This is a genomic window from Streptomyces sp. bgisy159 (assembly GCF_965341775.1).
Lineage (GTDB): Bacteria > Actinomycetota > Actinomycetes > Streptomycetales > Streptomycetaceae > Streptomyces.
In genome coordinates, this window is the sequence record NZ_CBDQZH010000043.1 from 1 (window position 1) to 56327 (window position 56327).

The following is a 56327-nucleotide window of genomic DNA, read 5'->3' on the forward strand; positions in this document are numbered from 1 at the left end:
CCCCCGGACCGGCCCTGGACCGGCCCCGGACCGGCCCCGAGCCGGCTCCGGATCGACCCCGGGACTGACCCCGGATCGACCCCCGGACCGGCCCCTGACTGATCCTGGACCGGTCGCGGACTGAGTACGATTATCCGGCCCCCGGCATCGGGGGCCGGAGACTGAGGAGATGCGTGCCCGTGGCTGCCCGACGGCTTCCCTCGTGGGTCTGGGTCACCGGTCTGACCACCGGTGCCGTCGCCGCGGTCGCGGTCCTGGCGGTCCAGGCCGACCGGGGGGCCCACCCCCAGGCCACGGCGGCGACCCGCCCGACCGCCTCCCCGACGGCGGCCCCGGCCCCGTCCGCGAGCCCGTCGGCCATCGCCCCGACGGAACTGCCCGAGGCATCCGGCACCGGCCGCCGCGTCGTCTACTCCCTCGCCCAGGACCGCGTCTGGCTCGTCGACGCCGACGGCGAGGCCCGCCGCACCTTCCCCGTGTGGCCGGGGACGGTCGACCCCGCCCCCGGCACCTACACGATCTCCGTCCGCAAGGCGTCCACCACCGGCTCCGACGGCGTCGCCATCGAGCACATCCTCTACTTCACCGTGCAGTCCGGCGTGAACATCGCCTTCTCCAACGCGGTCGACGGCTCCTCCCCGCCGCCCGCCGGTACCACCCCCACCGGCGGCATCCGCGTCGGCAAGGAGGACGGCACCGCCCTGTGGAAGTTCGGGGCGACAGAGACCCGCGTCAAGGTCGTGGAGTAGCCGGCGTCATCTGCACCACCACCAGCGTCACCCCGCTGATCAGGAACACCCGGGTCGCGGCGTCCAGCCCGTTCCAGTCCCCGGACTGCCACATCGCGAACCACTCCCCGCCGATCGCGATGAACCCGGCCCCGAACAGCAGCATCAGCATCAGCAGGCCGTAAGTGGACAGCCGTCGGGCGTTGGCCAGATCCCGCCGCCCCCAGAACCACGTCCCCGCGATCAGCACCAGCGCGGCCACGGTCTCCCACACGATGATCGCGACGTACGCCGCGTCCTGAAGCCCCTTGCTCGTGATCGCCCGCCACATCAGATCGTCGTCCTCGAACGTCGTGTCCATGGCCAGCACATGCCGCACGAACTGCTGGTTCGTCCCGAAGTCGGTGATGTTCCCGAAGGCGACGAGCGCGATGTAGAGAGCCAGGACGCCGGTGAGCACACCGGCGGCGAGCACGAGGCCGGTGTGACGCGTGGGGGTTGTGGTCATGGCGGGTATCTTCCCGCCACGACCGCGAACTCCCGCTCGGTTCCGGCCAGATCGGCGGGCGCCGGTGAGAAGGCGAGTACAGCAGATGTCAGTTGCCGCTGGTGGCAACGACGGGTTCGAGCGCGTCCAGTCGTTGCCCGCGGGCGCTTCCACCGGTGTCCGGCTTCCCCGAGAGCGAGAGCGAGAGCGAGAGCGAGAGCGAGAACGAGATCGCCGTCGCCCTGCGGGAACTGGAGGAGCACGGGTACCTTGCACGACAACCCGAAGCAGACCGCCGATGACCCCGGCCGGCTGAACGCGTACAGCCGGCCGCGAACACGGCCGTGAGGGTCGACCGTCCCCCCCCCCAGGGGCGCGACGGCACGGCCGAGCCAGGAGCTGAAGCGGAACACGGCGGGCCGGCTGACCCACCTTGCCACGGCCTGGCCTGAGTCGGGTCACCACTCGGCGATGAGGGGCGCGTCCGGCGTGTGGCTTCGCCAGGATTCGGTGAGGTGGGTCAGGTGGTCGGGGGCGGCGATACCGCGCACCGTCACGATCTTGTTGTCGGCGAGGTCGAACGTCACGGTGCCGACGATCCGGTCGTCGACCACGGTGACGATGGCGGGGCTGCCGTTGAGGACCGCGTAGTGCATGGCCGGCGTGCCGCCCGCGAACCGCCGTTTCGCGGCGCTGGGTTTGAAGCCGGCCCGCGCGACGGCGGCGACGCGCTGCGGAGTGTCGTACCGCAGGAGCCTCCGGGCGAGGCCGGCGCCGTCGGAGATCGCCGTCGCGTCGTCGGTGAGGAGCGCCACCAGCCGCTCGGTGCGCCCGGAGGAGGCGGCGGCGAGGAACTCCTCGACGATACGGCGGGCGGACGCGGGGTCGACCTCACCCCCGCGGCGGCGTGCGGCGGTGATGCGGCGCCGGGCCCGGTGCAGGTGCTGCTGGCTCGCCGACTCGGTGATGTCCAGGATCTCGGCGATCTCACCGTGGCTGTGGGAGAACACCTCGCGCAGGACGTAGACGGCCCGCTCCGCCGGCGACAGCCGCTCCATGAGGGTCAGCACCGCCAGGGAGACCGATTCGCGCTGCTCGAAGGTGTCGGCCGGGCCCAGCATCGGGTCGCCGTCGAGCAGCGGTTCGGGCAGCCAGGCGCCGACGCTGCGTTCCCGGCGGGCCTGCGCCGAGCGGAGCCGGTCGAGGCACAGGTTGGTGACGACCTTGGTCAGCCAGGCCTCCGGCACCCTGATGTGCTGCCGGTCGGCGGCCTGCCAGTGCAGGAACGCGTCCTGCACCGCGTCCTCGGCGTCGGCGGCGGAGCCCAGCAGCCGGTACGCCAGGGAGGCCAGCCGGTTGCGGCCGGCCTCGAACCGGCTGGTGTCGAAGGGGTCGGCGGCGGCGCTGTCCACGTGGATCACCCTAGTGACTCGCGCTCCGGGCGGCGGCGCCGCCGACGGACGCGACCGGCACGGCGGCCAGGCGGCGCCTGCGCCTGGGCATGCCGAAGGTCGGATACGAGGTGCCCCACAGCGAGCCCCTGACGATGAGGGCCTTGATCCGCGCGGCCGCCCGGCCGCCCAGGTACTTCGGCTTCGCCCGCCCCTCCTCGTCGACCATCTGCAGGATGCCGTCCCGCCGCCCGAGGCTGATGTGGTTGCCCACGTAGACCAGCTTGGTGTGGGGGGCCTTGCGGCCGGTCAGGTGACCGACGATCGCGGCGATCGCCTGGTTGCCGGTGTATCCGGCCGTGGCGCAGGACATCGGCAGGGGGTGGCCGCTGTCGCCGATGGCGCGGGCGGCGTCACCGACGGCGTACACGTTCGGGTGGGAGACCGACCGCATGGTGCGGTCGACGACGATCCGCCCGTCCTCGGTGACCTCCAGCCCGCCGGCGGCGGCGACGGGACCGACCGCGAACCCGGCCGCCCACACGGTCGCGTCGGACGCCAGGACGGTGCCGTCGGCGCACAGCACCCGTGTCGCCTCGACGGCCACGACCTCGGTGTGCTCCAGGACGGTGACGCCCAGCCGGTCGCAGGCCCTGCGCAGATGGCCTCGGGCCCCGGCGGAGAGGCGGGCCCCCAGCTCGCCGCGGGCGACCAGCGTCACCGACAGGCCGGGCCTGCACTCGGCGATCTCGGTGGCGGTCTCGATGCCGGTCAGCCCGTCACCGACGACCAGCACGGTTCCGCGCCCGCGCCCGCCCCCGGTGGTCAGGCCGTCCAGGCGCTCGCGCAGACGCAGGGCCGCAGGCCGGCCGGCGACGTCGAAGGCGTGCTCGCCCGCGCCGGGCACGGTGTGGTCGGCGCCGCGGCTGCCGAGCGCGTAGCACAGCGTGTCGTAGCCGAGCTCGTCGCCGCCGTCGGCGTCGGCCACGGCGACGACCTGCCGGTCGGGGTCGACGGCGGTGACACGGGCCAGGCGTACCCGTACCCCCGTACCGGCGAAGATGTCGGTGAGCCGCGGGGCCGCGATCTCCCGGCCGGCCGCGAGCTGGTGCAGCCGCAGCCGCTGGACGAAGTCCGGCTCGGCGTTGACGACGGTGATCTCGGTGTCCGCGGGGGACAGCCGACGGGCCAGGTTCCCGGCCACATAGGCCCCGGCATAGCCGGCGCCGAGGACGACGATGCGGTGCTTCATGTGCTGCTCCTGTCGGTTGGCTTGGTCCCGCGTCTTGAGCGGGACGGCGGCCTGATTGCTGACAGGAATCGACTGTGACGTGCGTCACATGGGATCGTCGTTCTCGCGCGGATACTGAGGGCGTGGAGTTCGCCGTCTTCATGACCCTGCCCGGCCTGGTCATCGCGCTGACCCTGCTGGCCTTCGTCGACCAACTGCTGTTGCGCGCGGGGCGGGCCGGTCTGCTGCCGTGGCGGAACAGCGTGCGGCAGGGGCAGATATCGGCGACCGGGTTCGAGCAACTGCACGCGGCTCTCTCGCCGGGCAAGCAGCACGAGTTGAAGGAGCGGCAGTCGTCCCTCGTCCTGCGCGACGACGAGGACGACGGCGCGCCGCGCCACAGGACGACGGTGGACCTTGGCCAGGGAACGGCGGTCGTGCGGCTGCCCCGCCCGTAGCCTCGCGGTGTCAGCCAAGGGCCTCGTACTCGGCCGGCGGGTTGGCCAACTCCGGCCGCTCCACTATGTACCGGTCTCCGAAGAGCCCCGACATCGCCCAGTGCCAGGCCTCGTCGTGGAAGGCGAGCCCGCGGTAGGGGGCGTCGCACGGCTCGTACGGGTACATCTCCATCGCGGCTTCACCGGCTCTGGTAGGCGTCATGCCCCCGTACCGCTGCATCACCCAGGCGTAGCGGCGCCGCTCACCGGCCAGGTAGCGGACGTACTCGTCCTCGGTCCAGGTCATCGGGCGCGGTGGCGGCGGGCGAAGCCGAGGAAGTCCTGCCAGGGGGTGTCGGTGAAGGTGAGGCGGGGGCCGTCGGTTTTCTTGGAGTCGCGGACGTGGATGGTGGGGGTGGTGCGGGCGGGGGATATGGCGACCTCGACGCAATCAGGGCCGTCGTTGCCGCTGTAGCTGCTCTTGATCCACACCAGCGTGGAGGTCATGTTTCCTCTCCCAGCAGTTTCTCGATGAAGGTCACGGACTCCCCTGGTGAGAGTGCCTGCGACCGGATCATTCCATAGCGCATGTCGAGGATCTGGACCTCCCGGGGGTCGCTGACCACTCGGTCGTACAGCTGGCCTTCCGAGTGCCCGAGGATCTTGCCGTCGCGGAGTTTCAGCAGCCGGATGGATCCCATCACGCCCGCGTGGTCCTCCCGGTCCGTCGGCATCACCTGGATCGACACGTGCCGCAACTCGCTGACCTCAAGCAGGTGTTCGAGCTGCCGACGCAACACCATTCTGCCCCCGAGGGGGCGCCGGAGTGTCACCTCTTCCTGGACAAAAGTGATCTGCGCCCGAGGCACCCGCTCGAACACCGCCTTCCTCGCCATGCGGGCGGCGACGTGGCGTTCGATCTCCTCCTCGGTGTACGCGGGCCGCCGCATCTCGTACAGCGCCTGCGCGTACTCCCGCGTCTGCAGCAGCCCGTGGATGTGGAGTGCGGCGTACGCCCCCAACTCCACCGCCTCGTCCTCCAGCTTGGCCAGGTCCCGGACCTTCTTCGGGTAGCGGGCCCGTTCCACGTCCTCCGTCATCGCGGAGATCTTGCCGTCGGCGCCGAGCACCTCGTCGGTCTTGTCGAGGAAGTCGGGCTTGGGGATGCGCCGGGCGCGCTCCACCGCGGAGACCATCTCCTCGCTGTAGCCGATGGCCGCGCCGAGTTCCGACTGCTTCATCCCCGCGGCTTCCCGCCACATCTTGATCTGCCGGCCGACCGCCCTGAGCACGGCCGCCGCCTCTTCGTCCTCCACGTCCTGCCCCTCCCGGTGTGCGAGTTGCACGAGTCGTATGGCCCTGACGCGCGACCGTACAGTCACGCTCTGTGTCGGGGTCGTGGCTGTTCACCGTAGGGAGCGGGCCGCCAGGCTGAGCGGCATGAGCCAAGATCTCCAGCCCCGGGTCACCCGTACCATGGACCTCTTCACGGCGCAGTTGTGCGCTTCTCGGAGGAGTGTGCGAGTTTCCCGGCTGCTCGCCGAACGGGAACTGGCCGCGTGGGGTGTGAAGTCCGAGGCCGCGGCGCACGTCGTCGCCGAACTCGTGGCCAACGCCGTGCTGCACGGACGGGTGAGGGGGCGGGACTTCCGGCTGCGGCTGATGCGGTTCGCGGACGGCACCCTCCGTGTCGAGGTCACCGACCCCCGGGGTGACCGGGTCCCGCGAATCCCGGACCCGGTGGCCGCGTACGCGGAGTCGGGGCGCGGGCTGCGCATCGTGGCGGCGTACGCGGAACGGTGGGGCGTGGAGAAGGCGCCGGCGGGCGCCAAGATCGTCTGGGCGGAACTCGTACCGGGTCGCGGCGACGCGTGACCCGGTGGCGCGCGACGCCAAAAGACCAAAGAACTGGGGGAAAGTACCGGACCCACCCCCACCGCCCCCGCCGGTCACCCGCCCGGGTGAATATGCCCAATGCAACTGGCGCGGCGGGGGAGTTGTGGGGCAGCGTCTGCGGCAACGGCCCATGTCCACACATGCATCGGCCCCCGCCGGGACTGCCATCCCAGTGCGAGGGCCTGATCACCGAGGAAGGCATCAACTTCCCGATGACTGACCAGAACCCTAGCGCGCGGAAGCGTGCGAAGAAGGCGAACGCCCCGCATTCCCACTCCGGGGTCATCCACGTCAACGAGCCGCACCACGACAACTTCACCGTCGTCGGCAATCACCTCGCCCAGCACCCGGACCTGTCGCTGACGGCGATCGGGCTGGCGGTGCACATCCAGTCGCTGCCCGCTGGGGCGCCGATCGGCATCAAGACGCTCGCGGGGAAGTTCACCGAGGGGGAGATCCGGATCGCCGCCGCGCTGCGCGAGCTGGAGGAGCACGGGTACCTCGCACGCACCAAGGAGCGTCTTCTATCGGGCCGAGTGACGACCCGGACGACCTCGTACAACAAGCCGCCGCGCGACCAGCCGAGGCGTGACGACCTGACGCGCATCGAGCCGCCGCGCGACCAGCCGAGGCGTGACGAGCCGACGGGCACCGAGCCGCCGCGCGACCAGCCGATGCCCGACGAGCCGACGGGCATCGAGGCGAGGCGTGACGGGCCGACGCGTGACCAGCGGGTGCGTGATGAGCGTGAGGGTGACGGGTCGAGGGACGGCGAGCCCGCGGAGGGGCCGAGGCGCACGCCCGCTGTCTCCCGCACGCCCGCGCTCTCCCCCCTGCCCGCCCCGCGGCCGTCCTCCACCGCAGCCGACCTCCTCGCCGGCCTGCGCGCCCACGACCCCCGCCTGCTGCTGACCGAGCGCGACGTCCACCGGCTGGCCCCGGCCGTCACCGAGTGGCTGGACCGGGGGGTGCCGCCGACCGCCGTGGTCCGCAGTCTCACCAGCGGGCTGCCGGAGGACCCGATCAACTACCCGGCCGCCTTCCTGGCCCACCGCCTCGCCGCCCACCTGCCACCCCACCTCCCCGCCCCGCCACCGCCCCGGCCGGCCTCGACCGAGGCCGCACCACTCCGCCCGGCACCCCTCCAGAACTGCGACGGCTGCGAACGCGCCTTCCGCTTCCCGACCCCCGGCCACTACTGCCGCGAGTGCCGCGAGAAGCGGGCGGCGGCATGAGCCCCGGGGCGAGCCTTCGGATGAGCGTCGCGTCACCGTCGCACCGCGCGCCGCACCGGTACCGTACGAATGCTGAGCCACCCGCACCGGAGGTCATTGTGAGTGCCCAGACCGACGGCCCGTACGGACCGCTGATTCCCATGCCCGAACTCACGCCGGACGCTTTGCGCGCGGCAGTCGCGCGGATCGCACCGAGCCGGATTCCGGCTCTCACCCAGCACCTCTTCGAGGCGACGACGAACGCGCAGCAGACGCAGAGCTTCGCGCCGCTGCGGGCCTTCGTTCACTCATGGGCCGTGTTCGTGGCCATCGAACGGTACCCGGAACGCGCCGCGCGGCTGCATGAGCTGGAGCGTCTGGTGGACGTGGGTGATCAGGATCCGGCCGAGGCCATTGCCGAGATTCGGGCGATCCGGGAGACCGCAGAGGCGGAGGCCGGGTTGTGACGGACTGGGCCTGGGACTACAACCCGAGCGCGGAGTACGTGACCGACGGATTGCCGCTCGGGGTGGTGGCCGAAGTGGAGCGGATCGCGCACGAACTGGCCGCGTTGGGCCATGACTCCGTGAAGGTCGGTAGACCGATCGACCGCGAAGGCGGCCTGCGCGAGTTCGACATCCTGGGCGGACGTGGGTTCGTCAGCTTCCTGTCCGTGCCGCGTCATGAGTGCGTCTACATCTGCAATGTGACCTGGTACGGCTGAAAAGCGACATCTGAGAGCGCTTTTCCCACACCTCACACACCGTTTCTCTCCCCGAACCGACCGTGAACCGACCGTCTCCGTTCGAATACAGTGCTGAACTGTCCTGACACGCACGGGTGACGGGTGGGGAGGTTCCGGGGTGGGCGCGACGGCCGGCGTGGTCTGGGGGCGTGCCGAGCAGCAGGACTTCCGCAGCCGGGTGCGGGGGACGTTGCTCGGGGCGGCGGTCGGGGACGCGCTGGGGGCACCGGTCGACCGGATGACGGGGGACGAGATCCGGGAGGCGTGCGGCCCGGACGGGGTGGTGGACCTGGTGGCCGCCTACGGGCGGCGCGGAGCCGTCACCCACCTCACGCAGTTGGCGCTGTTCAGCGTCGACGGGCTGATCCGGGCGCAGGTGCGACGGGACACGGGGGCCTGGCACCCGCCTACCGATCTGCACCGGGCGTATCTGCGGTGGGCGACGACCCAGCGGGACTGGGGGCCGGACGAGCGGCGCGCGGAGGACGGGTGGCTGGCCCGGGAGGAGTGGCTGTACGCGCGGCGCGATCCGACCCGGGCCCTGCTGATGGGGCTGGGCGACCAGCGGATGGGGACGCTGGAGGCGCCGAAGAACCCGGACGCCGCCGGGCCGGAGGCGGTGGCGCGGTCGGCGCCGTTCGGGCTGCTGGTGGGGTGGGAGCCGCAACTGGTCGTACAGCTCGCGGTGGAGTGCGCGGCCCAGACCCACGGGCATCCGACCGCCTGTCTCGCGGCGGGCGGTTATGCCGCCGTCGTGCACGCCCTCCTGCGCGGCGAGGCTCTGGAGGGCGCCGTGCAGCGGGCGCTGGCCTTGCTGGCGGCGCGGGTGGGGCACGACCCCGTGAGCGACGCGCTGCGGCTGGCGCTGGGCGCCGTACGGCAGGGCATGCCGGGGCCGGCGGTGGTCGAGGAGCTGGGCGGGGGCGGGGAGTCGGCGCAGGTGCTGGGCGCCGCCGTGTACTGCGCGCTGGTCGCGGAGGACGTACGGCACGGGCTGCGGCTCGCCGTCAACCACGGCGGCCCGTCCGCCGCCACCGGGGTGCTGACCGGCGGGCTGCTCGGCGCCCTGCACGGGGAGACCGCCCTGCCGCCGGGCTGGCTGGTCGAGCTGGAGGGCCGGCCGACGATCCTCGAACTCGCCGACGACTTCGCCATGGAGATGACCCAGGGCCCGGCCCTGCACAACCCGGCGGGCGCCTCTCCGGGCTGGCTGTCGCGCTACCCGAGGGCGTGACGGGAAGGAATCGATCCCGAGCCACCGCCGTCCCGCGCCCCGGTCACCGCCGTCCCGCGCCCCGGTCACCGCTGTCCCGCGCCCCGGCCGGCGGCGTCCGGGCGCACGGCTCAGCGGCGTCCCGGCGCCCGCTCAGCGGCGGATGAGCCCCAGGTCGGTGGCGGTGGCGACGGCGGCGGTGCGGGAGTCGACGTCGAGCTTCGTGTAGATGCGGGCGAGATGGGACTTGACCGTGCCCTCGGTCAGGTGGAGGCGGGCGGCGACGGCCTGGTTGGAGAGGCCGTTGGCGACCAGGGCGAGGACCTCGGTCTCGCGGCGGGTCAGCGCGGTGCCGGGGGTGCGCAGCCGGTTCATCAGCCGGTCGGCGACGGTCGGTGCCAGGGTGGTGCGTCCGGCGGCCGCGGTGCGGACGGCGGCGGCCAGGTCCTCGGGCGGGGCGTCCTTGAGGAGGTAGCCGGTGGCGCCGGCCTCGATGGCGGGCAGGGTGTCGGCGTCGGAGTCGTAGGTGGTCACGATCAGCACCCGGGGTGCTCCCGGGCGGGCGGTGATCCGGGCGGTGGCCTCGGCGCCGCCCATGCCCTTGCCGAACTGGAGGTCCATCAGCACGACGTCGATGTCGCCCTCGGCGGCGCGGGCGACGGCCTCCTCGGCGGTGGCGGCCTCGGCCCGCACGACCAGGCCGGGCTCGGTCTCCAGCACGGCGCGCAGCCCCGCTCGTACGACGGGGTGATCGTCGGCCAGGAGCAGGCGGATGGGGGAGTCGTCGGTCACGGGCGGGCCTCGGGGTGTGTCTCGGGGTGCGTGTCAGGGGCGGGCGCGGGGCCGGACTCGCGGACTCCGTGGCGGGGCTCGCGAACTTCGGGGCCGGGCTCGCGAACTTCGCGGCCGGGCTCGGGACCCGTACCGGCGGTGCCGTCGGCCGACGCGGTCAGGGGCAGCCGTACCGACAGGGCGGTGCCCCGGCCGGGGGCGGACACGACGGTGAGGGTGCCGCCGAGGGCCTGGGCGCGGGCCCGCATCGCGGCCAGGCCGAAGCCGCCGGTCTCGGGGTCGGGGGCGGGCAGCGTGTCGGGGTCGAAGCCGCGTCCGTCGTCGACGATGTCGAGGGTGACGTGGTCGCCGAGCCGGCCGAGGGTGACGTCGGCGGTGCCGGCCTCGGCGTGGCGGACGGTGTTGGCGAGGGCGGACTGGGCGATGCGCAGCAGCGCGACCTCGTGTGCGGTGGTGAGCGGGTCGGGGTCGCCGGTGAGGTGGAGGCGCGCGGTGAGCGGGTGCCGGGCGGAGGTGGTGGCGCACAGGCGCTCCAGGGCGCCGGCCAGGGTGGTGCCCTCCAGGGTGGGCGGGGTGAGGGCGGCGACGAAGCGCCGGGCCTCGGCGAGGTTGTCGACGGCGGCCTGCCGGGCCTGGTCGACGTAGCGGGCCGCGTTCTGCGGGGTGTCGGGCAGCGACCGTTCGGCGGCGCGCAGCAGGAGCTGGATGCTGGACAGGCCCTGGGCGAGGGTGTCGTGGATCTCGCGGGCCAGGCGGTCGCGTTCGGCGAGCACCCCGGCGGTGTGCTGGGCGGCGGCCAGGTCGGCGCGGGTCGCGGTGAGTTCCTCGATCAGCCTGCGGCGGTTCTCGCTCTCCCGGTACAGCGCCTGGTAGCCCCACACCACGGCGACCGCCACGGCGGCGCCCAGCGCCGGGCCGATGGCCATGGCGGGGCTGAAGGAGTGCTGGTGGGCGGCGAAGCCCGCGACGGCCGCGGCGGCAGTGGCGGCCACGGCGGCGAGGCCGGCGCGGCCGGGCAGCAGGTGCAGTTGCAGGAAGTAGAGCGGGAAGGCCACCCACACGGCGTCGGGCGTCAGGACGAGCAGCACCAGCCAGCAGACGGCCACGGCGGCCAGCCACAGCGCGGCGGCCCGCCGCGAGCCGCGCACCCGCGGCAGCAGGGGTCCGACCGCGTACACCAGACCGCACACCGCCGCTGCGGCGACGACCGCTCCGGCGTGGGGCCGTCCGTCGGCGACGGCCCGGCCGGCGGCCAGCGCGAGCAGGCCGATGACCAGCAGGTGCAGGCACCAGGCCAGGACCCGGGTGGTCGGGGTCGGGGCGGGGGTGGGGGTGGGGACGGCGGTGTTCACGGTGTGTCCCAGGTTACGGACACCGGCGCTTCGGGGCCTCCATCGAAAGATGCAACCCGGGTGCCGCCTTACGGCCCGTGAAGTGCGGTCCTGAGCCAGGCGCGCGCACGGGGGGCCGACGGCGACCGTGGAGTCGTACCACTGCCATTGCCGCTACCGCCGTAGTCGTCACCGCCGCCACCGCTGGAAAGGACAGGCCGAGGCCGTGTTCGTCGCCTGGAGAGACCTGAAGTTCGCCAAGGGGCGCTTCGCCCTGATGGGGACCGTCATCGTGTTGATCACCCTGCTGGTCGGGCTGCTGTCCGGGCTGACCGCCGGGCTGGGCCGGCAGAACATCTCCGCGATCACGGGCCTGCCCGCCGACCGGATCGCCTTCCAGGCGCCCGGCGGCGGTCAGGACCTGTCGTACGCCAACTCCTCCGTCACCGAGCGGCAGTGGCGGCAGTGGTCCGCGGCGCCCGGCGTCGAGAGCGCGGAGCCGCTGGGGATCACCACCACGAAGGCCACGGCGGGGGAGCGGAGCGCCGGGGTCTCGGCGTTCGGCGTCGAGTCCGGCTCCCGGCTCGCGCCGGAGGCCGACCGGATCGGGGGCGGCGCGGTGGTGCTGTCCACCGCGGCCGCCGACGACCTCGGCGTGCGGGCCGGTGACGCACTGACCCTGGCGGGGCTGCGGCTCACGGTGGCAGCTGTGGCGGGCGACGCCCACTTCAGCCACACCCCGGTGATCTGGACCGGCCTGGACACCTGGCAGCGGATCGCGCCGCCCGCCGGTGGCACGACCGGCCTTCGGGCCACCGTCATCGCCCTGGACACCACGGCGGGCGCCGACGTGGCCGCCACGGACCGCCTTGTCGGCACCCGCACGGTGTCCGTCGGGGACTCGCTGTCCGCGATCGGCTCCTACACCTCCGAGAACGGCTCGCTCCAGCTGATGCGCGGCTTCCTGTTCGCCATCTCGGCCCTCGTCATCGGAGCCTTCTTCACGGTCTGGACGATTCAGCGCAGCGGTGACGTCGCCGTCCTCAAGGCGCTCGGGGCGTCCACCGCGAGCCTCCTGAAGGACGCCCTCGGACAGGCCGTCGTCCTGCTCGCCGGCGGCACCCTGCTCGGCACCGGCCTCGCCGTCACGGTCGGCGCGGTGGTGTCCGACAGCGTGCCGTTCCTGCTGACGCCGGGCACCGTCCTGGTTCCGGCCGTCGTGATCGTCCTGCTGGGTGTGCTGGGGGCCGCGCTGTCCATCCGCCGCATCACCTCCGTCGACCCGCTGACCGCCCTGGGGAGCGTCCGATGAGCCCGCGCCGGACCGACGACAACCCGGCCGGTGCCCGATGAGCCCGTACCTGACCGAGACCACCCCGCGGAGCGCCCGATGAGCCTGAACCTGACCGACGTCACCCTCACCTACCCCGACGGCGACGGCCGGCTGACCGCACTCGACCGCGTCACCCTCGACGTGCCGCGCGGCAGCCTGACCGCCGTGGTGGGCCCGTCCGGCTCCGGCAAGTCCAGCCTCCTCGCCGTCGCCGCCACCCTGATCACCCCCGACTCCGGCACCGTCACCGTCGACGGCACCCCCACCACCGGCCTGAGCCGCGGCGAACTCACCGCGCTGCGCCGCCACAAGATCGGCATCGTCTTCCAGCAGCCCAACCTGCTGCCCTCCCTGACCGCCGCCGAACAGCTCCAGGTCATGGCACGGATCGACGGCCGGAAGCCCCGTACGGCGCACGCCCGGGCGATGGAACTGCTCGACGCCGTCGGCCTCGCCGACCGGGCCGGCCGCCGTCCCCACCAGTTGTCCGGCGGCCAGCGGCAGCGCGTCAACATCGCCCGTGCCCTGATGAACGACCCGACCGTCCTCCTGGTCGACGAGCCCACCAGCGCCCTCGACCACGAACGCGGCGCCGCCGTCCTGGACCTGATCACCCGCCTCACCCACCAGCGGGCCACCGCCACGGTCCTGGTCACCCACGACCGCGCCCACCTCACGGCCGTCGACCGGATCGCCGAGGTCCACGACGGGCGGCTGCGCGTGCCGGCCTCGCCCCGCCCGTCGGTGGCGTAGGCGGTACGGGGCCGACGGACGCGGGTCAGTCCGTGACCGTGCTGCCCACCCTGCGGGGTCGGGTCACCGCATCAGCTCCCCCGCGTTCACCAGCAGCGACTGCCCGGTGATCGCCCGCGCCCGCTCCGACGCCAGGAACACCGCCGCGTCCGCCACATCGCCGTCGGTCGCCGGTTCCGGCAGGGCCATCCGCTCCGTCAGGCGGGCCAGCACCTCGTCCTCCGGTACGCCCTCGGAGCGCGCCGCCGACCGCACGTACGCGCGCACCGGCGGGCCCCACATCCAGCCGGGCAGCACCGAGTTCACGCGGATCCGGTACGGTCCCAGCTCCCGCGCCAGCGAGTACATCGCACTGGTCAGAGCGCCCTTGGACGCCGCGTACGCGGTCTGGCGCACCTGCGTCGGCGCGGCCACGGCCGACTGGGTGCCGATGAACACCACCGCCCCGCCGCGCTCCTTCAGCGCGGCCAGGCACGCCCGCGTCATCCGCAGCGTGCCCAGCAGGTTCACGTCCACCACCCGCTGCCACACCGCGAAGTCGGCGTCCTCCAGGCCGCCGAAGCAGGTGTCCAGCGCCGCCACGTGGACCACCGCGTCGATCGCCCCGAACCGCTCCAGCGCCAGCGCCGCCAGCGCCTCGCACTGCGCCTCGTCGGTGATGTCGGTCGCCCGGTACGCCGTGCGCTCCCCGCCCGGATCGATCGCGGCCGCGGTGCGGGCGAGGTGCGCCTCGGTCCGCGCGCCCAGCACGGCGTTCCCGCCGTCCCGCACGACGGCGGCGGCGACCCGGTGGCCGAGCCCCGCCCCGACCCCCGAGACGACCACGGTCCGGCCGGTGAGCGGAGCTGCTGACATGACGGGCCTCCCCGGGGCTGGCGCAATATCTGACGGGTCGTCAGAGTAGGGGCGGAGGCAGGAAAGGGGAACGCCATGAGCGAGGACACCCGCCGTGAGGACACCGGCGATGAGGACACCCGCAGGGAGGCCGCCCGCCGTGAGGACACCGGCAATGAGGACACCCGCAGTGAGGTCTACGCCGAACTGGCCGCCGTCGGACCGTACGGCGTCCGCCCCGGCCACGCCCTGATCACCCTGGTCGAACCGCACCCGGGACACGAGTACGCCTACAACCGCTGGTACGAGGACGACCACTACTACGCGGGCGCCATGGCCATGCCCTGGATGTACGCGGGCCGCCGCTGGGTGGCCACCCGCGAGCTGCAACTGCTGCGCTACCCGGAGAAGTCGGCGGTCGCCGAGCCGGTCACCGCCGGCTGCTACCTCTCCACGTACTGGATCACGGCCGGCCGGTACGCCGACCACATGCGGTGGACGGTCGCCGTCAACCGGCGCCTCAACCGGGACGCGCGCGTCTACCGGGACCGCACCCACGTCCTCACGGCCTTCATGGACCACGAGGTCACCGTGTACCGCGACGGCGCGGCCGGGCCGCGGGACTTCCACGCGCTGGACCACCCGTACGCCGGGCTGGTCCTCGAAGTGGTGGACGCGCCGTCCCCCGCGGCGCGCGCCGAGCTGCTGGAGTGGCTGCGCGCCCGCCACCTGCCGAAGCTGCTCGCCGGGTCCCCGGCCGCGCTGGTCACCGTGTTCCGGCCGACCCCGTTGCCGCTGGACCGCATGAGCTACGTCAAGCAGGTCGAGGGCGTCGACACCCGGCTGACCCTGCTGTGGTTCCTGGAGGCGGACCCGGCGCGGTGCTGGGGCGAGCACTTCACCGGGCTCGACGAGCGGGTGGCGGAGTCGGGGCTCGGCCGGGTCGAGCTGGTGGCCCCGTTCATCCCGACCGTCCCCGGCACCGACCGCTACGTCGACCGGCTGCGCTGACCCGGGGCACGGACGGTCAGGGCGACGGCGACGGTGACGACGCCTGAGCCTGCTCCTTCAGCTCGTCCGGGCACGGGGTGCCGCGCGGCAGCCCGTAGGGGGCGCCCAGCCGGTACGTGCCGGGCTTCGGGGCCAGCAGCATCGTCCACTTGTCGCCGTCGGCGTTCTCCTCCGCCTCCATCAGGCAGCCGTGGACGTTCTCGTACGTCTTCGGCTCGCCCTCGGCGCGGTCCTTGGACGCCTCGGTCTCCTGCGGCGGCTTCAGGCGCTTGCCGTCCGGTCCGACGATGCTCAGCCAGGGCGAGTACGGCATCCGCACCAGCACCGGACCCGGCGACTTCACCTCGATCGTCCACTCCTCCTGGTCGGCGATGAGCACCTCCGCGTCCGGCTCGGCCAGCGGCGTCGGGTCGATCACCTGGAACAACTGCCAGTTGGCGTCGCCCCAGATCTGCTGCAGGTACGGCAGCCCGCGCTGCAGCAGCTGCCGCTCCCGCTCGCCGCCGTCACCGTCCGGCGCGTCCTTCGGCAGCACCACGTACCGCACGGACCAGCGCTTGAGCCACTCGTGGTAGTTCGCCGAGTTCAGGGTGTCGTCGTAGAAGAGCGGGTTGCGCTTGATGTCGGCCTGGCGGTTCCAGCCGCGCGCCAGGTTGACGTACGACTGCAGGGCCGACGCCTCCCGGTGCGAGCGGGCCGGGACCACCTCGACGCGGCCCCGCTCGGCGCCGACGGTCTGCAACTGGTCGACCAGCGGCGCCAGCTCCCGCGCCCACGCCGCCCGCGGGGTGGTGCGCACCACGTCGTCGACCGACTTCACGCCGATCCACACCACGAATCCGGCGGTCGCCAGCGCGATCACGTACCACTTGAAGGTGCGCGGCACCGCGAACGGCAGGGCGCACGCCAGCACCACACCTGCGAACAGCATCGACAGACGGGTGATGTTCGACCCGATCTGCGAACTGATCAGCCACACCAGCAGCACACCGAGCCCGTACACGGCCGACGTGATCCGCACGGTCTTCCAGTCGTGCGGCACGACGGCGTAGACGATCCCCGAGTAGACCAGGGGCAGGACGGCCGAGCCGAACGCCATCGGCTGGGTGCCGGAGAACGGGAACGCCAGGGCGGACACGGCGACGACCGCGGACGGCGCGATCCCCAGCGCCCAGGCGCCCGGCAGCCGCCGCTGCAGGAACAGCGCGACGGCGACCAGCCCCACGAACAGGCCGGCGACCGGCGAGCCCATGGTGGCGAGCGCGGCCAGCGGCGCCGCACACAGCCCCTTCGCCCAGCGCTTGTAGCGCCAGCGGTGCGGCCAGCAGAACACGACGGCGACCGCGCCGAGCGCGAACATCATGCCCAGGCCGAACGTCACCCGCCCGCTCGCCGCGTTGCACAGCAGCGCGAAGACACCGGCCAGCGCCGGCCACAGGGGGTCCTTGACCGGTCGGCAGCGCAGCAGGATCAGCGTCAGCAGGCCCGCGGAGACCGTCCCGGCGATCATCATCGTCGTACGGACGCCGAGGACCGACATCAGGTACGGCGAGACCACGCTGTACGAGACCGGGTGCATGCCGCCGTACCAGGCGAGGTTGTACGCCGAGGCCGGGTGGCGGCCGACGAACTCCGCCCACGCGTCCTGCGCCGCCAGATCGCCGCCGCTGTTCGCGAAGGTGAAGAACCAGACGACGTGCAGGATTCCGGACAGGGCCGTCATGGACAGGACGGGGTGGCGCCGGACCAGCGGGCCGAGGCGTCTCGTCCAGAGCCGGCCCCTGCCGGCCGGCTCAGCCGTGCCGGAGCCGCCGGCCGCCTCGGCCGGGGGCAGCTGTATTCGCGGGCCGGTGGTGTCCTGGCCCGTACCGGTGTCGTCGTCGGCCCGTGTCGGCTCCGCAGTGGTCACCTGTAGGCACTCCCCGTGTCCCGTCTTCTGATGTCGGAAGAACCTGTCGGTTTCCGCGTCACGGCCGCCGGGTAAGCGACCTGTCCCGTTTCGTGAAAGTAGCACGCACCCCGCCGGGGGAGCTTCCCCGGCGGGATGACGTGCGACGACGGGCGGGCGCCGGTCAGCCGACGCGCGTCAGCTTGTCCGTGAAGCCCGGTTCGGCCAGATCGCGCTGGAGCGCCACGGGCACCTTGACCGCACCGCTGGTGCTGCCGTCGCCCACCGTCAGGGTGCCGACCCTGGTCCCCGCCTTCGCGGAGTGCGGCAGGTCGTCCGCGACGAACGACAGCTCGACCTCCAGGCCCGCCCAGCCGGCCGCCGTGACGTCCTCGGTGACCACCACCGGGGTGCGGCCGCCGAGGCCGTCGTCGACGTACCCGACGACATCGCCCTTCTTCAGGATGGTCGCCGACTCCAGGGCGTCCTGCGCGCCCCGGATCAGCTTGTCGCCGGCGTCCAGGGCGCCGCTGAGGATCGTGTTGTCGTAGCCGCCCGCGGGCTGGCGCAGCACCGCGCCGACGATGGTCCGCGTCTCACCGCCGACCTCCTTCTTCGCGGCGAAGACCAGGTTGCCGCGGGCGGAGGTGGTGGTGCCGGTCTTGATGCCGACGACGCCGTTCCTGCCGACGAGGCGGTTCCAGTTGGGCCAGCGGTTGCCCTTGTAGTCGCGGTACTCCATCATCGCCGCCACCTCGCGGAAGACGGGCCTGTTCATCGCGGCCTTCGCCAGCCTGACCTGGTCGACGGCCGTGCTGACCGTCGTGTCGTTCAGGCCGGAGGGGTCGGTGTACGTCGTGTTCTTCATGCCGAGGTCCTTGGCGGCGGCGTTCATCTTGTCGACGAACACCTGCTCCGAGCCGGAGTCCCAGCGGGCGAGGAGGCGCGCGACGTTGTTCGCGGACGCGATGAGGATGGCCTGCAGCGCCTCGCGCTGGGTGATCGAGTCGCCCTCGGTGAGCGGGACGGTCGACTCGTCGCCCGCGACCGACTGCTCGTCGGCGAGGCGGTCGATCTTGATCTCGGGTCCGTCCTCGCCGCTCTTGAGCGGGTGGTCGCGCAGGATCAGGTAGGCGGTCATCACCTTGGCGACACTGGCGATCGGGACCGGCTTCTCCTCGCCGGACGAGCCGAACGTGCCGATGCCCTGCACGTCGAGGGCGCCCTGACCCTCGGCCGGCCACGGGATCGACGGCTTGTCGCCCTCGAAGGTGTACGTCGACTCGGCGGTGAGGTCGAGCGTGGGGGCCGGGACGGGACGCAGGCTCTGCACCGCCGCGAAGACGACCGCCAGCAGGATGATCAGCGGGGTCCAGATCTTCACCCGGCGGGCCAGCGTGCGCAGGGGGGTGGGCGGGGGCGGCGGGGTGTTCGTCAGCTCGGCCAGCAGGTCCAGCGGCGGCTTGGGCGGCAGGGGCTGCTGGGTGGTGCGCTCGGGGTTCGCGAGCGGGACGAACCTGCTGGTGCGCTCGCCGGTGCGCTCACTGGGGGCCTCGGGGGCGGGACCGTCGGCCTCGGGGGCCTCGGGGGCCTCGGGTGCGGTGCGGTCGGGGGTGGGGCTTGTGGGGGTGGTGCGGTCCGGGGTGGTGCGGTCCGGGGTGGTGCTCGCCGGGGCGGAGCCGTTCACCTTCAGCGTGGTCGTGGGCTGGTCCACCCGGCGCTCGGCGGGGCGTACGGCCTGGAACACGGCGGTCGGCTGATCGACGGCCTTGGCTCGGTCGGGCTTGTCACCGTCGGCGCCCTCGGGGGACTTCCCGGACTCGGCGGGCGCCTCCTCGGACTTCGCGCTCTCGTCCGGCGCGCTCCCGCCCTTCGCCCAGGACGGGGCGCCCGCACGGTCCCGGGGACGCCCGCCGGGGCCTCCGGCGGCTCGGGAGCCGTCCGACGCCTTTCCGGAGCCGTCAGGAGCCTCAGCGCCCTCAGTGCCCTCAGCGCCCTCGGCAACCTCACGGTTCTCGGCGCCCTCAGGGGCCTCAGGCGTCCCTGAGGCTTCGGGGGTGTCGTCGTCGGCCCCCACGGCATCTGGGGCCTCTTCGGCCCTCTCCGGGGCCCGGGAGGCCTTCGCGGCCGATTCCGGCGCCGTGCTCGCCTCGCCCGCCGGGGCGGCCAGCGTGACCGTCTTGAGGTCGTCCTTGGGCTCGTCCTCGGGTTCGCTCTTCGGCGCAGCCGCCTGCTCGGTCTCCGACTCGGCCTCCGGGGCGCTCTGCGGGTCGGCCTCGGGCGCGGTGAAGGTGACCGTCTTGAGGTCGCCCTTCGGCGCCGCCTTCCGGTCCGAGTGCGGGCCGCTCGCCGGGGTGCTCTTCGCGGCGGGCTCGACCTCGGTCTCGGCGTCGTTCTCGGTCTCGGAGTTGTTCTCGGTCTCGGCGTCGTTCTCCAGCTCGGCGTCGGCGTCGGCGTCCGGGCCTGCCTCCGGGGCGGCCTTCGAGGACGCTCCCGCGTCCGGTGCCGTCTCCGTCTCCGTCTGAGTCTCCGCCTCCGGTTCCGGGCCGGTCCTCCCGCCCGTCCCCTCCGGCGTCCGCGGGTCGTCGCCCGGAACGGTTTCCGCATCGGTGGCCTGAGAGGCCGTCTTGACGGACGTCGCGTCGGCCGGGGCGGAGCCGGGGCTCGGGTTGGGCAGGTCCCGCAGGGAGAGGGTCCTGGTCGCCGTGTCCACACCGCCGCGGGCCATCGCCGCTCGCGGATCGCGGGACTCGGGAACCGGGCCCTTGCCCCCCGACGTCGGTTCTGCCGACGACTCGCGCTGCTTCGAACTGTCGGGGGACTCGCCCGCCACCGATGCCTCCTCGATTACCGTTCCCGTACGACTCACGTTCCGTACGGTGTATCGCCCGCCGGGACACCCGCTCCAGCACGGTGTCCGAACCATGTACCAGTGTCCTGTGTTGCGGGCCCGATCCGAGCGATAGACGAGAACGACATACCTGCCGGTTCCCTTACAAACAGGTCACGCACCCTCGACAGACCAATGTGAGAGGGGTCACCCTGTCATTCATCCACGCGGGGAGGCATGGATGGGCAGGAGCCGCAGAACACTTCCGGAGGAGCTTCTGCTGCTGGCACTGGACCCGGCCACGGGTACCACTGCACAGCCGCAGTCGCTCGACCTCGGTCTGGCCGGAGCACAGCTAGTGGAGCTGGCGTTGGCCGGACGGATAGCCCCAGACGGGGATCGTATCGCCGTGGTCGTGCCACGGCCGACAGGAGATCCGACATTGGACTGCGCGTTGGAGTTGCTGCGAAGGCGCGGCGCTCCGGTACGGGCCGTCCACTGGATCGGAGGACCACGACTGGGCCTCCGCCAGACGTACCTCTCGCATCTGGAGCGGTGCGGCATGGTCGCCGCCGTACCGGGCCAGATGTGCGGGGTGCTGCCGACGACGCGCTACCAGGCGACGGACACCGAGATCAGCCGTGAGATCAGGGCACGGCTGGACTCGGCGATCCGCACCGGCGTACCGCCGGACCCGCGTACGGCGGCGCTCGCCGCGCTGGCGCACGCGGTCGGGCTCGGCAAGCACCTGTACCCGGGCAACGAGGGACGTTCGTCCCGATCCCGGTTGCGGGACCTCATCAGGCACGACCCGATGGGCGGACTCGTCGCGCACGCCGTGATGGACGTCCAGAACGGCGCGGCGGCCCAGCCGCGCCGGGGCACGGCGGCCGGCCAGCCGTCGGAGCCCGCCCGTGGTGTTCCGACGCAGCCGCGCCGGGGTCCCATGGCACGCGCCGTGGCCCACTGAGCCACGCCCTCAGACCCGTTCCGGGAGCCGCAGCGTCTCGCGCGGGGTGCCGGGGGCCGTTCGCTTGCGCGGACGGTTCCGGCGCCCCGCGCGAACGCGTGTCACCACCCTGGCCCACCCCCCGAACTGACGTGTACCGACCGCATATCCCCTGTTTTCCAGCGGTAGAAAGCACCTTGGTGGCAGTCTGCTCAACAGCAGATACGCAAAGTGTTATGTACAGGTACACAGCCGGAGGTGACGTCCCGTGGCGTCCAACACCAACCCCACCGTGCGCCGTCGACGGCTGGGCATGGAGCTGCGCAAGCTCCGTGAGGCGAAGAAGATGACCGCCGAGCAGGTGGCGGCGAGGCTGCTGGTCTCGCAGTCGAAGATCAGTCGTCTGGAGAACGGCCGGCGCAGCATCAGCCAGCGCGACGTCCGTGATCTGTGCGAGGTGTACGAGGTCGAGGACAAGAAGCTGGTCGAGTCGCTGATGCAGATGGCCAAGGACTCCCGTCAGCAGGGCTGGTGGCACACCTTCGGCGACGTCCCCTACAGCGTGTACATCGGGCTGGAGACGGACGCCGAGTCGCTGCGGGTCTACGAACCCCAGATCATCACCGGCCTGTTGCAGACCCAGCCGTACGCCGACGCCATCGTGCGCGGCGGTTCGCCCGAGGCGCCGGAGGAGGAGATCCAGAAGCGGGTGGAGGTCCGGCTGCGGCGCCAGGGCCGGGTCACCGACGAGCGGGAACCGCTGCGGCTGTGGGTGGTGCTCGACGAGGCGTCGCTGCGCCGGGTGGTGGGCAGCCGTCAGGTGATGCGCGAACAACTGGAGCGGGTGGTCGAGATGGCCCAGCTTCCGCACGTCACCGTGCAGGTGCTGCCGTTCGACGCGGGCGCGCACGCCGGGCTCAACGGCCAGTACTCGATCCTGGAGTTCGCCGACGCCTCCGACTCCAGTGTGGTGTACATCGAGGGCGTCACCAGCGACCTGTATCTGGAGAAGGCGCCCGAGGTGCAGAAGTACACGGTCATGTACGAGCACCTGCGCGCCCAGGCGCTGAACGTGGAGCAGTCGCGTCGGCTGCTCGAGAACGCCGCGAAGGAGTACGCCCGCTGAGACTGCTGTGTCCGCGTGGTGCGGGTGACGCGGGCGGGGCACTGTACACGATCACCCGTATGCCATGGAAGACTCACCTGGAATATGCCACCCGGTTGGGTGAACGACCTCACCACAGTGGCGCCCCGGCCGGTAGCGTCATTTTCGCCATCGAGCAACACCCTTTGGCGCGAAACCTGCGGACCGGCTACCGGAGCGATCATGGCAATTCACCTGGGTGTCACGGAAAAATGGGTGACGTCCTCCTACACCAACAACAACGGCGCCTGCGTGATGGTCAGGTCGACCGAGGAAGCGGCGCTGGACGTCGGGGACACCAAGATCCCCGACGGCCCGAAGCTGCAGTTCCCCGCGAACGCGTGGAGCAGCTTCGTGGCCTCGGTCAAGTGACCGGGTGACAGCACCCCGAAACCGACAGAGCCCTCTCGACAAGATCGCCGTCCTTGCCGAGGGGGTTCGGCTTTTTCCCGGTCAGCGGGCCGACCGCACCGGGAACGCGACGTCGCACACCAGGTCGTCGGGGCCCGCCGCGTCCCAGTCGGCGAAGTAGATCTCGCGGCAGGGGCCGTCGTGTTCCAGGCCCTCGCGCCTCATCCAGGTCTCGACGGCCTCGTACGCGGCGACGATCTGCGGATACGCCACCTGCGCCTTGGTGATCCGGGTGCGGGCCAGCCGCCGGGCCGGCTCCGCGCGGACCCGCGCCCCCGACGCCCGCCCACGCGCCGCCGCCCAGGCCCGCGCCGCCGCCTCGTCGAGGACCGGCACGCACGACTCGGCGGGACCGTCGCTCTCCGCCGACACTTCCGCGTGGTACACGACGAACGGTGCCCCCGCCCCACCCCCGCACTCCCCGGCCGCCGCTTCCAGACGGCTCAGCGAGGCCGGGATCCACACCGGCAACTCGTCCGCGAGGACGTGCCGCACCTCCGTGATCACCACCCGCTGGCGCAGTTCGACGGTCTCGATCCCGAACGTCCCGTACATCTCGGAACTCCCTCCCGAAAGTCGTCCACGGAGGTAGCCGACGAGTGCCCGCTGGGCCGACAACCGGGCCTCCACGTCCGCCCAGTAGGCCGCCAGCCGGTCGGCAGCCGCGCCGCCGCCGTCGGCCTCGACCAGGTCCAGCACCTCCGCGACCCGCGCCAGCGGCATGTCGAGCCGGCGCAACAGTGCCACGAGACGGGCGCGTTCGATCTGGTCGGCGCGGTAGCGGCGGTAGCCGGTGACCGGGTCGACATGGGCGGGCGGCAGCAGACCGAGACGGTCGTACCGGCGCAGCGCCTTGGCCGACAGCCGGGTGCGGGCGGCGAACGCACCGATGGTGAGCAACTCGGTCACCGTGCCCCTCCCCGTCCCTCCCCGTCGTCCTCCGTCGCCGGGCGACCCTTCGCCCGGCGACGGCGACAGTGCGGTCTGCCCCAGGGGCAAGGTCAATCCGTACGGCTCAGCCCAGTTGGGCCTCGATGGCCGCGACGACCTCCGGGGCCTCCGGCTCGGTCTGCGGGGAGAAGCGGGCGACCACGGTGCCGTCCCGGCCGACGAGGAACTTCTCGAAGTTCCAGCGGATGTCCCCGCTGTGCCCCTCGGCGTCGGCGAACCCGGCCAGCCGCTCGTACAGCGGGTGCCGGCCCGCGCCGTTCACCTCCACCTTCTCCGTCATCGGGAAGGTCACCCCGTACGTCGCCGAGCAGAACTCGGCGATCTCCTCGGCGGTGCCGGGCTCCTGGCCGAGGAACTGGTTGCAGGGCACGCCGAGCACGGTGAAGCCCTGCGCGGAGTAGCGCTCCTGGAGGCGCTCCAGCCCCGTGTACTGCGGGGTGAGGCCGCACTTGGAGGCGACGTTCACGACGAGGACGGCCTTGCCGGCGTACTGGGCGAGGTCGGCGGTGCCGCCCTGCAGCGCGGCTATGTCTACGGAGAGGGGGGATTCAGTGGTCATGTGTCGGATGCTATCCGCGGGGCGTCCGAGGCCGACCGCGCGGTGCCCTGCGCCCCCGCTCCCGTCCCCGTCCCCGCCCGCGCATGGGCCAGGGCCAGGGCCAACGTCACCGTGACCGACGCGACGGCCGTCAGCGCCATCGCCGCCGCGGGCGAGGTGAGTTGAGCCGTCGCTCCCGCCAGCGCCGCCGCCAGCCCCTGGACGGTCAGCATGCCCGAGGAGTGCAGACCCAGCGCGTGGCCGGTCAGGTGGGGCGGGGTGTGCGCCATCAGCTGTTCCTGCTGGACGAGACTCGCGCCGAACCCGGTGGAGGCGACGGCGGCGCACAGGCCCGCGAGGGGAAGCGGGGGGTGCAGCACGAACAGGGTGTAGGGCGCCGCGAGGAGGAGCAGCAGCGGGGTCGCCGCCCGGCGGCGGACCCGGGGCGGCAGCAGGCGGCCCACGGTCAGGTCGCCGGCCAGCATGCCGAGCGCCGCGCAGGCGAACAGCGTGCCCGCAGCGTCGGGGGCGTACGGCACGAAGAGCGACTCGCAGCCCACGACCAGCCCGTTGGGCAGCCACAGGCCCAGGTAGACGAGGCGGCGCGGGCGGGCCGACCACAGCAGGGCGTTGGTGCGCCAGGTCTCGGCGGGGGAGGGACGGCCCTGCGCCCGGGGCGGGCGGCGGGCCAGGCCGAGCCGGGCCACGGCGGCGGCCACCCCGTACAACAGCGCGCCGAGGAGAAGGGCGGTGCGCGGGGTGAGGAGGGCGAGCAGGGCACCGCCGGCCGCGTAGCCGGTGATCTGCGTGAGCCCGTGCATCATGTTGAAGACGGCACGTGCGGGCAGATAGCCGTCGCCGGGCAGGATCTCGTGGAGCAGGCCCCAGCGGACTCCTCCGCCGAGCGCGGCGATGAGGCCCTGGAGCAGGACGGTCAGGAACACGCCCCACAGCGGCAGGCCGGGGACCGCCAGGATCGCCGTACCGGCCGCGAAGGCGGTGGACACGCCGGCCAGGGCGGCGCGCGGGGGGAGGCGGTCCGCGCCGGACAGCAGCACGGTGGCGCCGAGGACCTGTGCCAGGGCCGGCCCGAACATGCTCACCGCGGCGAGGAACGGCGAGTCGGTGGCCCGGTACACGAGCGTGCCCAGTGCCAGTCCGGCGAGGGTCTGGGCGGCGGTGTGGGCGGCGGAGGAGAGGAAGAGGGGACGGAACTCGGGGGTGCGCAGCAGGTCGGTGTAACGCATGGGGGGAGTCTGGGAGGGGCCGCCGGAGCGGGGTTAATGTTTCGCGCCGGTGCGAAAGCCGGTGCCGTAGTGGGGCCGTGCCGGTACCGGTGCGGGACGGGGCTCGGGGACGGGCTCGGGAGGGGGCCGGGATGGGCTGGTGGCAGCTGAACGCGGACACGCTGGCGCGCAGCCGGTTCGTCGTGTCGCCGTTCGCGGAGACCTTCGCGTGCCTGAAGCTGCTGCACGGCGGGGTGGCCGCGCACCCCGGCGAGACCGAGTGGCTGCGCGCGTACGGGCCGGCGTACCGGCGGCGGCTGGCGGCGGACCCGGTCACCGCGCTGCTGGTCCGCGCCGGGCTGGGGCGCACCTGGATCGCGGACTTCCTCACGCCGACACCGCGGGCCGGGGAGGACTTTGCGGCGGTGGTGGACCGGGTGCGGTCGGTGCTACCCGCCGACGCCCGGGCGCATCTGCGGACGTCCCTGGACGGGCCGCTGCCGGACGCGCTGCGGCGGGACGACCTGCCGGAGCGGGCGGCGCTGCTGCTGGAGTGGGTGTGGGAGCGGACGGTACGGCCGTCCTGGGAGCGGCGGCGCCGGGTCCTGGAGGCCGATGTGGTCGCCCGGACCGTGCAGGTCGGCCGGGGCGGCTGGGCGGCGGTCCTCGACTCGCTGCGGCCGGGCACGCGCTGGCTCGGGGAGAGCCGGTTCCAGGTGAACCCGCACGCGTACCCGCCGCGGGAGATCGCGGGCGCGGAGCTGGTCTTCGTGCCGGTGACGCCGGTGACCGGCTGGGTGTCGTGGGAGGGACGGGAGCGGTACGCGGTGGTCTACCCGTGCGGGGGCGCGCTGGCCGGTGACGCGCGGGGCCGGGCGGTCCCGGCCGCCCTCGGCGCGCTGCTCGGGCCGGCCCGGGCGACGGTACTGGTGCTGCTGGCCGGCCCGCTGAGCACCACCCACCTGGTGGCCCTGACCGGGCAGGCGCTGGGCTCGGTCGGCCGGCACCTGCGGATCCTCAGCGACGCCGGGCTCGTCGAGCGCCGGCGGGCCGGCCGGTCCGTCCTGTACTCACGGACGCCGGCCGGGGAGGTTCTGGTGGAGGCGGCCCGGGCGGCGCCGGGGGCCGCGGGGGCGGCGGGGGCGGGGGCCTCCGGTGCTGCGGGGGAGAGGGCGGTGGCGGCGGTGGGGGATCCGGCGGCACCGACGGGGGAACCGGCGGTCGGTCCCGGGGGACCGGGCGTGTGATTCGCCTGCCGCGGGCGGGCGACAGCGGGCAGGATGCGGTGCGGGAAGCGCGCGAGATTCGGCCGCTTCGGCCGGGGAGGTCCGCTCATGCCGTACAGCTCTGTGCAGTGGCCCCGACGCAGCCTGTTGGGCGCGGTCCGGGAGGAGGCCCGGCGGGAACTGCTCGCAGCCGGGGTGCGCACGCCGTTCGAGGCGGGCGAGGTGCTGCTGCACGAGGGCGCCCGGGACCGTCATGTCCTGCTGCTGCTCGGCGGTTTCGCCAAGGTGACGGCGCGCGTGGAGAACGGTGAGGAGTCGCTGCTCGCCGTACGGGTCGGCGGGGACACCGTGGGCGAGATGGCCGCGCTGGACGGCTCGCCCCGCTCGGCCACGGTCACGGCGTGCGGCCCGCTGACCGCGCGGCTGCTCCAGCCGGCCGCGCTGCACGCCCTGCTGGCCCGCCGCCCCGACATCCATCTGGCGCTGACCGGGATCATCGCCGACCGGCTGCGCTGGGCCAACCGCAGACGCCTGGACTTCCGCGGCTACCCGGCCAAGGTCCGGCTGGCCCGGCTCCTGGTGGAGCTGGCCACGACCTACGGGCACCCCGCCGACGGCGGCATGGTCCTCGGCTGCCGGCTCACCCAGCCGGAGCTGGCCGCCCTCACCGGTGCCGCCGAGACCACCGTCCACAAGGGCCTGCGCGAACTGCGCCGGGACGGCCTGCTGGAGACCGGCTACGCCTCCACCCTCATCCGCGACCTCGCCCGGCTCCGGGAACTCGGCGACCTCGCGCCGGACGGCTGACGGGAATCAGCCGGACACCGGCGCGTGCCGCGCGCCTCGTCAGCCCCACAGCGGCCGCAGCACGACGAGCAGGCCCGCGCAGACGCCCATCACCGCCGTGCAGGTCACCGCGCCGGTGACACAGCGGTACTTGCGCAGAGCCACCTGGGACAGGAAGCGGATCGTCCGGGACAGCTCCCCGCGCTCCTCGTCGACCGCGGCGACGGCCGCGGCGGATGCGGGCGGGACAAGGCCGGGTTGATCGGGAGGGAAGGAGGCGGCCTGGGCGGGAGGGAAAGAGCCGGGCTGGGCGGACGGGAGAAGGCCGGGCCGGGTGGGCGGCAGGATGTCGGCCCCGGTGGCGAGGTGGGCGAAGCTGTAGCGGTTGGCGCCGTCGGGCCGCTGCACGCGGGGGCGCAGGGTGGCCGCGAGGAAGCCGGCGCCGCCGAACATGGCGCAGACGAACAGGGCGAGCAGCGTTGCCGCGAGTACACCCGTCGGCCCGCCGCCGGCGGCGGCGTCCAGTGCCGACGGGCTCCACGAGCCGGCCGTGCCGACGAGCGCGGCCTGCGCGGCGGCGAGGATCCCGGCCTTGGTGTCGGCGTGCTGGTGGGTGGCCTGCAGCGAGCTGAACATGAACTGGGCGGGACGGCTGTCCGGGCGGCTGTCGAGGGACGGCATGGGGCTCCTTGGTGGCTCTGGCTCCGGCTCGGTGCGCTGCACCCCAGTGAGCCCCGTCGCGGGGCGCGGCACCTGGGATTTCTGCGGGATTCGCCGGGGCCGTCGCCCGTGATGAGGAGCAACCGGCGGAACTCGTCCGTAACTTGTCTTGCCCGCTGTAAGTTCCGCACTCTTCCGCATCCCGTATTTCGACGGGGTCCCGGGCGTGCGCGGCGTGTACGACTGGCATACCGGCGCCCGCCCGGGGGGAGCGGGCGCCGGTGTGTTCGGGAGCGGGGAGTTCGAGTATGGGAACGTTCGGTCGCAGACTGCTGCTGTCGGTCGATGCCAAGGGCTACGGCGGGGCCGACGTGGTCACGCAGCGGCAGTTCCAGGAGGCCATCCAGAGGCTGCTGGCCGAGGCCGCGGCCGCGGCCGGGCTGGCGCGGGAGCGGTGGGAGACGCAGGTCGGCGGGGACTCGGTGTTCGCCGTGCTGCCTCCGGGCGCCTCGGAGCCCGATCTCGTGGACACCTTCATGCGGCATCTCGAAGCGGGTCTGCGGGAGTTCAACCGCAACCGGGTGCGCCAGGCGTGGCTGCGGCTGCGTGTCGTCGTGCACTTCGGGCCGGCCGCGCGCGCCGCCAACGGCTTCGAGGGCCGGGGGCCGGTGGAGACGGGCCGGCTGTTGGACAGCAAGGTGCTGCGGGCGGCCCTGGACGCGGCGCCGGACGCCTGTCTGGCCCTCGCGGTCTCCTCCGTCGTCTTCAACGACGTGATCGGCGAGGCGTACACCACCATGGGCGTGCAGGAGTTCCGCGAGGTGGACATCGTGGAGAAGGAGTACGCGGGACGGGCCTGGATCCGGGTGCCGGGGTACGACGTGCGGGCGCTCGATCTGGGGGCGGCGGTGGCGGCCGGGGGTGGTGAAGCATCCGACGCGCGCCCCCGGAGTGCGCCAACTGCTCCCACGGACACGGTAGTTCAGTCGTTCAACGGAACCGTGCACGCCCCGTGGGCCGTCTTCGGGATCTCCAAGTGACCTGAGTGACGGTTGAGAATGAACGAGGAAGCAGCAGACCCACCCCAGGGCGCGTCCACCGCGGGGCCCGATCGGCCGGTCGAGCGGCCCGACGAGCGGGCGGGGGAACAGCCCGTCCCCTCCGAGCAGAAGAAGCCGCCGGACCGGTCCGAGCGGCCGGAACAGCCGAAGCCGCCGGAACGGTCCGAGCAGCCGGAGCAGCCGAAGCCGCCCGAGGAGCCCGAGCGGACGAAGCCGCCCGACGCAGCCGACGTTTCCGCCGCACCCGGTGCACCCGCCGCACCCGGCGAGGACGACGCCTCCCCGGGCGAGGTCCACTACAACAACGTCAACCAGTACTTCTACGGCGAACTCACCGCCGCGGCCGGAACCTTCGGCATCGGCACCGCCTCCGCCGCCCCCGGCCGCGCCGCCCGCCGCCGCGCCGTGGGCCGGCTCGACGCGCAGGAGGCCGACGCCATCCTCGCGCCCTACGTCAGGCCCCCCGGCTGCTTCGCGGCGGCGGTCGACGCCCTGGAGACCGACGGTGTCGTCGTCCTCGTCGCCCCGCACGGCTCGGGCAAGCGGTCCGGGGCGGTGGCGCTGGTCGCCGAGGTCGCCGAGCGCACCGGATACGTGGTGCTGTCCCCCGGCCGCAGCCTGGACGACCTGGCCGGCGGCAAGGTGGCGTTCGAGAAGGGCGTCGGCTACGTCCTGATCGACCGGATGAACGAGACCTCCTCCCAGACGGCCGACTTCGACTGGCGCCGGGTGCGGGACACCGTCCGCGAGCACGGCGCGCACCTCGTCGTCACCACCGTGCACGGCGACGACGCCGCCCGCGTGGAGTCCGTACGCCATGTCACGTGGCGTCCGCCGGACCTGGCGGCGGCGCTGCGGCTGCGGCTGGTGCGCGCCGGCTGCACCGGGGACGTCGTCGACACGGCCGTCGCCGGGCTCCCGGACGGCTGCCGGATCGGCGAGGTGGCCGCGGCCGCCGAGCGGATCGCCGCGGGCGCCGAACCGGACGTGGTCTGGCGGGAGTACGGCAGCCGCGCCGCCCAGCCGGTGCGCGACTGGTTCGCCGAGCCCCGCACACCGCAGGAATGGGCCGAGATCACCACGCTGGCGTTCGTGTACGGCGCCGACTACCGCGGCTTCGAGACCTGCCAGGAGCGGCTGGAGCGGCGGGTCGAGGGCGCGTTCGCCACGCCGCGCACCGAGGAGGAGCGGGCGGCCGCCGCCGCCCGGGCCGCGGACCGCAGGCTGGCGCTGACCGAGAACACCCTGGTCACCGTGGACCGGCGCAAGCACGGCGCGCTGACCCGCACCGCCCTGGTCTTCCCGTTCCCCCAGTACCGGCAGTGGGTGCTGGAGGAGCTGTGGAACCGCCGCTCCACGCCGTACTGGAACGGGGTGCGGGACTGGCTGACGGACCTGGTCGCCGAACAGCCCGGTCTCGATCTGCAGCTGTCGGTCGCCCAGGGTCTGGCCCTGCTGGCGCTGCCCGCCTTCGACGAGGTCGTCGGCAACTACCTGTACCCGTGGGCGGCCGGGGAGGCGGGCCGCGCCGGGCAGTCCACGGCCACCCTGGTGCTGCAGTGCATGTGCCTGGACGAGAGCCTCGCCGCGACCGCGCTGGGCGTCGCCCGGGACTGGTCGCGCTCCGCCGACCCGGTGCTGCGGTCCTCGGGCGCCGCCGCGTTCAGCGGGGCGCTCGGCGTGCGCTTCCCGTCGGACGCCGTCACCATGCTGCTGCGCCTGGTGCTGCGGCGCGGGGAGGGCGCCCTGGCGCTGGCGGGGCTGGTCGCGGTGCTCGCCGAGTGCGGGGAGGACACCGGCGCGGTGTTCCGGGCGCTCGCCCAGCAGGTTCGCGCCCAGCGGGACACGCTGACCGGACCGCACAAGCGCAACACCCTCGGCGCCGTACTGACCGTGCTGCGCGCCCGGGACACCCGCACCGGACGGCTGGTCTGCGCCGTCCTGCTGGACCGCGACCCGCGGCAGACCGACCGGATCGGCCGGCTGTGGGCGGCGGTCCTGGACCACCGGCCGCGCCGGGGCGTGGCGCTGGCCGGGCTGTACGCCACCCTGCGCGAGCTGCCCCCCGTGTCCGAGCGGCCGGCCGAGGTGGCCGAGCGGTTCGGCGGGGCGCTCGGCAGGGTGCTGCCCGAGGAGGAGCGGACCCGGCTGTGCGAGGAGCTGCGGCACCTGACCGCGTCCGCCGACGCGGCCGTCGCCGCCCTGATCGACACCTTTCTCACCGCCGTACTGAGCACGGAGGACTGACAGGCATGGCTGAGACATACCCGCTGGTCGAGCAGCGGGAGTACGGGCGGGCGGAGCGGCGCGGCGGTCTGCTGCGCAAGCGCACCACGCGCGACGACGAGGAGCTGCCCCGGCTCGCCGCGCACCACGTGCGGGTGTTCCGGGTCGGCGAGGACTACGTCGAGGACCACGGGCAGCTGCGCGCCGACGACCCGGTGGTGGTCGGGGCGAGCTCGGTCACGGTCGTCGACCGGCGGGTGGAGGTGCCCGTCGTCGTGGAGACGCGGATACCCTCCGCCGAGGCGGACGACTTCACTCTGCGGACGTCGTTCTACTGCACCGTCACCGACCCGTGCGCGGTGGTCCGCGACGGCGTCACCGACGTGGAGGCGCTGCTGCTGGCCCATCTGCGCGAGGTGCCCGGGCTGACCGAGGACGGCGCCGACCTGCCGATCCGCGCCACCGCCGAGCTGCGCGCCCGCATCGACGCCCGGCTGACCGCGTACCACGAGATGCGGCCCGCGCAGGTGTCCGGGATGAGCACCCGGCACGGTGTGGTCGAGGTGTACACGCCGGCCGAGATGACCGCGCTCATGGAGGAGATGGCGAAGAACCGCCGTGAGCAGGAACTCACCCGGCAGCGCGAGGAACTCAACCAGCAGGCGGCCCTGGACCGGGCGCTGCGCGAGGCCGAGCTGGAGCTGAAGCGCGAGGAGATCCGCACCCTGCGCGCCAAGCGGGAGGAGGCCAACCGGCACGAGGAGGAACTGGGCCGCAGCCGCCACCGCCAGGTGGAGGACCTGGACCAGGAGCGCGGCCGGCAGGAGCTCGACACCGTGCGCACCGGCTACGACCGGCTCGCCGGCGCCGAACAGCAGGAGTACGACCTCGCCCGGCAGGAGCGGCAGAACCGGTTCGTGCGCGCCGAGCTCGAAGAGGACTTCCGGCTCATCGGCACCAACCCGCTCGCCGCGGACTTCCTGGCCTGGCACAAGGGCGACATCACCGCCGACGACCTGTCCAAGCGGCTGCACGAGGCCGAGGAGCGCCGGGTCACCCGGGCCGACGAGCGGCAGCGGCTCGACTTCGACCGAGACATGGCGCGCCGCGCCTTCGACCGGGACGACGTGCGCTGGCAGGTCGAGCGGGACGACGGCCGCCAGGAGCTGGAGCGCCGCGAGCGCCGCGAGGACACCTCCGCCCGGCGCCAGGAGGAGGCCCGCCGCTGGGACCTGCGCCACGAGGACGAGCGGCGCCGGCGCGCGGAGGAGCGCGCGGACGCCGAACGCGCACAGGCGTACGAGCGGGAGTGGGCGAAGGAGCAGCTGTCGGTCCGCGCCGACCTGGGCCGCCAGGCCATCGACCGGGGCCTGTTCGACAGCGCGCGCAACGACCCGGGCGCCTTCATCAACGGCGTCGGCGATGTGCCGTACCGCCCGTCGGGCCCCGGCCCGCGGTCGGCCGGCGGGAGCGAGGTGCCCGCGGCGGACGCGAAGGGCGCGATCGCCGAGGGGGGCGCGAGCACGTCGCGCGCGCCGGGCGTGAAGGGCGCTCTCGCGGAGGGTGGCGCGGCGCGCACGCCGGGCGCGCAGAGGGCATCGCGCGCCGCCGGTGCGACGCACGCGCCGGCCGGCGGGAACGCCGGCCACGACGGCGACGACGGCGACGACGGAACCGACCCGGACATCCAGGAGGCGGACCTTGGCCAGTGACACCTCGTTCCGCCACACCGCCGAGGCCGCGCGGACCACGCGGACCGCCCAGGACACCGCGGCGGACATCGCCCGTCCGGCCCCGCCGGCCGACGGCCCGGCCCCGCGGCTGCGCCGGCTGATCGGCATCGACGAACCGCTGCTGGACTGGGTGCCGGAGGAACGCGCCCGCTACACCTGGTACGGCGTGCTCGTCGTCAACACCGCCCTGCTCGGTGCGGTCTCCATGTCCCTCGCCCTCGGCAGCTTCCGCTCCGACCTGCCGCTCGCGGTGGTCGCGGTGGTCGCCGTGATCTGGTTCTGGGTGGTCCTCGCCCTGGACAGCTGGCTGGTGTCCTCCACGCACGGCACCTCGGTGCGCCGGTGGACGCTGGCCGTCCGGTTCTTCCTGTCGGTGCTGCTCGGCCTGTTCATCGCCGAGCCGATCCTCTTCCAGATCTTCGACAAGGAGATCCGCCAGGAGATATCAGTCGGCAACGAACGGCAGGTCGCCGACTACAAGGGCATGCTCGTGTCCTGCAACCCCACCGACGGCGCCGACACCAGCGGCCGCGCCGAGTGCGGGGACTTCCAGCTGAAGGTGGCCGGCTCCCCGGCCGAACTGGACCGGCAGATCAAGAGCAACGCCGACCGCACGGTGGCGCTGCGCGCCCAGGTCGACGCCATCCACAAGGAGCACGACAAGAAGCTCGCCACCGAGCAGGAGCTGTGCGGACCCAAGTACTGGATCATCCGGGGCGGCGTCCGGGACGTCACCATCACCTGTGAGCGGGCCCGCGCGGCCCGCACCAAGTACCTGGCCGACAGCGGGATCGAGGCGTACGAGAAACAGCTGAAGGACCTGGTCACCGAGGGCCGGACGCTGGCCGCCCGCAAGGACACCGCCGCCGACGCCTACCAGCCGCAGCTGCAGAAGGCCATCGACGACAAGACCGCCCGGCGCGCCGACGCCCTCGACACCGACGGCATCCTCACCCGCGCCCACGGCCTGAAGGAGGTCGCCGAGGCGGACGGCTTCGCCCTCTTCCTCACCGTCGTGCTGCACCTACTGCTGCTCTGCCTGGACGCCATGCCGGTCATGGTGAAGGTGCTCAGCGGCCACACCACCTACGACACGCTCCTCGGCGCCCGCTACACCGCCACCCGCCGGCTCCACTCCGACGAGCTCCAGCTCCAGCACGCCTGCGCCCGCCTGGAGCACGACGTGCGGCGGCACGCCGTCCAGCAGGACACCGCCGACCGCAAGCGGCGCCTGGAGGAGACCTACCAGCGCGCCCAGGCCGAGCGCGCCGCCCGTGAGCGCGCCGAACTGGACGCCCGCACGGAGCGGATCCTGCGGGCGAGGCGGGTATGACGACACCGTAGAGTGCCGGGGAGGCGACGCGCGGCCGGGGGAGCCGCGCGGAGGGAACGGGGTGAGGGCCGTGGCGGACGTGGTGGATCCCGAGAAGCGGATGATCGCGGAGGCGCGCAAGGCGTTCTTCGTGGTGTTCGCGCTGGTGGCCGTGGTCTGGGCGGTGCAGGTCGCGAACGTCGCCGACGACTACGGCCTGTCCCGGGCGTACGGTGTGGAGTCCGGCGAGGTGGGCGCCCTGCCCGGCATCCTCACCGCCCCGCTGCTGCACTGGAGCTGGGCGCACATCGAGAGCAACTCCGGGCCGCTGTTCGTCTTCGGCTTCCTCGCCGCGTACCGGGGGGTGGCCCGGTTCCTGGGGCTGACCCTGCTCGTCGCGGTGACCAGCGGCATGGCGGTCTGGCTGTTCGAGAGCGGTGACGTGGAGACGGTCGGCGCCAGCGGGCTGATCTTCGGCTACTTCGGGTACGTCGTGGTGCGCGGTCTCTTCGACCGGCATCTCATCGACACGCTGATCGGCCTCGTCATGGCGGCGTCCTTCGCCTATCTCCTCACGGTCGCGGTTCCCGGCACGCCGGGGGTGAGCTGGCTGGCCCACCTGGGCGGTCTGGTGGGCGGCGTGCTCGGCGCCTGGCTCCTGCGCGACCGCGGGGCCCGCCGCCGTACCCCGAAGGCCGTCGAACCGGCGGCCGACCGGTCCGCCGCCCCGGGCCCCGCGGCCGGCGGCACCGGCTCCCGGGCCGACCTGCACAAGGAGCTCAAGGACCTGGGACTGCTCTGAGGGCCCCGGCCTTCGGCGGGTCGGCCCGCCGTGATCCCGGGGAGGGGCCGGTTCTCGCGGAACCGGCCCTTCCGGGTGTGCGGACCTCAGCCGGTGGCGCAGGAGACGGTGGGCCAGGTCCAGTTGCCGTTGTGCTGGATGGTGACGCCCCAGGTGTTGCCGCTGCCGTTGGGTTTGGCGACGAGGGTCTGGGAGTTGGGGTAGGTGGCGCTGATGTTCCAGGTGGACAGGACGCGGGCGGGGGAGGGGACGTTCATGGTGACGGTCCAGTTGCTGGAGCCGGTGACCGAGACGTTGAGGTTGTAGCGGTCGCCCCACTGCTGGCCGGCGGAGAGGGTCGCGGTGCAACTGCCGCCACCGCCACCGCCACCGCCACCGCCACCACCGCCACCGCCGCCGCCGCCGCCGGAACCGCCACCGTCGGGGGCGACGGCGCGTCCTGTCTGCGGGGAGATCATCCCCGCGCACAGTCCCTTGGCGGCCAGGGTCCGGGCGATGCCCGGGACGGCGGCGAGGGTGTTGGCGGACCAGTCGTGCATGAGGATGACCTGGCCGTCGGAGAGCCGGCCGGCCGCCGCCACGATGGCGTCGGTGCTAGCGCCGTTCCAGTCCTGTGAGTCCACGTCCCAGATGATCTGGGTCAGGCCGTACTTGGCCGCGACGGACCGCACCGTCGCGTTGGTCTCGCCGTACGGCGGCCGGAACAGCTTGGGTGTGCCGCCGCCCGCCGCCGCGATGGCCTGCTGGGTCCGGGAGATCTCGGAGTCGACCTGCGCCTGGCCGAGCTGGGTGAGGTGGGGGTGGGTGTAACTGTGGTTGGCGACCCACATGCCGGCATCGACCTGCGCCCTGACCAGGGACGGGTTGGCGGCGGCGTACTGGCCCTCGTTGAACATGGTGGCCCGCAGCCCGTTCTGCCGGAGCGCGTTCAGCAGGCCGGCCGTGTTGCCGGACGGGCCGTCGTCGAAGGTGAGTCCGACGTAGCCGTTGCAGGCCGCGGCCTGCGCGGGCGGGGCGTGGAGGGTCAGGGTGCTTGCCACGGCCACGGCGGCGACCGCCAGTTTCGCGAGCAGGGGACGGAGTCGGAGTCTCATCGGCGTCCTCCCGTCAGCCGGTGGCGCAGGAGACGGTGGGCCAGGTCCAGTTGCCGTTGTGCTGGATGGTGACGCCCCAGGTGTTGCCGCTGCCGTTGGGTTTGGCGACGAGGGTCTGGGAGTTGGGGTAGGTGGCGCTGATGTTCCAGGTGGACAGGACGCGGGCGGGGGAGGGGACGTTCATGGTGACGGTCCAGTTGCTGGAGCCGGTGACCGAGACGTTGAGGTTGTAGCGGTCGCCCCACTGCTGGCCGGCGGAGAGGGTCGCGGTGCAACTGCCGCCACCGCCACCGCCACCACCGCCGCCACCGCCGCCACCGCCGGAACCGCCGCTCCCGAGGGTGATGTTGGAGCTGCCGCTGCTCTGGTAGCCCTCGGTCGCCATGATCATGTAGTAGCTGAAGCTGCCCAGCCGCAGGCCGGCGCGGGACCAGGCGTCGAAGTGGTTGCCCGTGGTGATGGTGCCGCCGGTCCGCTTCTGCTGCCGGACGCTCCAGTACTGGTCGAAGGTCTTGTTGCCCTCGACCGAGGGGGCGTTGTACCGGGTCGTCTTGTAGATGTCGTAGGTGCCGCCGTCGCTGTTGACGGTGCCCATGAAGGTGCCGGTCGGGCGGTAGGTGCCCCAGTTGTCGACGATGTAGTACTCGACGAGCGGGTTGGACATCCAGCCGTAGAGGGCGAGGTAGGCGTTGCCGGACGGGTTGAAGGAGCCGGAGTACGTCACCGTCCGGCGCCCGCCGGTGTTCCAGCCCTTGCCGGCCACGAAGTTGCCGGTGTTGCGCCAGGAGGTGCTGTAGGAGCCGCCGGCCGAGAGGTTCATGGAGACGGTGCCGGGCGAGTCGGTCCAGAACGAGTAGTAGTAGCCGTTGTCGGTGCCGGTCTGATTGCTGGTGACGACCGTGTCGGCGCGGGCGGTGCCGGGGAGCGCCAGCGCGGCCGCGGCGGCCAGAAGGGTGGCACACAGGCAACTGATCAGCAGCCTGAGGCGCCCTGCGGGTGCGTGGGGCATGTGCGGTGTTCCTCCTCGTTGTCGAGGGGCCATGTCAACGGCGAACAGTGTTGGTCTGGCCCTGACAACTGTCAACAGTTTCGGAGGTTGTTGCGAAACGTTCGTGACGCGAGAAGAGGGAACATTGCAGATGAAGTGCGCAGTGGGAGCGCGCAGTGAATTGCGCGAGGCGTCTGCCCGGCGCGGATCGACCCTTAATCGGAGTCATGATTGCGAATGTTTCGATAAGTTTCCGGATCTCAGAACACCTGCAGCACCAGGCAGTTGACGAAGACCGCCGCCGCCCCCAGGGCGAGTGCCACGGCGAGGAGGCGGATTCTGAGGCAGTCGTACCGCTCCTGGTACTCCTCGCGGAGCTGGAGCGCGCGGCCGGCGGTACGGCGCAGGAGCGCCTGCGAGAGATCGAGCCGGTGCCGGACGAAGAGGTCGACCACGTCCTCCCGCTGCGCGGTGGTCAGCCAGTCGAGCCGGTCCGCGAAGGACTCGGCCTCCGCGCGCGCCTGCTCGATCTCGCCCTGCCAGAGCAGGTAGCCCTCCATCCGGGCGATGCCCTCGCGGACCGCGTCGCCGTCCGGCAGCCGCCGCTCCTCGCCGCTCACCGCAGGTCGGCTCGCCGGTCCTCGCCCTCCATGACGAGAGCCGCCAGCTGCGGGTTGTGCAGGTCGAACGCCGGGGACTCGGAGCGGATCCGCGGCAGGGTGACGAAGTTGTGGCGCGGCGGCGGGCAGGCCGTAGCCCACTCCAGGGACCGGCCGTAGCCCCACGGGTCGTCGACGCCGACGGGCTTGCCGTACCGGGACGTCCGCCACACGTTGTAGAAGAACGGCAGCAGCGACAGACCGAGCAGGAAGGAGCTGGCCGTCGAGATCATGTTCAGGGTGGTGAAGCCGTCCGCGGACAGGTAGTCCGCGTACCGGCGCGGCATGCCCTCCACGCCCAGCCAGTGCTGGACCAGGAACGTCCCGTGGAAGCCGACGAACAGCGTCCAGAAGGTCATCTTGCCGAGCCGTTCGTCCAGCATCTTGCCGGTGAACTTCGGCCACCAGTAGTGGAACCCGGCGAACATCGCGAAGACCACGGTGCCGAAGACGACGTAGTGGAAGTGTGCCACCACGAAGTACGAGTCGGACACGTGGAAGTCCATCGGCGGCGAGGCCAGGATGACGCCGGTCAGGCCGCCGAACAGGAACGTCACCAGGAAGCCGGCCACCCACAGCATCGGTGTCTCGAAGGACAGCGAGCCCTTCCACATCGTGCCGATCCAGTTGAAGAACTTCACGCCGGTCGGCACCGCGATCAGGAAGCTCATGAACGAGAAGAACGGCAGCAGCACCCCGCCGGTGACGAACATGTGGTGCGCCCACACGGTGATGGACAGACCGGTGATGGCGATGGTGGCCGCGATCAGACCGAAGTAGCCGAACATCGGCTTGCGGGAGAAGACCGGGATGATCTCGGAGACGATCCCGAAGAACGGCAAGGCGATGATGTACACCTCTGGGTGTCCGAAGAACCAGAAGAGGTGCTGCCACAGCAGCGCTCCGCCGTTGGCGGGATCGAAGATCTGGGCGCCGAACTTGCGGTCCGCCTCCAGGGCGAACAGCGCGGCCGCGAGGACCGGGAAGACGAACAGCACCAGGACGGCCGTCAGCAGCACGTTCCACGTGAAGATCGGCATCCGGAACATCGTCATGCCGGGGGCGCGCATGCAGATGATCGTGGTGATGAAGTTGACCGCGCCGAGGATGGTGCCGAAGCCGGAGAAGGCCAGGCCCATGATGCCCATGTCGGCGCCGATGTTGGGGGTGTGCTCCGCGTCCGACAGCGGGGTGTACATGAACCAGCCGAAGCTCGGGGCGCCGTCCGAGGTGAGGAAGCTGCCCGCGGCGATCAGCGAGCCGAGCAGATACAGCCAGTAGGCGAACGCGTTGAGCCGGGGGAAGGCCACGTCGGGCGCGCCGATCTGCAACGGCATGATCCAGTTGGCGAAGCCGGCGAACAGCGGCGTCGCGAACATCAGCAGCATGATCAGGCCGTGCATGGTGAACGCCTGGTTGTACTGCTCGTTGGAGATGAACTGCAGACCCGGACGGGCCAGTTCCGCGCGCATGATCAGGGCCAGCACGCCGCCGAAGCTGAAGAACGCGAACGACGTCACCAGGTACAGGGTGCCGATCGTCTTGTGGTCGGTGGTGGTCAGCCACTTCACGACCACGTTGCCCGGCCGCCTGCGCCGCAGCGGCAGCTCGTCCTCGTACGACTCCTCGATCCGGCCGGTGGCGGTCCCGGATCCATGGGGGGTGCTCACGTGTGTTGGTCTCCTGCTCGACGTCGCGGCTGCCAGAGCGACCTGTTCCGGCGCGACGCTACAGACGCGCCACGCGCTCGCCACCAGACTCGCCCGCCGCCCCCGGCAGTCACACCGTCATGCGCCCGTTCGGCCCTGCCGTTCACCCGCGCGAGTGCGGGCCGACCGGACCACACTCCCTTCTCGCCGCGCCGGACACGCCCCGCTCCGGACCGACCGGACCGGCCGGACCGCCTCGGGACGCCGCCGGATCGCCTGCCCCCGGAGCCGGAGCCGGAGCCGGAGCCGGAGCCGGAGCCGGCCGGATCGCCCGCCCCGCGTGCCCGCTCCGATCACTCGTCCTCGGGGCCGGCCAGCTCCTGCAGCCGCTCCGCGATGTCGTCCGCCCACTCCTGCGCCCAGCGGCGCAGCCCGGCGATCGCCGCCTCGTCGAGACCGCACGCGGCGAACTCCCGGTCGTCGAGCCACTCCGCGCCGACCAGGCGGGTCTGCAGATCGGTCAGGTCGAAGACGTCCCGGGCGTGCCGTCGGCCCAGTTCCTCCAGCTCGACGCGGCTCCACTGCGCGGCGGCGGCCCGTACGTCGACGAGGTCACGAGCGAGACCGCGGTCCACGAGCGCCCGCACCTTGGTGCCGACGACGTCCTCCAGGTCGAGCACCGGCCCGTACGCGCCGTCCACCGGCGGCCGCCACAGCGCCTCCTTGTGGACGTCGACCTCGCACTCCTCGTCGGTGCCCGGATCGGCCACCATCAGCTGGGCGGACAGCGGGTCCGCGTCCAGCGCGGTGACGCGCCAGCCCCGCTCCTCCAGCCCCGCGCGCACGGCGGCGGCGATCACGGCCATGCCCTCGGGGCTCTCCGTGGCGACGTCGAGATCCTGGCTGCCGCGGTCGACCAGCCCGTGCTCCCCCACCGCGTGCCCACCGGTGAGCGCGAGCGGGTACGGCGTGCCCACGGCGAGGACGTCCGTGAGCAGGCGGCGCTGCAGCTCGGTCAGCGACACGCGGCGGCCCTGGGGCACGCGGTGGGACCGGAGCGGGGAGGCGGTACGGCCATGGACCGATTATCGCCCGCCGACCTGTCGCCCGCTGGTCTGCCACCTGCTGCTCTGTCGTCCGCTGGTCTGTCGTCCGCTGGTCTGCCGCCTGCTGGTCTGCCGCCTGCTGCTCTGTCGCCCGCCGGCGCGGACGGGCGCGCAGGTCAGGCGGAGCGGGGGACGAGAAGCGCGACCCGCGGTGTCCGGTGGTCGTGCCGTCCACCGGAGCGGTGCGCCCAGCAGCCGGCCTCAGCGCCTCGCGCACAGGTACGGGCGGGACAGCAGCAGGCCGACGGCGGTCAGCACGATGCCGAAGTACACCGGCGCGAGGTGCACGAAGTCCGTGTAGTGGATGCTGCCGTGGACCACCACCGCCGGCAGGAATCCGGTGGCGCCCGCCACCGCCAGCGTCCAGAACACCCAGCTCTCGCCGCGTCGCCAGCCCCACGCGGCGAGCGGCACGATCGCTACCGCCGCCGACATCAGCGCGCCCCCGAAGCCCGCCCGGTCATGGGCGATGAACGGCACCAGCCGGGAGTTCGCGGCCTCCAGGGCCCGCGGGTCCGTACCGAGGTACGTCAGGTCGGTCGGCACGAACACCCCCGTCAGACCGACCGCCGAGATGACCGCCCCGCCCACGAAGAGCCCCGCCCCCGTGACGACCAGCAGCAGCTGTCCGACCAGCGCCCTGCGGCGCTCCCGCTCCGGGCCGTCGGGCACCCGCCGCCCGTGCGGCGGCGCGTGCGGACGGCGGCGGACAGCGGCCAGGAACATCGGCAACAGCATCACGGCCGCGGCCGTGTGCAGGGTCTCCACGTAACCGGTGGCGAGGAAGTAGAACAGGGTGGGGAAACCGACCGCCCCCGACAGCAGCAGTACCTCGCGGGCCCACGGACGGCCGCGTCGCATCCCGCCCACCGCGAGACCGGTGTAGAGGGTGCCGATGGACACCAACGTGCCGGCCATGGTGATCCGGTCGTGCTGGAGGAAGTGCACCAGGTGGTGGTTGACCGCGTGCAGGTCGTCCAGCGTCATGCCGAGGTAGTCCCGGTCGTACCAGAGCAGCACCGGTCCCAGAGTGATCGCCGCCGCGCACACCCCGGCGGTGATCATGCCGAGCCCCACCAGCAGCGCCCACCACCAGGCGGGCCAGCGGCGCGGATGCCTCCCCACGTCCCGCCATCCGGGGGCCGGGCCGCCGCTCGGGGTCGCCGCCTCCACCACCCGCGCGAACCACCCCGGCCCCGCCTCGACCAGCACCTCCGGCCGGGCGATCACCACGGCCCCGGGCTCCGCGAGCACCGCCGCCGCGGCCTCGACGCACGGATCGCCGACCCATACGACCCGGGGTGGTGCGGGGGCGGTGGGCCGGTCCGCGGGCGCGGGTTCCTCGGCGCCGGGCGGCCCGGTGGCCGGCCGCCCCGGCGTCTTGGGCGGGAAGGGGTGGGGGATCGCCGGTCCGACGGGGCGGGAGCGCCGCACCCCCTGGGAGATCGCCGGGCCGGGTTCCTCTCCCGGCGTGCGATCCTCCGCGGCGCCCGTGAAGCCGTCGACGTGCGGGGCGAGGGCGGCGCGGATCTCCGGGTCGTCGGTGTGGACGACGACCGGCAGAGTGCGGGTGGCGGTGGCCGCGCGGACGGCGGGCACGTCGTCGGGGGACACCGGGCCGATCTCGACGACCCCGGCGCCGAGCGGCGCCATGGCGTGGACCGTGTCGTGGGCCAGCGACGGCGGTACGCGGATGCCGAGCCGGACCGTCAGCGGCGCACCGGCGATCTCACCGGCCAGCGAGACCGGCGGATGGCGGTGGCCGAAGCCGCGGGCGATCAGGCGGGCACCGGCAGGCCGGGAGCCGATCCGGGCGAGCAGCCGCAGCGCCGTGCGCTGGGAGCGGCGTCGGCCAAGGAGAGCGGCGGCCGCGCCGCGCAGGGGGTGGTACGTCCAGTCCGGCATCAGCGGCCGTCCCCGCCGCGCGCCGGGTCGCCGACACCGCCGGGCGGGGTCCAGCCCAGTACGGGTGTCATGGACCGCAGCGTCGCCCGCGCCGGCGTCAGCCGGGCCGCCGTGTCGCGCAGCAGCGCCGCCGGGGGCCAGGCGAGCTGGGCGATCGCGCCGAGCCGCGCCGAGCGGCGCGAGACCGCCTGGGTACGGGCCCGCCGCAGCCGGTCGTACGAGCGCAGCGCGGCAGTCACGTCGGACGTGCCGTCCAGGCAGTGGGCGAGGGTCACCGCGTCCTCCAGCGCCTGGCAGGCGCCCTGGCCGAGGTTGGGCGTCATGGCGTGGGCCGCGTCGCCCAGCAGCACCACCCGGCCCCGCGCGAACGTGGCCAGCGGCGGCAGGTCGTACAGGTCGTGCCGGAGCACGGCGTCCGGCGGGACGGCGGCCAGCAGACCGGGCACCGGATCCGGCCAGGCCCGGAACCGGCGCAGCAACTCGGCGTGCTCGGGGTGCTCGGAGTGCGCGCCCGTCCGGTCCCTCACGGGGTGCTCGGAGTACGCGCCGTGCTCGGAGTGTGCGCCGTGCTCGGAGTGTGCGCCGTGCTCGGGGTGCGCGCCGTGCTCGGGGTGCTCAGGGTGATCGCCGGTGCCGAAGACCGTGCCGGCCGGCAGGGACGCGGTGGCGAAGCAGTACATCCGCCGGTCCGGCAGTGTCGTGTAGCCGAAGCGTTCGCCCCGGCCCCAGATCGCCGCGCCCTCGGCGGGCGGACGGGTGAGCGGCGCGGTGACCATGCGCCAGGCGGTGTACCCCGCGTACCGGGGGCCGGCCGCCTCGGGCCACAGGGCGCGGCGGACCACGCTCCGCAGCCCGTCGGCGCCGACCACGACGTCGGCCCGGGACACGCCCGCCCGGTGCTCCACGACCGGCCGGTCGCCGTCCGCGCGGACCGCCGAGACCTCGGTGCCGGGCCGCAGACAGTCGGCGGGCAGCGCCTCGGTCAGCACCCGCAGCAGGTCCGCGCGGTGCAGCACGGTCAGCGGATGGCCGAAACGGTGCGCCAGCTCCGCGTTGCCGGTGCGGGACAGCCGGCGGCCCCGCCGGTCGCGCACCCCGCCGAGGGCCTCGACGGCCCCGAGGGACCGTACGGTGTCGGCCAGGTCCAGGGTCTCCAGGGCGCGCAGCGCGTTGGGCCACAGGGAGATACCGGCGCCGACCTCGGTGAACCGCGGGGCGCGCTCCAGCACCTCGACCCGCCAGCCCCGGCGCCGCAGGGCGACGGCCGCGGCCAGCCCCCCGATCCCGCCGCCGACGATGGTCGCGGTGCGCTGCGGCATGGCTCCTCGCTCCGGTTCCGGAGGGCGCCGCCCCCGTTCAGCTGTCCGTCGGTCCGCTGCCCGGGCCGCCGCCGGCACGGCGCCGGCCCTGCCGGGCAGCGCTCATCGGAACACGCCGGCCCACCCCTGTCAACGCGCCGCCGCACCGGCCGGTTCCCCGGCCGTCTGCCCCGCCGCGGGTGCCCTGACCTGCGCCCGGCTGCTTGCGTGCACTCAACCGTCCCACTGAATGCCGAGCTCAGTCATAGGCCCTCAGACACAGCAGCGTGGCGCCGTCGTTCACCTTCGCCGACCAGTAGATGTACCTGTCGTACTGCCCGCGGCGGCAGACCTCGGTGCCGGCACCGGGGGCCGCCCGGTAGACCTCCGTGACCACCAGGATCTCGTTGAACGCGGCGGGGACCGTCCGGTCGGTGCACCTCGGGGACGACAGCATCGCCAGGCGGACCGAGTCGTCGCCCTCGCGCCGGGCGAGCAGGCAGTCGCCCTGGTAGTACTGGCCGGCGAGGCAGAGCGTGGTCCGCTCCCCGCTGCCGGGGGAGTAGTACGACCAGGTGGCCCTGCCCACGCCGGACCGGCAGCCGCCCCCGGTGCCGGTCACCTTCACCCGAGTCCCGTAGCCGCAGGACGTGGTCCGCGGCCGCTCCTCGCTCCAGTCCAGCGTGGTCAGCCCGCCGTAGCCGGTGTCCACGACGTCCAGGCAGTCCCCGTACGACACGCTCCGGAACGCCTCCTCCGTCGGGTCCGGCTCCGGTTCCGGTTCGGGGGAGCTGGTCTCGGGGTCGGGCACGGGTGCCGGGTCGGGGTCGCGGCCGGTGTCCGCGGAGCCGCCGCCCGACGACAGGGCCCCGCCGCCCCCGAGGCCGCCACCGCCGGAATAGGTGAACAGCGGGGTGGGCACGGACCGAGGGGTCTCTTCGCCCCCCTGGTCCCAGGGCTGCCAGAACAGGAGGGCGATGACCAGCGCGGCCAGGAACAGACCACCGCCGCCCGACGATCTTCCCGACGCCGCCTGCTTGGCGACCGGTGGGGCCGCCGCGCGCTGTCTCTCCCGGCGTTCCTGCCCTACCCGCTGCCGCCGTCTGCGCTCCTGCTCCGCCCGCTCCCGCAGGCGGCGCTCCGCTTCCCGCCGTTCCGCCTGCCGCCGCCGCTCCGCTTCCTCCTTTTCCTGCCTCTCCTGCTTCTCCTGCTTCTCCGCGCGCTTGCGGAGCCTGCGTTCCTCCTGCGCCCGCCGCGCCCGCTCCCGTGCCGCCGCCGCCGCCCGCTCCTCCGCCTGCGCTTCGGCCTGCTCCCGGGCCAGGGCGAGGCGCTGCTGACGCAGTACCTCCAGCTGCTCCCGCGTCCGGTGGCGCGAGCCGCCGTCCCGGTCCGCGGGGACGGCGGCGAGGGTCTCCTCCCACAGCCGCCGTCCCTGCTCCTCGTACTCCCTGATCAGCCCGGTCCACCTCGCCGGCAGCCACCGCTCGGCACCCCCGGCCGACGGCTCCCGGCCGAGGCCGGCCGCGACGTGGTGCAGGACGTCGGACGGAGTGGGGCGGGCGGCCGGGGAGAGCGCCAGCAAGGGGAGGACCAGGGGCTCCAGTTCCGCGGGCAGCCCGCTGGTGTCCACCTCGCCGCGCTGGACGAGGGCGAGCAGCCCGATGGAGTGGTCGGTGCGCGCGTACGGCGGGCGGCCGACGGCGAGGAAGAACAGGGTGGCCCCCAGGGCGTACATGTCGGACGCGGTGGTGGACCGCCTGCCGCACGCCTGCTCCGGCGAGGTGAACGGGAAGGTGCCGATGGTCGTGGTCGAACTCGTGTGGTCCTGGGCGTGCGAGATGCCGAAGTCGATGACCCGGGGGCCTTCCCTCGGCAGCAGGACGTTCAGCGGCTTGATGTCCCGGTGGACGACCCCGCGGTCGTGCAGCTCCACCAGCGCCCGGGCGACCCCGGCGGCGACCCGGCGCACCGCCCCGGCGGGCAGGGTCCCGGCCCTCGTGACCAGCTCGGCCAGACTGGGTGCGGCGATGAACTCGGTGGCCAGCCAGGGGCGTTCGGCCTTCGGGTCCGCGTCGAGCACGGTCGCGGTGAACGCGCTGGCGACCCGGGCGGCGAGTCTGGCCTCGCGGCCGAACCGCTCCCGGTCCGCCCGGCTCACGAACCCCTCGGCGAGCAGCGTCTTCACGGCGACCAGCCCGTGGTCGACGACCGTTCCCGTGGGACCGGCACCGGCGCGGGCCCTGGTACCGGCACCGGCCCTGCCACCGGTCCCGGTCCCGGGCGACTCCCGGCGAGCGAGATACACCCGGCCCATGCCGCCGGTGGCTATCCGCCACAGCGGCCGGTAGGGGCCGAGCGACCGAGGATCGTTCGCGTCCAGCGCGTAGAGCTTCATCCCGGCCACGCGGCCTCACTCCCCCTGTGCATCGCCGTACGTCCCCCGTGCGTACCCCACGTGTGCGGCGGTTCACACGGTGCCACGGTGGGGGGCGCCCGGGGAAGGCGGAGGGGTGGCCGGGGCCGAGGAGACGGCCGGTCAGGGGAGTCCGGTCACCGGTCCGCGCCCCCCTTCTGTCCTCCACGCCCCCTCCGGCCCTGCGCGCTCCTCTTCCACCCCCCCAAGCCCTCTGCGCGCTCCTCTTCCCCCGCCACGCCCTCTGCGCGCTCTTCTTCCACCCTCCGCGCTCCTTGCCCGACCGTGCTCGACGCGCCCCCGGCGCGAACGCCTGACCCGCGCCCGCGCCCGCGCACCCACGCCTGCTCCCGGGCCCGCGTCTCGCGCCCGCGCCCCGCACCGACCCGGGGCGCCGGTTCGGGGCACCCGGCTCCGATCGCGGCCCCACCCCGGGGACCGGCGGACGGGGCGGGACAGGCGGACCCGAACAGGGCGGACCCGGACAGGCGGACCCGGACAGGACAGGCGGACTCAGTCGGCAGCCGGCGGCGACGAGGGTCCGTCAGGGCCGTACAGACGGGCCGAGGCGTCCACGTGGGCCAGCCTGCGCAGCGCGCTGAACACCGCCTCCCCCAGCACGGTCCCGATCACCGCGCTCTCCAGGATGTCCTCCACCTCCGTGCGCCGGCCGACGTACGCGAGGTCGGCGCGGGCGACCCGCTCGGCGGCGTCGGCGTACACGTCGAGCAGCTGCACGAACTCCCCGTGCCCCAGCCGGGCCATGGCGGCCAGGGCGCGGGACAGCTCGGCCGCGCCGGGGTTCGACTCGTGCGTCTGCCAGCCGCGCCGCGCGATCAGATCGGCGACGGCCGCGTCCGCGGCAGCCGACTCGCCGTCGTCGTGCTCGCCGGTAGCCGGGCCGAGGCGGTCCGCGGCGGCGCCGAGCACCTTGTGCAGCGGGCGTCCCGGTTCGTCGATGGCCGCGAGCACGTCCGCGATCTCGGCCATCTTCATGCCGCCCACCTCGTGCAGTGCGCGGATCAGCTGCAGCCGACGCCGATGCGAGTCGTCGTAGGACGCCTGGTTCCGGCTGGTCAGCTCACCGGGCGGCAGCAGCCCCTCTCGCAGGTAGTACTTGATCGTCGGCACCGGCACTCCGGTGACCCGGCTCAACTCTCCGACACGCAACCGCGGATCACTCCCTGACTTCACGCCGCGCGCCTCGCGCCGGCTCTTGCCGCCCTTGCTTCCCATGATAGATAGTGAGGCTATGGATAGTGGACAGTCTCACTATCCATATGTCACACACGGCATCCACATGGAGGGGGAGTCATGCCTGCGCAAGCCATGCGTTCACCACGTACGTGCCCGCCGCACCTGCCGCACCTGCCGCACCCGTCGCGGACCTGGCGGTCCTGGTGGTCCTGGCACCGGCCGCTGCTGCTGTTCTCGGCGGCGATGGCGGCGACGGCACTCGTGTCCGCCGTGGGGCTCGTCGTCGACGACCGGGTCCTGGTGGGCGCGCCGATCTGGGCGAAGCCGTTCAAGTTCGCCGTGTCCTTCCTGGCGTACGGCCTCTCCCTCGCCTGGACGCTGTCGCTGCTCCCGCGCGGCCGGCGGACGGGCCGCTGGGCGGGGACGGTCGTCGCCCTGACCGGACTCGTCGAGATGGTGATCATCACCGGGCAGGCGATCCGCGGCCGGCGCAGCCACTTCAACTACGAGACGGCGTTCGACACGGCTCTGTACGACGTGATGGCCGTCACCGTCGTCGTCCTGTGGCTCGCCACGCTCGCCCTCGCCGTCCTGCTGCTGCGGGCCGACATCGCCGATCGGGCCTCCGCCTGGGCCGTGCGCTGCGGCATCGTCCTGGCGCTCGCCGGGGCGGCCGTCGGCTTCCTGATGGCCCAGCCCGCGCCGGGACAGCACCGCGGCTCCTCCGACGTGGTCGGCGCGCACAGCGTGGGCGTGCCGGACGGGGGTCCGTCGATGCCGCTGACCGGCTGGTCGACGACCGGCGGCGACCTGCGCGTTCCGCACTTCCTCGGGATGCACGCGCTGCAGCTCCTGCCGCTGCTGGTCATGGCGCTGAGCGCGCTCGCCCCGCGCTTCCCGCGCCTCGCCGACGGCCTGGTGAGGCGGCGCCTGGTCCTGCTCGCCGCCGCCGGGTACGCCGCCGCCTTCGCCCTGGTGCTACAGCAGGCGCTGCGCGGTCAGCCGCTGATCCACCCGGACGGTACGACCCTCGGGGCAGCCGGCCTGCTCCTGGCGGCCCTCGCCGCCGGGACCTACGCGACGCTGCGGGCCCCGGCTCGCGCGGCGGTGCCCGGAGTTGGCTCCCGCCGAAAGCCCCGCCGTCACCGAGGAGCCTGTGTCGTGACCGGATTCCTCTTCGAACTGTCCTTCTGGCTCGCCGCCCCCGTCTGGCTGCTGATGATCTTCGCTCCGGGCTGGGGCCCGACCGCCCGCGTCGCCGCGTCACCGTGGACCGTGACACCCGTACTCCTCGTCCATCTCGTGCTGGCGATACCGGTGTTCCCGGAGCTGTGGGCCGCGGTGAGCAGCCCGGACATCGACACCTTCCGCGACCTGACGGTCCGGGCGAACGGCGCGGGCGCCGTGTGGGCGCAGGTCATCGCGTGGGACCTGCTCATCGGACAGTGGATGTACCGCGAGTCGCGGCGGCTGCGCGTCTCCCCTCTGGCGATGGGGCCGTTGCTGGTCCTGACGATCCTGTTGTCACCGTTCGGTCTGTCGGCGTTCCTGCTGCTGCGTGCGGTACGGACCCGGCGTACGGACCGCGCCGGCGCCGCGATCGTGTGACCGGCGTTCGTGCGGGGGGCGTCCGCGCGGGGGGCGTCCGTGCGGGGGCGTCCGTGCGGGGGGCGTAGGGCGGACGTAATCGGATGCACGTGGGCGTACTGGGACGTATGGGGGCGGCGCACGGGGTGCCGTGGGTCCGGGCCGGTTCATGTGGAGTTCGTAACAGACGGATCCCCGACGCCCGCTCGTCCGTCCTGCCCTGTGCGGGGGTACCGGCGGAACACGAAGGGGCCAGGGGGCATGATGCGGCGCGAAGAGGGGCGGGGCGGGACGGCCTGGGTTGCGGTCACGGCGGCTGTCGTCACGGTGGTGGGGGCCTCCGTACTGGGAGTCGTCGGCGGCAGCAGCGCGGACGGCGCGGCGATCGGTCGCCCCGGCGACCGGATACGGCCGGTCCCCGCGCCCGCGTCGCCCACGCCCCCTGCCGCACCGCGGCCGGCCCCGGGCCAGACCTCCGTGCCCGACCCGGCGCTGGCCGCACCCGCCGTGAGCATGGACATCGCCCACGCCTCGGACGGGGGCCCGCACGCCGTGAACATCACCATCGACGACGGCCCCGACCCGCGGTGGACGCCGCGCGTGCTGAAGGTGCTCCGGGACAACGGGGTCAAGGCCGTCTTCTGCATGGTCGGCCCGAGGGCCGCCGAACACCCGGCGCTGGTACGGCAGATCGTCGCGGAGGGCCACCGCCTGTGCGACCACAGCGTTCGCCACGACACGACGATGGACCGCAAGTCCCGTTCCTTCCAGCGGGCCGAGATCACCGACGCGGCCGGCATGATCGAGCGGGCGTCCGGCGGCGTGAAGCCCCTGTACTACCGGGCGCCGGGCGGCTCCTTCACCCCGTACAGCCGGCAGATCGCCGCCGCGATGGGGATGCGCCCCCTCGGCTGGAACGTCGACACCGACGACTACAAGCGGCCGGGCACCCGCACCATCGTCAACACGGTCGAACGGGAACTGCCCAACGGCCCGACCATCCTCTTCCACGACGGCGGCGGCGACCGCTCCCAGACCGTCGCGGCCCTCGCGGAGCTGCTGCCCCGGCTGCGGCAGCAGGGCTACGCGTTCGGCTTCCCCGTGCGGTGAGGCCGGGGTGCGCAGTGGGCGGCCCTCTCCGCGGCGCCCGCCGTCCCGTTCACCGGGCGTGCGTACGGTCGCGCGTCCTGAGCCGGAAGACGACCAGCCCGACCGCGCCGAACGCCACGGCCCACGCCAGGCCGAGGAACAGGTGCCCCCACAGCGCCGTACCGCCGAAGGAGCCGCCGACCGCGAACTGCATCGGCCCGAACGACGGGAACCACTGCAGGACCGGCTTGTTGGCGAGCGGATTGCCCAGCGGGTTCTGCAGGAAGGTGTCCATCAGGCCGCCCATGATGATCAGGAAGAAGCCTTCCAGGTCCCGCTTGACCAGGACGCCGAGGAGCAGCCCGAGCGCTCCGTACGTGAGGGCGATGACGGTGAACCCGGCGAGCACGGCGAACCATCCGGCGGCGGTCGGCCGCCAGAAGAACAGCACGGCCAGCGCGGTGTAGAGGGCGATGGCGCTGGAGACGGCGGCGACGGCGAGGGTCTTGGCGCCGATGAGCGTGGACTGCCGGTACCCGGCGAAGACCAGGCGCCGGTCGAAGGCGACCGCCTTGCGGACGGCGTCGAAGACGACGAAACCCGCGATCATCGTGACGGAGTTGAGGCCGGCCGAGATCAGCGTGAGCCGGCCGCCGTCGACGTGCAGCACCTCACCGGTGGCGTACAGCTTGAAGTCGAGCGACTCGCCCGAGGCCATGGCGTCCATCACCAGGTACCAGACGGGCACGAAGAGGACGAGGAGCAACCCGGCGAGGCGGTTGCGGGTCTGGTCGCGCACCGAGAAGCGCAGGGCCGTGGAGAACTGGCCGTAGGCCGGTCGGGGGAGCGCGGTCTCAGGCGCCGACATGGTGGTCCTCCCGGGAGGCGGTGCGCGGGGTGAGGCGGCCGTCGGAGAGATCGGCCAGCAGGTCGAAGCGGTCCTGCTCGAAGACGAGGTGGGTGATGATCACGACGGCCTTGCCGCGGGCCCGCAGATCGTCGACGAGGTCCCAGAAGCGCAGGTAGGTCTCCCAGTCGAAGCCCTGGTACGGCTCGTCGAGCAGCAGGACGTCGGGGTCGTGCAGCAGGGCCAGGGTGAGGTTGAGCTTCTGGCGGGTGCCGCCGGACAGTTCCCCGGCGGCCGACCGCCCGTACCGCTCGTAGCCGAGGAGACGGACGAGTTCCCGGCCGCGGTCCGCGTCGGGCAGCCGGTGGGCGGCGGCGAAGTAGCGCAGGTGCTGTTCGACCGTCAGTGCCTCGTTGAGGACCGGCTGCTGCGGGCAGTGGCCGAGGGTGCCGGACAGGCTGACCTCGCCGCGGTCGGCGGCCAGGGTGCCGGCCAGGATCTTCAGCAGGGTCGACTTGCCGGCGCCGTTCTCGCCGACGACGGCGACCAGTTGCCCGGGGCCGACCGTCAGTTCGGCTCCGCGCAGGACGGGGTGTTTGCCGTAGGACTTGTGGATGTCGGTCGCTCGCAGGACGGGTGCGGTCGCCGTGGGTGTCGAGCCGGGCGCCATACCGGGCCTCATAGGGCCTCCCTAGGGGGTGTCTCCTTGTGATCGGGGTGGTTCCGCGTTCAGCCCGCCCGCGTAGACGCTGAGCATCTCCGGGGCCCAGCGGGTCATGCCGTCGGCGGACAGCGGGTCGGTGCCGAGGACCTCCGTCAGCCGGTCGCGCAGCAGGAACAGCGCCAGGTCGTTGGCGAGGAGCAGCGCGGCCCGTACCGCCGGATCGGCGCCCCGGGAGGCCAGTCCGGCGTCGGCCAGACCGTCCAGAGCGGCCCTGCTGAGCTCGTACAGCCGCCGGAACAGGGTCCGTCCGGCGTCCGTGTCCGACAGCAGCAGCCGGCGCAGGTAGCCCGGCAGGGGCGAGTCGTCGGGCAGGTGCCGGGCGAACGCCTCACTCAGCGAACCCGCCCCGGCACCGGGATCCAGCAGTTCCGCGCCACCCTCACCGGTCAGCTCGCCGAGCAGCGCCTCGAAGACGTCCAGCACACGCTGATCGACCTCCTGGCGCAGCCCCTCCTTCGACCCGAAGTGATGCACGACCAGCCCGGGCGACACGCCCGCGGCCCCGGCGATCTGCCGCACGGTGACCGCGTCCGGCCCGTGCGCGGCGAACAGGGCGAGGGCCTCGTCGCGGATGACGGCCCGGGTGGTTCGGTCGTCCTGGGTTGAACGCATGTACAGCATGCTAAACGCTCGTTCAGTCTCTGTCGAGGGGCGGGGCGGCCGGGCGCCGGGGGCGACCTCCCTCGGGGGCGTGGGTCCCTGGAGGTGCGTGGTCCTGGAGGTGCGTGGTCCTGGGGGTGGCGGTCGTCGGGGTCGCGGACGTCGGGGTCGCGGACGTGAGGCCGTCGGGCCGCCGGTCCGGGCAGGCGGGACCGGGCGGGCGGGACCGGGCCGCGGGCCGAGGGCCGCCCGAGTAAGCCCTGCCCGACGGGAAATCCGCACGGCCGACGGCGCCGGAGCACCGTGCCGACGGGACGGAGACAGGGGCATGGCGACCACCACGGACGAGGCCGGGGCCCGGGCCGGGACCACCCCGTCCGGGCTGCGCCTGCCGGGGATCGTGCTGGGGGTGGTCGTGCTGGGTGTGGGGCTCGGCGGGTTCGTCGACGCTGCCCGCTGCCCGCTGCCCGCTGCCCGCAACCGGGTGCCCGCTGCCCGCTGCCGCGCGCCGTGCTTCGGTCGGCTCTCCGGTGACGTCGCGGTAACGATCCGGCGTGGGCGTGAACGCATCGGACCGGCGCTCCGTATGCCTACCCGATCGAGTGCGTATCCGGACGATCCGCTCGATCTTCCCGGGATCAGTTCAAACAGGCCGCGCACACCGCGGCCACGGGGGAATGCGGGGCAACCATGGTGGCGGCGAGTGACACGGTGCGCAGAGGCACCGTCCTTCCGGTGGACGCGGCGCGCTGGGCGATATGGACCTTCGTCGTCGCCAACGTGCTGATCGTCGAGGTGCTGTTCCTCGGCGCCGGTTCGGGCAAGAACGGGGTACTGACGACCGCCAAGTTCTTCGGGCTGCACGCGGCCCTGCTGATGCTGTTCCAACTGCTGCTGGTGGCCCGGGTGCCGTGGCTGGACCGCCGCATCGGCATGGACCGGCTCACGGTGTGGCACCGCTGGGTCGGCTTCTCGCTGCTGTGGACCGTCCTCACGCACGCCACGCTGGTGGTGCTCGGCTACGCGACACTCGACGACACGTCCATGGGGAAGACGTTCGTCGCGCTGAGCGGGGTGCCCGCCTCGCTGCTGGGCATGCTCGCCGCGGCCGTCGTCGTCGTGATCGCCGCGGTCTCCGCCCGGCCCGTGCGGCGCCGCCTGCCCTACGAGGTCTGGCACGGTCTGCACCTGCTGCTCTACGTGGCCCTGGGCCTGTCGTTCGTCCACCAGCTGCAGGAGACCACGACCTTCACGTCCTCCGGGTTCGCCACGGCCTACTGGTGGACCCTCTGGCTGTTCGCCTTCGGCGCCCTGCTGACCGGCCGCCTCGTCATGCCGCTGTGGCGCAACGCCTACCACCGCTTCCAGGTCACGGCCGTGGTACCGGAGTCGGACGACGTGGTCTCCGTGTACGTCACGGGCCGGCACCTCGACAGACTCCCCGCCCGCGCGGGCCAGTTCTGCATCTGGCGGTTCCCCGGGCACAACCACTGGTGGCTGGCCAACCCCTTCTCCCTGTCGGCGGCACCCGCCGGGCAGGGACTGCGCCTCACCGCGAAGGCGGCGGGCACCACCAGCGCCGGCCTGCGCGACCTCCCCGTCGGCAGCCGCGCCTTCGTCGAGGGGCCGTACGGGGCGTTCACCTCGCTGCACCGCAGCCGCCCCGGCACCCTGCTGATCGCCGGTGGCGTCGGGATCACACCCGTACGGGCCCTGCTGGAGGAGCAGGCGACCGGTGACGTCGTCGTGCTGTACCGGGTGCGCAGCGAGGCCGACGCCGTCCTGCTGAACGAGGTGCGCCAACTGGTCGCGCTCCGGGGCGGACGCCTCCACCTCCTCACCGGCAGGACCGGCGACAACGCCACCCCGCCGTTCGCCCCGGACAACCTGCACCGCCTCGTCCCCGACCTCACCGAACGCGACGTCTACGTCTGCGGCCCGCCCGCCATGACCGGCGCCGTGCTCTCCGGCCTCCGAGACCTGCGGGTCCCCGCACGACAGATCCACGCCGAGAAGTTCGGCCTGGCCTGATGGGGGAGGCGCCCCGCCACCTGGGAGCGGCTGCCCGCCCGGGGAGCGGTGGCGTCGCATAGAGGCGGTGCCACCGGCGAGGGTGGTGCCGCCGGCGGGGGCGGTGCTGCCGGTCAGGGGCGATCCCGCCGACCAGGGGCAATCCCGCCCACCAGGGGCGATCCCGTCGGTCAAGGGCGATCCTGTCGGCCGCTCGCCCGCCCCACGGCCTGACGGTGACGGCGGTGCCCGCACTCGTTCTCGCCCCGCCAGAGCCTCATTGCCCGCTGACCGACGCTGCCCTCTCGCTCCTTCGCTGGGCGGGAGGGGCCTTCCCCGCCTCGACCGTGCCGAGAGGGGACAGACGCGTCGACGCAGTCCGGCCGAAAGACCGGTGTTCACCCATATGGGCGCGGCGCTATGCCCGGCGTACGGCGGCGGGCCACACTGCTGGCATGCCCGAGGATGACACTCAGAGCCCTCCCAGCTCACTGCTCCAGGTGATCGACAACCTCGCGAAGTTCCATCGAGAGCATGAGAAGTACTACTCACAGGCGCCCCTGCGGCAGGCCGCGGAACTCCAGGCGCGATCGCGGGCGCTGAAGTCGCTGGCCGACCGGTGGAGCGACGTGGAAGCGGGGGAGCAGACGTCGGCGATCCCGTTCGCCGGCACTGAGGACCTCAACGCCCCGGGGCTCGTCTCGGAGTCGGGGATCCTCTTCATGGAAGGGGAGGACGAGCCCGCCGAACTCAGGAGACTGAAAAGAGAGGTCGGCATGCTTGCCGACGAGACCGAGCAGGGCAGTGCCTGGCTGACCCAGGCCATGGAGCAGGCGTGGGAGATCGCCGGAAGCCTGGCCGCCTACGCAGAACTCGCCGATCTGCTGGGTGAGCGGCACCGCATCATCGCCAATGACTGGCAGTCGGCCGGCCTCCAGGCTCTGGTCGCGCGGCTGCTGCGCCGTGCCCTCGACCTGCTGGCCCGCGTCGACTTCTCTCCGGCGGCGCTCCGGGCCGACCTGCGAGGCGAGCGGAAGGCACCCGCCTACCTCTATTCGGCGTCTGAACTGCTCGACAGGGCCTCCGACCTGATGGCGGAGTCGGCGACGCTCGTCCACGAGAACGAGAGGCGCTGGCGCACGTTCCGTACCCGGGTCCGCGCATTGCGATCCGAAGAGTCCAGTGGCCACTGAGCGGTCCGCCTGGCACTCCCGAGAAGCGCCGCCACGAGCCGCCGCACGAGCCGTCACGAGGGCCGTCACGAGCCGCCACAAGTCGTCACCAGCCGTAACGCGCCATCACAGCCCCTCGTGACAGGTACACGACCGATCGTTGCGGCATCGTCGTCGGTGCCGTCCCTCGACCTGCGTGTGCGCGTGAGGAGAGATACAAGTGAGAGAGGAGCCGACACGACGGTACGACGTTGCGCCGCCCTGCGGTCTCTGCTGAGTTCTCCCCAGCCCCGGGAGGCCGGGGCAGGACGGGCGATGAATGGACATGGAGAAGGCCGGCCCTCCGGGAAGCGGCCTGGACCGGTTCCCGGATCAGGGCACCTCGGCTACCGCGGTCGTCGACGCGCGGGGGATCGTGACGGGGTGGAGTCCGGGCGCGCGGCTGTTGCTCGGGTACCCGTACGAGGACGTCGTGGGACGTTCCGCGGCACGTCTGCTCGGCGGGAACGCCGACGTCACGGCGTGCTTCTCCGCGATCCGCAAGGGCCGCAGCGGGCCCACTCCGCTGCGGCACCAGGACGGCCACACCCTGGATGCCGAGCTGCGGGCGTACGCGTCACTCGACAGCGGAGGCAACGCACAGTGGCTCATCGTGGCCACCTCGCCACAGCGGCCGCACCGGCCTCGTGAGCCACGTCCGCACGAGGACGAGGCGAAGGCGGACGAGGCGACGACGGACGAGGCGAAGGCGGACGAGGCGACGACGGAGGAAGCGTTCGCACAGTCCGACCTGCCTGTGATGATCTTCGACGCCGAGTTGCGGGCCTTGCGGGGGAGCGCCGGCGCGGCC

General features: G+C 73.2%; 53 protein-coding genes and 1 pseudogene (1 of these 54 running past the window's edge). 27 read left to right on the forward strand and 27 right to left on the reverse strand.

Translation table 11 applies throughout. The features are described 5' to 3' along the window. The first annotated feature begins 173 nt into the window (after positions 1-173). Positions 174-749: a hypothetical protein gene (locus ACSLTV_RS29470; RefSeq protein WP_432139581.1), complete on the forward strand. Its 576-nt coding sequence runs from the start codon at positions 174-176 to the stop codon at positions 747-749. Here ACSLTV_RS29470 and ACSLTV_RS29475 read toward each other — a convergent pair. Then, positions 733-1236: a DUF2165 domain-containing protein gene (locus tag ACSLTV_RS29475; protein WP_432139582.1), complete on the reverse strand. Its 504-nt coding sequence runs from the start codon at positions 1234-1236 to the stop codon at positions 733-735. The two genes, ACSLTV_RS29470 and ACSLTV_RS29475, sit on opposite strands and share 17 nt — an antisense overlap. A 155-nt stretch (positions 1237-1391) precedes the next feature. Here ACSLTV_RS29475 and ACSLTV_RS29480 point away from each other — a divergent pair, with 155 nt between their 5' ends. Next, positions 1392-1517, forward strand: coding sequence for a hypothetical protein (locus ACSLTV_RS29480; RefSeq protein ID WP_435613186.1), 126 nt, complete (start codon positions 1392-1394; stop codon positions 1515-1517). A gap of 156 nt (positions 1518-1673) precedes the next feature. On the opposite strand, the gene ACSLTV_RS29485 is transcribed toward ACSLTV_RS29480, so the two are convergent. Beyond that, positions 1674-2627, reverse strand: coding sequence for a sigma-70 family RNA polymerase sigma factor (locus ACSLTV_RS29485; protein WP_435613187.1), 954 nt, complete (start codon positions 2625-2627; stop codon positions 1674-1676). A 10-nt stretch (positions 2628-2637) separates the two neighbouring features. After that, the gene (locus ACSLTV_RS29490; RefSeq protein ID WP_432139585.1) at positions 2638-3858 is read right to left on the reverse strand and encodes an NAD(P)/FAD-dependent oxidoreductase; all 1221 of its coding nucleotides are present in this window, start codon (positions 3856-3858) and stop codon (positions 2638-2640) included. 122 nt (positions 3859-3980) lie between these two features. On the opposite strand from ACSLTV_RS29490, the gene ACSLTV_RS29495 reads away from it, so the two are divergent. Beyond that, positions 3981-4295, forward strand: coding sequence for a DUF6191 domain-containing protein (locus tag ACSLTV_RS29495; RefSeq protein WP_432139586.1), 315 nt, complete (start codon positions 3981-3983; stop codon positions 4293-4295). Between the two features lie 10 nt (positions 4296-4305). Here the strand turns inward: ACSLTV_RS29495 and ACSLTV_RS29500 are convergent, their stop codons facing one another. The 3 genes from ACSLTV_RS29500 to ACSLTV_RS29510 are packed head-to-tail and all read right to left on the reverse strand — an operon-like array spanning position 4306 to position 5590. After that, positions 4306-4581, reverse strand: a complete 276-nt coding sequence (locus tag ACSLTV_RS29500) for a hypothetical protein (RefSeq protein WP_432139587.1) — start codon at positions 4579-4581, stop codon at positions 4306-4308. Beyond that, positions 4578-4781, reverse strand: coding sequence for a DUF397 domain-containing protein (locus ACSLTV_RS29505; protein ID WP_435613188.1), 204 nt, complete (start codon positions 4779-4781; stop codon positions 4578-4580). Before ACSLTV_RS29505 ends, ACSLTV_RS29500 begins: the two co-directional genes overlap by 4 nt. Further along, on the reverse strand, positions 4778-5590 hold the full coding sequence (locus ACSLTV_RS29510; RefSeq protein WP_435613210.1) for a helix-turn-helix domain-containing protein: 813 nt from the start codon (positions 5588-5590) through the stop codon (positions 4778-4780). Before ACSLTV_RS29510 ends, ACSLTV_RS29505 begins: the two co-directional genes overlap by 4 nt. Positions 5591-5714: 124 nt before the next feature. On the opposite strand from ACSLTV_RS29510, the gene ACSLTV_RS29515 reads away from it, so the two are divergent. From ACSLTV_RS29515 to ACSLTV_RS29535, 5 genes are all read left to right on the forward strand, one after another. Continuing rightward, on the forward strand, positions 5715-6149 hold the full coding sequence (locus tag ACSLTV_RS29515; protein ID WP_435613189.1) for an ATP-binding protein: 435 nt from the start codon (positions 5715-5717) through the stop codon (positions 6147-6149). A gap of 233 nt (positions 6150-6382) precedes the next feature. Beyond that, the gene (locus tag ACSLTV_RS29520) at positions 6383-7405 is read left to right on the forward strand and encodes a helix-turn-helix domain-containing protein (RefSeq protein WP_435613190.1); all 1023 of its coding nucleotides are present in this window, start codon (positions 6383-6385) and stop codon (positions 7403-7405) included. A gap of 98 nt (positions 7406-7503) precedes the next feature. Then, positions 7504-7851 carry a hypothetical protein gene (locus ACSLTV_RS29525; protein WP_432139592.1) on the forward strand — a complete coding sequence of 116 codons (348 nt, stop codon included), beginning with the start codon at positions 7504-7506 and terminating at the stop codon, positions 7849-7851. Next, positions 7848-8108, forward strand: a complete 261-nt coding sequence (locus tag ACSLTV_RS29530; RefSeq protein WP_432139593.1) for a hypothetical protein — start codon at positions 7848-7850, stop codon at positions 8106-8108. Before ACSLTV_RS29525 ends, ACSLTV_RS29530 begins: the two co-directional genes overlap by 4 nt. A 139-nt stretch (positions 8109-8247) precedes the next feature. Beyond that, positions 8248-9363 (forward strand): ADP-ribosylglycohydrolase family protein, encoded by a 1116-nt coding sequence (locus ACSLTV_RS29535; protein ID WP_435613191.1) that lies wholly within the window; start codon positions 8248-8250, stop codon positions 9361-9363. Between the two features lie 132 nt (positions 9364-9495). Here ACSLTV_RS29535 and ACSLTV_RS29540 read toward each other — a convergent pair whose 3' ends face one another. Together ACSLTV_RS29540 and ACSLTV_RS29545 are read right to left on the reverse strand one after the other, a co-directional pair. Then, positions 9496-10134, reverse strand: a complete 639-nt coding sequence (locus tag ACSLTV_RS29540) for a response regulator (RefSeq protein ID WP_435613192.1) — start codon at positions 10132-10134, stop codon at positions 9496-9498. Beyond that, positions 10131-11486: a sensor histidine kinase gene (locus tag ACSLTV_RS29545; protein ID WP_435613193.1), complete on the reverse strand. Its 1356-nt coding sequence runs from the start codon at positions 11484-11486 to the stop codon at positions 10131-10133. Before ACSLTV_RS29545 ends, ACSLTV_RS29540 begins: the two co-directional genes overlap by 4 nt. A 205-nt stretch (positions 11487-11691) precedes the next feature. Here ACSLTV_RS29545 and ACSLTV_RS29550 point away from each other — a divergent pair, with 205 nt between their 5' ends. Together ACSLTV_RS29550 and ACSLTV_RS29555 are read left to right on the forward strand one after the other, a co-directional pair. Continuing rightward, positions 11692-12777 carry an ABC transporter permease gene (locus ACSLTV_RS29550; protein WP_435613194.1) on the forward strand — a complete coding sequence of 362 codons (1086 nt, stop codon included), beginning with the start codon at positions 11692-11694 and terminating at the stop codon, positions 12775-12777. Positions 12778-12855: 78 nt separating this feature from the next. Further along, on the forward strand, positions 12856-13551 hold the full coding sequence (locus tag ACSLTV_RS29555) for an ABC transporter ATP-binding protein (protein ID WP_435613195.1): 696 nt from the start codon (positions 12856-12858) through the stop codon (positions 13549-13551). A 63-nt stretch (positions 13552-13614) separates the two neighbouring features. Here ACSLTV_RS29555 and ACSLTV_RS29560 read toward each other — a convergent pair whose 3' ends face one another. Next, the gene (locus ACSLTV_RS29560) at positions 13615-14406 is read right to left on the reverse strand and encodes an SDR family oxidoreductase (RefSeq protein WP_432156344.1); all 792 of its coding nucleotides are present in this window, start codon (positions 14404-14406) and stop codon (positions 13615-13617) included. Positions 14407-14481: 75 nt separating this feature from the next. Here ACSLTV_RS29560 and ACSLTV_RS29565 point away from each other — a divergent pair, with 75 nt between their 5' ends. Beyond that, positions 14482-15396 (forward strand): hypothetical protein, encoded by a 915-nt coding sequence (locus ACSLTV_RS29565; RefSeq protein ID WP_432156343.1) that lies wholly within the window; start codon positions 14482-14484, stop codon positions 15394-15396. A gap of 16 nt (positions 15397-15412) precedes the next feature. Here the strand turns inward: ACSLTV_RS29565 and ACSLTV_RS29570 are convergent, their stop codons facing one another. After that, the gene (locus ACSLTV_RS29570; RefSeq protein ID WP_435613196.1) at positions 15413-17305 is read right to left on the reverse strand and encodes an MFS transporter; all 1893 of its coding nucleotides are present in this window, start codon (positions 17303-17305) and stop codon (positions 15413-15415) included. Positions 17306-17468: 163 nt separating this feature from the next. Beyond that, on the reverse strand, positions 17469-20153 hold the full coding sequence (locus ACSLTV_RS29575; RefSeq protein ID WP_435613197.1) for a D-alanyl-D-alanine carboxypeptidase: 2685 nt from the start codon (positions 20151-20153) through the stop codon (positions 17469-17471). Positions 20154-20355: 202 nt separating this feature from the next. Between ACSLTV_RS29575 and ACSLTV_RS29580 the strand changes: the two genes are divergently transcribed. From ACSLTV_RS29580 to ACSLTV_RS29590, 3 genes are all read left to right on the forward strand, one after another. Further along, positions 20356-21084: a GOLPH3/VPS74 family protein gene (locus tag ACSLTV_RS29580; protein ID WP_432139603.1), complete on the forward strand. Its 729-nt coding sequence runs from the start codon at positions 20356-20358 to the stop codon at positions 21082-21084. Between the two features lie 247 nt (positions 21085-21331). Next, the gene (locus tag ACSLTV_RS29585; protein ID WP_432139604.1) at positions 21332-22189 is read left to right on the forward strand and encodes a helix-turn-helix domain-containing protein; all 858 of its coding nucleotides are present in this window, start codon (positions 21332-21334) and stop codon (positions 22187-22189) included. A gap of 201 nt (positions 22190-22390) precedes the next feature. Continuing rightward, on the forward strand, positions 22391-22579 hold the full coding sequence (locus tag ACSLTV_RS29590; RefSeq protein ID WP_432139605.1) for a DUF397 domain-containing protein: 189 nt from the start codon (positions 22391-22393) through the stop codon (positions 22577-22579). 81 nt (positions 22580-22660) lie between these two features. On the opposite strand, the gene ACSLTV_RS29595 is transcribed toward ACSLTV_RS29590, so the two are convergent. From ACSLTV_RS29595 to ACSLTV_RS29605, 3 genes are all read right to left on the reverse strand, one after another. Further along, positions 22661-23527, reverse strand: coding sequence for a MerR family transcriptional regulator (locus ACSLTV_RS29595; protein ID WP_435613198.1), 867 nt, complete (start codon positions 23525-23527; stop codon positions 22661-22663). Between the two features lie 106 nt (positions 23528-23633). Next, positions 23634-24128 (reverse strand): glutathione peroxidase, encoded by a 495-nt coding sequence (locus ACSLTV_RS29600; RefSeq protein ID WP_432139607.1) that lies wholly within the window; start codon positions 24126-24128, stop codon positions 23634-23636. Next, entirely contained in the window at positions 24125-25354 is a 1230-nt protein-coding gene (locus tag ACSLTV_RS29605) for an MFS transporter (protein ID WP_432139608.1), read from the reverse strand. Before ACSLTV_RS29605 ends, ACSLTV_RS29600 begins: the two co-directional genes overlap by 4 nt. 131 nt (positions 25355-25485) lie before the next feature. Here ACSLTV_RS29605 and ACSLTV_RS29610 point away from each other — a divergent pair, with 131 nt between their 5' ends. Both ACSLTV_RS29610 and ACSLTV_RS29615 read left to right on the forward strand, forming a co-directional pair. Beyond that, a complete protein-coding gene (locus tag ACSLTV_RS29610) occupies positions 25486-26580 on the forward strand; it encodes an ArsR/SmtB family transcription factor (RefSeq protein WP_432139609.1) in 1095 nt (364 codons plus the stop codon). Between the two features lie 87 nt (positions 26581-26667). After that, a complete protein-coding gene (locus ACSLTV_RS29615) occupies positions 26668-27366 on the forward strand; it encodes a Crp/Fnr family transcriptional regulator (RefSeq protein WP_432139610.1) in 699 nt (232 codons plus the stop codon). Positions 27367-27405: 39 nt separating this feature from the next. Here the strand turns inward: ACSLTV_RS29615 and ACSLTV_RS29620 are convergent, their stop codons facing one another. Beyond that, positions 27406-28026, reverse strand: coding sequence for a Pycsar system effector family protein (locus ACSLTV_RS29620; protein ID WP_435613199.1), 621 nt, complete (start codon positions 28024-28026; stop codon positions 27406-27408). 287 nt (positions 28027-28313) lie between these two features. Between ACSLTV_RS29620 and ACSLTV_RS29625 the strand changes: the two genes are divergently transcribed. The 5 genes from ACSLTV_RS29625 to ACSLTV_RS29645 all read left to right on the forward strand — a co-directional run bounded on the left by ACSLTV_RS29625 (position 28314) and on the right by ACSLTV_RS29645 (position 35139). Next, entirely contained in the window at positions 28314-29045 is a 732-nt protein-coding gene (locus tag ACSLTV_RS29625) for a hypothetical protein (protein ID WP_432156339.1), read from the forward strand. Between the two features lie 18 nt (positions 29046-29063). Next, the gene (locus ACSLTV_RS29630) at positions 29064-31313 is read left to right on the forward strand and encodes a hypothetical protein (RefSeq protein ID WP_435613200.1); all 2250 of its coding nucleotides are present in this window, start codon (positions 29064-29066) and stop codon (positions 31311-31313) included. Between the two features lie 5 nt (positions 31314-31318). Further along, positions 31319-33004: a hypothetical protein gene (locus ACSLTV_RS29635; RefSeq protein ID WP_432139614.1), complete on the forward strand. Its 1686-nt coding sequence runs from the start codon at positions 31319-31321 to the stop codon at positions 33002-33004. Further along, on the forward strand, positions 32994-34358 hold the full coding sequence (locus ACSLTV_RS29640) for a DUF4407 domain-containing protein (protein WP_432156336.1): 1365 nt from the start codon (positions 32994-32996) through the stop codon (positions 34356-34358). Before ACSLTV_RS29635 ends, ACSLTV_RS29640 begins: the two co-directional genes overlap by 11 nt. Before the next feature lie 70 nt (positions 34359-34428). Beyond that, on the forward strand, positions 34429-35139 hold the full coding sequence (locus ACSLTV_RS29645) for a rhomboid family intramembrane serine protease (RefSeq protein WP_432139616.1): 711 nt from the start codon (positions 34429-34431) through the stop codon (positions 35137-35139). A gap of 86 nt (positions 35140-35225) precedes the next feature. Here the strand turns inward: ACSLTV_RS29645 and ACSLTV_RS29650 are convergent, their stop codons facing one another. From ACSLTV_RS29650 to ACSLTV_RS29690, 9 genes are all read right to left on the reverse strand, one after another. Then, positions 35226-36233, reverse strand: coding sequence for a polysaccharide deacetylase family protein (locus tag ACSLTV_RS29650; RefSeq protein WP_435613201.1), 1008 nt, complete (start codon positions 36231-36233; stop codon positions 35226-35228). Positions 36234-36246: 13 nt separating this feature from the next. Beyond that, positions 36247-37242 (reverse strand): glycoside hydrolase family 11 protein, encoded by a 996-nt coding sequence (locus ACSLTV_RS29655; protein ID WP_435613202.1) that lies wholly within the window; start codon positions 37240-37242, stop codon positions 36247-36249. 239 nt (positions 37243-37481) lie between these two features. Next, positions 37482-37841, reverse strand: a complete 360-nt coding sequence (locus tag ACSLTV_RS29660) for a hypothetical protein (RefSeq protein WP_432138511.1) — start codon at positions 37839-37841, stop codon at positions 37482-37484. Continuing rightward, complete coding sequence (gene ctaD / locus ACSLTV_RS29665; protein ID WP_435613203.1) at positions 37838-39550, reverse strand: aa3-type cytochrome oxidase subunit I; 1713 nt, start codon at positions 39548-39550, stop codon at positions 37838-37840. Before ctaD ends, ACSLTV_RS29660 begins: the two co-directional genes overlap by 4 nt. Before the next feature lie 332 nt (positions 39551-39882). Further along, positions 39883-40554 carry a nucleotidyl transferase AbiEii/AbiGii toxin family protein gene (locus ACSLTV_RS29670; RefSeq protein ID WP_432138509.1) on the reverse strand — a complete coding sequence of 224 codons (672 nt, stop codon included), beginning with the start codon at positions 40552-40554 and terminating at the stop codon, positions 39883-39885. Positions 40555-40836: 282 nt separating this feature from the next. Continuing rightward, entirely contained in the window at positions 40837-42540 is a 1704-nt protein-coding gene (locus tag ACSLTV_RS29675) for a hypothetical protein (protein ID WP_435613204.1), read from the reverse strand. Next, positions 42540-43859 (reverse strand): FAD-dependent monooxygenase, encoded by a 1320-nt coding sequence (locus ACSLTV_RS29680; RefSeq protein WP_435613205.1) that lies wholly within the window; start codon positions 43857-43859, stop codon positions 42540-42542. Before ACSLTV_RS29680 ends, ACSLTV_RS29675 begins: the two co-directional genes overlap by 1 nt. A 238-nt stretch (positions 43860-44097) precedes the next feature. Continuing rightward, positions 44098-46233 (reverse strand): protein kinase domain-containing protein, encoded by a 2136-nt coding sequence (locus ACSLTV_RS29685; RefSeq protein WP_435613211.1) that lies wholly within the window; start codon positions 46231-46233, stop codon positions 44098-44100. A 531-nt stretch (positions 46234-46764) separates the two neighbouring features. Then, the gene (locus ACSLTV_RS29690; RefSeq protein ID WP_432138506.1) at positions 46765-47487 is read right to left on the reverse strand and encodes a MerR family transcriptional regulator; all 723 of its coding nucleotides are present in this window, start codon (positions 47485-47487) and stop codon (positions 46765-46767) included. A 204-nt stretch (positions 47488-47691) separates the two neighbouring features. On the opposite strand from ACSLTV_RS29690, the pseudogene ACSLTV_RS29695 reads away from it, so the two are divergent. The 3 genes and pseudogenes from ACSLTV_RS29695 to ACSLTV_RS29705 all read left to right on the forward strand — a co-directional run. Next, positions 47692-48558, forward strand: a pseudogene (locus ACSLTV_RS29695) (hypothetical protein); the annotation flags it as partial. A 51-nt stretch (positions 48559-48609) separates the two neighbouring features. Beyond that, complete coding sequence (locus ACSLTV_RS29700) at positions 48610-49056, forward strand: ABA4-like family protein (protein ID WP_435613212.1); 447 nt, start codon at positions 48610-48612, stop codon at positions 49054-49056. A 243-nt stretch (positions 49057-49299) separates the two neighbouring features. After that, positions 49300-50145, forward strand: coding sequence for a polysaccharide deacetylase family protein (locus tag ACSLTV_RS29705; protein WP_432138517.1), 846 nt, complete (start codon positions 49300-49302; stop codon positions 50143-50145). Positions 50146-50194: 49 nt separating this feature from the next. Here the strand turns inward: ACSLTV_RS29705 and ACSLTV_RS29710 are convergent, their stop codons facing one another. From ACSLTV_RS29710 to ACSLTV_RS29720, 3 genes are read right to left on the reverse strand one after another with little or no spacing between them, the layout of a single operon-like run. Beyond that, complete coding sequence (locus ACSLTV_RS29710) at positions 50195-50992, reverse strand: ABC transporter permease (RefSeq protein WP_432138504.1); 798 nt, start codon at positions 50990-50992, stop codon at positions 50195-50197. Then, positions 50979-51641 (reverse strand): ABC transporter ATP-binding protein, encoded by a 663-nt coding sequence (locus tag ACSLTV_RS29715; RefSeq protein ID WP_432138516.1) that lies wholly within the window; start codon positions 51639-51641, stop codon positions 50979-50981. Before ACSLTV_RS29715 ends, ACSLTV_RS29710 begins: the two co-directional genes overlap by 14 nt. 21 nt (positions 51642-51662) lie before the next feature. After that, positions 51663-52307: a TetR/AcrR family transcriptional regulator gene (locus ACSLTV_RS29720; protein ID WP_432138503.1), complete on the reverse strand. Its 645-nt coding sequence runs from the start codon at positions 52305-52307 to the stop codon at positions 51663-51665. Positions 52308-52985: 678 nt separating this feature from the next. Here ACSLTV_RS29720 and ACSLTV_RS29725 point away from each other — a divergent pair. The 3 genes from ACSLTV_RS29725 to ACSLTV_RS29735 all read left to right on the forward strand — a co-directional run. After that, positions 52986-54326, forward strand: coding sequence for a ferredoxin reductase family protein (locus ACSLTV_RS29725; protein WP_435613206.1), 1341 nt, complete (start codon positions 52986-52988; stop codon positions 54324-54326). A 434-nt stretch (positions 54327-54760) separates the two neighbouring features. Then, entirely contained in the window at positions 54761-55498 is a 738-nt protein-coding gene (locus tag ACSLTV_RS29730) for a hypothetical protein (protein WP_432138500.1), read from the forward strand. A gap of 298 nt (positions 55499-55796) precedes the next feature. After that, positions 55797-56327, forward strand: the beginning of a protein-coding gene (locus ACSLTV_RS29735; protein WP_435613207.1) for a SpoIIE family protein phosphatase. Its footprint extends 1962 nt past the window's final position; only the first 531 of its 2493 coding nucleotides appear in the window; the start codon lies at positions 55797-55799; its stop codon lies beyond the right edge, outside the window.

Bases quoted from the DNA above. Each gene is read 5' to 3' on its own strand.
- ACSLTV_RS29475 (WP_432139582.1), bottom strand. From the start codon at position 1,236: ATGACCACAACCCCCACGCGTCACACCGGCCTCGTGCTCGCCGCCGGT.
- ACSLTV_RS29490 (WP_432139585.1), bottom strand. From the start codon at position 3,858: ATGAAGCACCGCATCGTCGTCCTCGGCGCCGGCTATGCCGGGGCCTAT.
- ACSLTV_RS29500 (WP_432139587.1), bottom strand. From the start codon at position 4,581: ATGACCTGGACCGAGGACGAGTACGTCCGCTACCTGGCCGGTGAGCGG.
- ACSLTV_RS29505 (WP_435613188.1), bottom strand. From the start codon at position 4,781: ATGACCTCCACGCTGGTGTGGATCAAGAGCAGCTACAGCGGCAACGAC.
- ACSLTV_RS29515 (WP_435613189.1), top strand. From the start codon at position 5,715: ATGAGCCAAGATCTCCAGCCCCGGGTCACCCGTACCATGGACCTCTTC.
- ACSLTV_RS29520 (WP_435613190.1), top strand. From the start codon at position 6,383: ATGACTGACCAGAACCCTAGCGCGCGGAAGCGTGCGAAGAAGGCGAAC.
- ACSLTV_RS29555 (WP_435613195.1), top strand. From the start codon at position 12,856: ATGAGCCTGAACCTGACCGACGTCACCCTCACCTACCCCGACGGCGAC.
- ACSLTV_RS29560 (WP_432156344.1), bottom strand. From the start codon at position 14,406: ATGTCAGCAGCTCCGCTCACCGGCCGGACCGTGGTCGTCTCGGGGGTC.
- ACSLTV_RS29565 (WP_432156343.1), top strand. From the start codon at position 14,482: ATGAGCGAGGACACCCGCCGTGAGGACACCGGCGATGAGGACACCCGC.
- ACSLTV_RS29580 (WP_432139603.1), top strand. From the start codon at position 20,356: ATGGGCAGGAGCCGCAGAACACTTCCGGAGGAGCTTCTGCTGCTGGCA.
- ACSLTV_RS29590 (WP_432139605.1), top strand. From the start codon at position 22,391: ATGGCAATTCACCTGGGTGTCACGGAAAAATGGGTGACGTCCTCCTAC.
- ACSLTV_RS29600 (WP_432139607.1), bottom strand. From the start codon at position 24,128: ATGACCACTGAATCCCCCCTCTCCGTAGACATAGCCGCGCTGCAGGGC.
- ACSLTV_RS29605 (WP_432139608.1), bottom strand. From the start codon at position 25,354: ATGCGTTACACCGACCTGCTGCGCACCCCCGAGTTCCGTCCCCTCTTC.
- ACSLTV_RS29610 (WP_432139609.1), top strand. From the start codon at position 25,486: ATGGGCTGGTGGCAGCTGAACGCGGACACGCTGGCGCGCAGCCGGTTC.
- ACSLTV_RS29615 (WP_432139610.1), top strand. From the start codon at position 26,668: ATGCCGTACAGCTCTGTGCAGTGGCCCCGACGCAGCCTGTTGGGCGCG.
- ACSLTV_RS29620 (WP_435613199.1), bottom strand. From the start codon at position 28,026: ATGCCGTCCCTCGACAGCCGCCCGGACAGCCGTCCCGCCCAGTTCATG.
- ACSLTV_RS29625 (WP_432156339.1), top strand. From the start codon at position 28,314: ATGGGAACGTTCGGTCGCAGACTGCTGCTGTCGGTCGATGCCAAGGGC.
- ACSLTV_RS29630 (WP_435613200.1), top strand. From the start codon at position 29,064: ATGAACGAGGAAGCAGCAGACCCACCCCAGGGCGCGTCCACCGCGGGG.
- ACSLTV_RS29635 (WP_432139614.1), top strand. From the start codon at position 31,319: ATGGCTGAGACATACCCGCTGGTCGAGCAGCGGGAGTACGGGCGGGCG.
- ACSLTV_RS29650 (WP_435613201.1), bottom strand. From the start codon at position 36,233: ATGAGACTCCGACTCCGTCCCCTGCTCGCGAAACTGGCGGTCGCCGCC.
- ACSLTV_RS29655 (WP_435613202.1), bottom strand. From the start codon at position 37,242: ATGCCCCACGCACCCGCAGGGCGCCTCAGGCTGCTGATCAGTTGCCTG.
- ACSLTV_RS29675 (WP_435613204.1), bottom strand. From the start codon at position 42,540: ATGCCGGACTGGACGTACCACCCCCTGCGCGGCGCGGCCGCCGCTCTC.
- ACSLTV_RS29680 (WP_435613205.1), bottom strand. From the start codon at position 43,859: ATGCCGCAGCGCACCGCGACCATCGTCGGCGGCGGGATCGGGGGGCTG.
- ACSLTV_RS29685 (WP_435613211.1), bottom strand. From the start codon at position 46,233: ATGAAGCTCTACGCGCTGGACGCGAACGATCCTCGGTCGCTCGGCCCC.
- ACSLTV_RS29690 (WP_432138506.1), bottom strand. From the start codon at position 47,487: ATGGGAAGCAAGGGCGGCAAGAGCCGGCGCGAGGCGCGCGGCGTGAAG.
- ACSLTV_RS29705 (WP_432138517.1), top strand. From the start codon at position 49,300: ATGCGGCGCGAAGAGGGGCGGGGCGGGACGGCCTGGGTTGCGGTCACG.
- ACSLTV_RS29710 (WP_432138504.1), bottom strand. From the start codon at position 50,992: ATGTCGGCGCCTGAGACCGCGCTCCCCCGACCGGCCTACGGCCAGTTC.
- ACSLTV_RS29715 (WP_432138516.1), bottom strand. From the start codon at position 51,641: ATGGCGCCCGGCTCGACACCCACGGCGACCGCACCCGTCCTGCGAGCG.
- ACSLTV_RS29720 (WP_432138503.1), bottom strand. From the start codon at position 52,307: ATGCGTTCAACCCAGGACGACCGAACCACCCGGGCCGTCATCCGCGAC.
- ACSLTV_RS29725 (WP_435613206.1), top strand. From the start codon at position 52,986: ATGGTGGCGGCGAGTGACACGGTGCGCAGAGGCACCGTCCTTCCGGTG.
- ACSLTV_RS29730 (WP_432138500.1), top strand. From the start codon at position 54,761: ATGCCCGAGGATGACACTCAGAGCCCTCCCAGCTCACTGCTCCAGGTG.